The following is a 56,493-nucleotide window of genomic DNA, read 5'->3' as shown; positions in this document are numbered from 1 at the left end:
CGGGATGTACACGCTCAGGCGCTTGCCGCGATGGAAGACGCCGCGCAGGCTGTTGCAGGCCGCCCACGCGTGCTCGTACGAGTCGGCGATGTGCAGCACGGCCCAGGGACTGTCAGGCGAGCCTTCGCGGATCATGTACACCTGCGTGATGTGAAAGTACGGCGTGAAGCTGTCGATGATGGCGCTTTCACAGGCATCGGCGTGCAGGCCCGACAGGATGACTTTCATGGGTGTTCTCCAGGTTCAGGCAGTGGCGGATCGAGCAGTTCGCGCAGGTCATGCGCATGGCGCGCGATCATCAGTTCTTCATTGGCCGGCACCAGCCAGACGGCGACCCGGCTCGATGCGAGGCTGATGCGGGCCGGCCCGGCCGGCGGCGCGGTGTTCGCGCCCGGGTCGAGCTCGACCCCGAGCCAGGCCGCATCACGGCATACCGCAGCGCGCAGCCGCGCGCTGTTCTCGCCGATCCCGCCCGAGAACACCAGCGCATCCAGCCCGCTCAGGCTCGCCGCCAGCGAACCCAGTTCGCGACCGATCCGGTACACCAGCAGGACGATCGCCAGTTGCGCGCGCGGCTCGCTGCTCGCTTCCAGCACGCGCATGTCGGACGACACGCCGGACACGCCCAGCAAGCCCGACTCGTTGTACATCATGCGCTGCACGCTTTCCACGGTCATGCCCAGTTCCTCGATCAGGTAAATGACCACGCCCGGATCGAGCGCGCCGCAGCGCGTGCCCATCGGCAGGCCATCGACCGCCGTGAAACCCATCGTGCTGGCCATGCTGCGCCCGCCCTGCATCGCGCACATGCTGGCGCCGTTGCCCAAATGTGCGGCGACCACGCGCGCGCCGGCCAGCGCCGGATCGCACAGCGGCAGCGTGGCCGCGATGTATTCGTAAGAAAGCCCGTGAAAGCCATAGCGGCGGATGCCCAGGTCGGTAATTGCCGCTGGCAGCGCGAACGCCTGCGCCAGCGCCGGCTGCGCCGTATGGAACGCGGTGTCGAAGCAGCCAACCTGCAGCAGCCCGGGCCGCAGCGCCATCAGGGCGCGCACCGGCGCGAGATTGTGCGGCAGATGCAGTGGTGCCAGCGGAATCAGGCCGGCCAGCCGGGCGAGTACGACCTCGTCCAGCTGGACGGGTCCGCTGAAGTCGACGCCGCCGTGCACGATGCGGTGACCGACCGCGCACACGCGGTAGCCATCCAGGTGGCTCTCGGCGAAATCGATCAGGTACGCCATCCCGGCCTGGTGGTCGAGCGGCGTCGTCCAGGCATGTTCACCGGCCGTGTGGCCAGCGGCGTCGCGGGCGATGAAGCGCGCGGCGCCCCGATACAGCCCGTCGATCTTGCCCGTGAAGAGCGGCGCCAGATCAGGCAGCGCATGCAGCGAAAACTTGATGCTCGACGAGCCGGCATTGATGACCGCGATGCAGTCCTGCGTCGCCATCTCAGCGCCCCGCAACGCTGGCGCTGGCCAGCTGATGTCGCGCCAGCAGCACGGCCACGGCGCACGAGGCCAGGCGCGCGGCGACCGAATCGGCGCGGCTGGTCAGGATCAGCGGCACGCGCGCGCCGAGGACGATGCCAGCCGCTGCCGCGCCGGCCATGAAGGTCAGGCTTTTGGCCAGCATGTTGCCGGCTTCCAGATCCGGCGCGACGAGCACGTTGGCGCGCCCGGCCACGGACGAATCGAGCCCCTTGACGGCGGCGGCCTGCGGATCGATCGCATTGTCCATCGCCAGCGGGCCATCGAGGATCGCGCCGGTGATCTGCCCGCGATCGGCCATCTTGCACAGCGCCGCCGCATCGATCGTCGATGGCATCTTGTCGCTGACCGTTTCCACCGCCGCCAGGATCGCCACGCGCACACCCTCGAAGCGCAGCACATGCGCCAGGTCGATCGCGTTCTGCACGATGTCGCGCTTCTCGGCCAGCGTCGGGATGATGTTGATGGCGGCGTCGGTGATGATGAGCGGTTCGCTGCGCCCCGGCACGTCCATCACGAAGCAGTGGCTCAGGCGCCGCGCCGTGCGCAGGCCGGTCGTGGCGGCGACCACGGCGCCCATCAGTTCATCGGTGTGCAGGCTGCCTTTCATCAGCGCGGCGGCCTTCCCTTCGCGCACCAGTTCGACGGCGCGCGCGGCCGAGGCGTGGCTGTGGGCCGTGTCGACCAGGCGCAGCGCGCCGATGTCCAGGCCGGCGGAATCAGCCGCAGCGTGGATGCGCGCCGCCGGGCCGACCAAAAGCGGCGTGATCAGGCCGATGCTGGCTGCGTCGAGCGCCGCTTCGAGTGCGTAGCGGTCGCACGGGTGCGCCACCGCCACCGTCACCGGGCCATTGGCGCGGCCGGCCTCGATCAGGCGGTCGTAATACGGATGTGCGGTCGCAACTATTGTCATCAATCTCTCCTTGAACGTGGGTACATCACCAGTACCCGAGCAACTTCCACCACAGGCCGCCGACGACGGCAAACACCGCCAGTTCGAACAGGCACATGATGAAGCCGACCTTCCACCACAGGCCCATGGTGACATACCCGCTGCCGAAGATGATCGGCGAGGTGCCGGTGGCGTAGTGGGTCAGCGTCATCATGATGCCCGACGCCGCCGTCATCATCAGCAGGAACAGCACGAGATACTGGCCCGGCACCAGCGCCGCGCCCACCGACAGGAACGCGAACATCATCGCGCTGATGTGGGCCGTGGTGCTGGCGAACAGGTAGTGCGAGAACACGAAGGCCAGCACCAGCACGCTCGCTGCGGCGCCCCAGCCCATGCCGCTGGCGACGATGGCGTCGCGCATGCCGTTCGAGGCCCAGGCGATCACGCCCATCTTGTTGAGCTGCTCGGCCAGCATGACGAGCGCGCCGAACCAGATCAAGGTATCCCACGCGCTTTTTTCGGACAGGATATCGTCCCAGTCGAGCGTGCCCGTGATGATCAGGATGAACAGGCCGACAAAGGCGACCACGGTCGGGTCGAGCGTGAACGCGCTGCCAAAGATCATGGCCGGCACGTTCGCCCACAGCACCAGCAGCAGGCCGAAGGTGCCGAGCATCACGCGCTCGCTGGCCGACAAGGGCCCCATGCGCGCAAGCTCGGCCCGCGCGAAGCCGATCGCATCGGGTGTCTGCTTGAGTTCTGGCGGCGCCAGCAGGTAAATAATCAGGGGCATCAGCAGCAGGCACACGAGTCCCGGCAATACCATGCACAGCGCCCACGTGGTCCAGCTCAGCTGAAATGTCTGGCCACTGGCGCGCGCGACGAAGTCGACCACCAGCGGATTGGGCGCGGTGGCGGTGACGAACATCGTCGAGGTGATGGGATTGGCGTGGTAGTTGACCAGCGCCAGGTACGTGCCCACCTTGCCCTCGGTGCCCTTGGCCGGGTCGGAATCGAACGACGCGGCGATCGACTTCATGATCGGGTGGACGATGCCGCCGCCGCGCGCGGTATTACTCGGCGTGAACGGTGCCAGCACCAGCTCGCAGACGGCCAGCCCGTAGCCGATGCCGATCGTGCGCTTGCCCAGCAGCGCGATGAAGTTCAGGCTAATGCGGTTGCCCAGGCCCGTCTTCTTCAGGCCGCGCGAGATCAGCACGGCAACGACGATCAGCCAGATCAGCGGGCTGGAAAAGCTGCCCAGCGCGTCGGCCATCGCGCCCTTGGATGACCCGGACGTCACTTGCGACAGGGCGACGATCACGATCGCCATCAGCGCCATGACGCCGATTGGCATGACTTTCAAAATGATGGCGACGATGGTGGTGAGGAAGATTGCCACCATTGTCCATGCGCCAGCGGTCAAGCCTGCGGGATGCGGAATGGCCAGCAGTGTGAGCAGTACGGCAGTGGTGACCAGTGCAGGGATCAGGCGAAATGGCACGGCCTGATTGAAATAACGAAATGCGGCCTGCAAGCGCAACAGCATGAACTTCCTTCTACGTAACCGATCAGCCAGCGAAAATATTGACTACTGGTCTGGATAGTAACAGGAATATATTGCATCGCATCAATCATCGAGCGGTTTGGTCGGGTATTCACGCAGGTCGTGGTTTATGGCCCGGCGTGTCTTATGATGCGTCTTTACATGGAGTCGCACCCGACAATGACCGTTATCCGCCCCGCATGCCCGCTTGACGCCGCCCGCATCTGCGCCATCTACAACCACTACGTCGACGGCACGACCATCTCGTTCGAGGAAGCGCCGGTGACCGCCGCCGACATGGCCGCGCGCATCGCCGACGTGATCGACGGCGGCCTGCCCTGGCAGGTGCTGACGGACGGTGACGCCATCATCGGCTATGCCTACGCCACCAAGTGGCGCGCCCGGCATGCCTATCGCCACGCGGTAGAGAGCACGATCTATCTTGATGCCGCCCTGGCCGGCCAGGGTCATGGCATGCGCCTGTATGCCAGCTTGCTGGATGCATTGCGCACGCGTGGCCTGCACACGGTCATTGCCGGCATCGCGCAGCCGAACGCGCGCAGTGTCCGGCTGCACGAACGCCTGGGCTTTGCCAAGGTGGCGCACTTTTCAGAAGTGGGCTTCAAGCTCGGGCTGTGGATCGATGTCGGCTACTGGCAGATGCGCCTGGCGCCAGGCTAGACGGTTTCAGCAGGCTCTACGGGCCGCTGCGCGTAGCGGCCCGCAATCACCGCGCAGACGATCAGCTGGATCTGATGAAACAGCATCAGCGGCAGCACCACCATGCTGATGCTGGCGGCGGGAATCAGCACGTGGGCCAGCGGGATGCCGGTGGCCAGGCTTTTCTTGGAGCCGCAAAACACGATCGTGATTTCGTCGGCCTTCGAAAACCCGAAGCGCCGCGCCAGCCATGTCACCACCAGCATGACGACCGCCAGCAGCACGATGCAGACCACCACCAGGTTGACCAGCATGGCGGCTGGCACGCGCGACCACAACCCTTCCACCACGGCCGCGCTGAACGCTGAAAACACCACCAGCAGGATCGAACCCTGGTCGACGCCCCTGACCAGGCTCTTGTGGCGATCGACCCAGCCACCGATCCAGCGCCGGGCGATCTGGCCCGCAACGAATGGCAGCAACAGCTGGTAGACGATCATCAGGACCGAATCGAGCGATGCGCCGGCGCCAGAAGAGGCTGGCATCGCCACGCTCACCAGCAGCGGTGTGAGGAAGATGCCGAGCAGGCTCGACACTGACGCGCTGCAGACCGCGGCCGGCACATTGCCACGCGCCGCGGCCGTGAACGCGATTGACGACTGCACGGTCGAGGGCAGCAGGCACAGAAACAGGATGCCGAGATACAGCTCAGGCGTGAGCAGCAGCAGGATGGCGGGCTTGAACAGCAGCGCCAGCACGGGGAACAGCGCGAAGGTGCACAGCAGCACCAGCAGATGCAGGCGCCAGTGGGTCGCACCGGCGATGATCGCGGCGCGCGACAGCTTGGCACCGTGCAAAAAGAACAGCACGCCGATCATCACCATCGTGACGACCTTCAGCACGGCGGCGACGTCACCCTGCGCCGGGAAGATGCTGGCGGTGGCCACGACAGCCAGCAGCATCAGGGTCATTCGGTCCGGCAGAAATCGGGATGCAAGTCGTGCGAGCATGGGGAAGTCCTGGCAGCGTTCGGGAATGAAAAAAGCCACCTTGCGGTGGCTTGTTCCATGCTACTTGGCGGAGAGGGTGGGATTCGAACCCACGGTACGCTCGCGCGTACGCCTGATTTCGAGTCAGGTACATTCGACCACTCTGCCACCTCTCCTGATTCGGTCGATTCTTGCTGTGAGCTGCAAGAGACCGCCATTATAGCGGATTGATCGGAAAATGGAAGGGAGAAAATGCGCAGTGGCTAATTTCCTCTTCCCTCACCCGTTTCAAGCTGCTGGCGTCAGGCGTTCCAGGCCACCCATATACGGGCGCAGCACCTCGGGCACGATCACGCTGCCGTCGGCTTGCTGGTAATTCTCGAGCACGGCTACCAGCGTGCGGCCCACGGCCAGACCCGAGCCATTGAGCGTATGCGCCAGCTCGGGCTTGCCCTGCGCATTGCGGAAACGGGCCTGCATGCGGCGCGCCTGGAAGGCTTCGCAGTTCGACAGCGACGAAATCTCGCGGTAGGTGTTCTGCGCCGGCAGCCAGACTTCGATGTCAAAGGTCTTGGCGGCCGAGAAGCCCATATCGCCCGTGCACAGCAGCATGACGCGGTATGGCAGGCCAAGCGAAGTCAGGATGAACTCGGCATGGCCAACCATCTCGTCGAGCACCGCGTACGACTGCTCCGGATGCACCACCTGGACCAGCTCGACCTTGTCGAACTGGTGCTGGCGGATCATGCCGCGCGTGTCGCGGCCGTAGCTGCCGGCTTCGGAACGGAAGCATGGCGTGTGCGCCGTCATCTTGAGCGGCAGCGCGTCCAGCGCCAGGATCTCGTCGCGCACGACGTTGGTCAACGAGACTTCGGACGTCGGGATCAGGTAGAAGGTTTCGCCCTCGCCTTCGACGCCGCCCTTTTTCACCGAGAACAGGTCGGCTTCGAATTTCGGGAGCTGGCCGGTGCCGCGCAGAGAATCGGCATTGACCATGTACGGGGTGTAGCACTCGGTATAGCCGTGGCGTTCGGTGTGCGTGTCGAGCATGAACTGCGCCAGCGCGCGGTGCAGGCGCGCCATGCCGCCCTTCATCATCGAGAAACGCGAGCCGGTGATCTTGGTGGCGGTTTCGAAGTCCAGGCCCAGGCGCTCGCCGATGTCGACGTGGTCGCGCACGGCGAAGTCGAATGCGGGCACATCGCCCACCTTGCGTACTTCGACGTTGCCGCTTTCATCCAGGCCCTGCGGGGCGCTCTCGTGCGGCAGGTTCGGTACGGCCGCCATGAACTGGGCCATGCTCTCCTGGACTTTCGCCAGCGCTGCTTCATTGGCCTTGAGCTCGTCGGCCAGGCCCGCCACTTCCGCCATCACGGCCGTCGTGTCTTCGCCTTTGCCCTTGAGCATGCCGATCTGCTTGGACAGCGCATTGCGCTTGCCCTGCAGTTCTTCGGTGCGCGTCTGGATGGCCTTGCGTTCGGCCTCCAGTGCACTGAAGGCGGACACATCGAGCTGGTACTTGCGGGTCGCCAGGCGGGCGGCAGCGGTGTCGATGTCTTTGCGGAGAAGTTGGATGTCAATCATGTCGGGTTGGACCAGGCTGTGTGTATCGAAACCACAATTGTACCAAGCCGACTGGCATTCCTTGCGAGATTTGGCAGTCGCTCTGCCGGGCCCTCGCCTGCCCACCGGTCGGCGGCGACTTACAGCGTGGCGGCCAGGCGCGGCGCGCTCACGACGACGGTCTGGATGCTGGCCATGTCGAGTGCCGGCGCGGTCGATGCGGCGATCGTGATCGGCCGTTCGTCTGCGGTGACGTAGCTGCCAACCAGGCCCAGTGCGACAACGGCCAGGAACAGGGCTTCGAAGTTTTTACGGATGTTCATGATGGCTCCTCGGTGGTGGTTTCAGGGTTCGCAGAGGTGCTGCGGTATGGTGGTACTGTAGCCACCGATCCCCTGAACCACCATCGACTTGCGACGAAGCGCACGAACCGCGGCGCAGAATGCGCCGCCATGCGACCGACGGCAACGCCGTCCTGAATGGCGCTATGCGCCATGCGGGATCAGAAAGCCAGATCGACCGGCTTGGAACTGGCCGTCACTTTCGGCACGTCGATGTTGGCACCCTGCGCCAGTTTCACCACGCCAGCGATGATGCCACCCGAATCGCTGACGACTTTCCCCAGCAGTGGCAAGGTGTCCTTGACTGGCATGATCTTCGTCAGGTTCATCGGATTGGCGCCCGCCTGGCCCACCAGCGCCTGCCCGGTCCTGGTCAGCTCAAGCGCTTGCAGGCCGCCGATACCAAAGTTGAGCAAGGCGCTGCCGATCTGTTTGCGACCATCGGCGTCGAGCGTGGCCATGCGGCCCTTCATGTCGCCCGAGTCGAGCAGGCGCTTCGTTTCGGCCGACTGCGACTCATACAGCTTTTTCGTGCGCACGTTCTTTTCGCCCGGATCGGTCAGCTTGTTGATGGCATTCAGTTCAGCCTTGATGACGGCGCTGTCTTCCTTGCTCATGAAAGCCGAATTGATCGCCACCAGCGACTGGCTGGTCAGTGCGCCCAGCACTGCGCTCTGGCTGACGAAGGTGCCGACGCTAGCGCCGATATCGCCGCCACTGCTGCTCTTCGCGCCGCCCAGCAGGCCACCCAGGCCACCCAACTGGGCCTGGGCCGTGCCCGCACCCATCAGGCATGCGGCCACGACGACAGCTTGTGCAATCTTGTTCATTTTTTTTGTATCCCTGTGTTGTAACGTTGTTCAGTTCTCGATTTTCTTGAGCAGGTCGGGCTGCATTGACAGCCCGTTGCCCAGTCCCTTGTATCCGTAGAATGCCTCCCTGCCCTGCGGCGGCACCCCACTGAATTCGGTGCGCAAGCCCGAGGCCGCCGTATGCTTCAGCTCGCCTCCTGCCTTGAAACGTGCTTGCAGGCCCAGCATCACCGTGGCGCTGCATGCTGCGCCGGCGCACTGCGCCGCTTCTTCGCGCATGACATACCCCGGCTGGACGCACAAACCGATCGTCGGCGCCTGCAAGCGCAGGTCGAACAGGCCGCTGCCCAGCAGCGCGTTGGCGGCGTCGTAGAACGCGGGGTCGCCCACATGCCCGGCATAGTTGCGCGAACGATAAACAGCGTGGCGCACCAGCGGCCCCGCAAACGCCGCCTCGGCCACATTGTTCTGCCCGACATACACCGGCTCCGTGCAATCGGTCACGCGCGTCACGCCGGCCAGTTGCTGCCCATACAGACGCACGATGTCGCCACGCTGCGGACGCGGCAATGCCGGATTGACTGCCGAGTACGACAGGCCGACAAGGGCGCCATCGCCGACGGCATTGATGCTGCCGGGCTGGACGTCCAGATCGAGCAGCGCTGCCTTGGTTCCTGCTTTCGCCGACAGCGGATGCAGCACGCCAAAGCTGGGCAGCCCGGTCGGCACGCCGTCCATGCCCTCGACCCAGAGCCGCTCTGCATCCACCTTCACCACGCGCAGTTCGCGCGCGGCAAAGCGCACATTGGCGAGGAAGTTGTCTGCGAGCTTGCCGGTTGCATTCTTGAGGGCGACTTCGCGCGCCTCCGGCAGGCCCAGACCGTTGCCGCCGACGCGTTCGATCCGGTGGTCATCGTCGCCCAGTTCCGAAAACACCACCTTGCCGAACTGGTCGACGACCTGCGCCGTCACGAGCGTATGAAAGCGTTCCTCCGTCACGGCGCCGCGCACGCCACTCAGGACAACCGACGGCGTGCTCACCGGCGTGAAGCGCAGGAAGAAGTCGGGGGGATCGTTCCGCTCACCGGATGCCTGCGCCATGCTCGGCAATTTGCTCCAGTCGACGCAATTGGCAGCGCGGGTGATGCGCTGCCTGGTCTGGTCGAAATGCACGTCGACCGGGCTGATCTGAAACGTTGCCTTGAACCCGATGGCGCGCCCGAACATGTCGGCGACCGCCGTGCTGTCAGGATCGTTGCTGGCAACTACAGGCATCAGGCGTGGTTTGCGGCTGTCGTCGCCCGTGCTTTCGAACGTGAATTGCAGGCTGTCGCCCACGCTTGCCGAACCCATGGCGCTGCGCAGTACGGCGTAGCCGCTGTCAGCGTAGAGCACGTCGAAGATGCTGGCCTGGCCACTGGCAGAGCGCGCCTCGACCTGTTCGCCCTTGACGAACCCGGCTTCGACACCACGATCGGCGACCAGGAACTTGCCGTCGCGGTCCACCAGCCTGACTGTCGTCGACCTGGGGTCGAAGGCAGCGCGGGCGCCGGCAACCAGCGTACCGATCTGTTCGCCGATGCTCTTGAGGACTTCGGCGCGGATGGTCGCATCCATCGCCCCCGATGCGTACTCGCTGCGGCTGAAGCGAAACGGCGTATATACCGTCTCGCTCATCGTGTAGACGACCTTGGCCAGACTCGGCCGGACGAACTGCAGGCTGAGCGTCACCGGCACCAGCACCTCGACGTTGTCGCCGCGCTCGACCTTGTACAGCGATGCCCGCGTGATGCCGAGCACCACGGCGTAGGTATCGGCCACCTTGAACGATGGCGCCGCGCGGCACTGCAGGCTGCCGTCATTGACGAAGCGATGGCCTTGACCGATGTTGTTGTCGGCAACCTGACGCGCATGGATGAGTGAGTCCGGATAGGCCCCGTGCAACTGATGGACGAACTGCGTGACCAGCGCAGCCTGCGCCTGTTGCCCGGCCTTGTCTCCGAACAGGCGCGCCATCACACCGGGATCGAGCATGCGGCGGGCTTTCTGCCCCTCCGCCGACATGCCCTCGATTTCCTGCACGGGAAACAGATAGAACGATGCCGCTGCGGCCGGCAAGACGGCGGCAAGGCCGATGGCCATACCGATGGCCAGACGGGCAATCTTGCCCGTCATGCGCAAACAATGCCCCATCAAATTCGCTCCGGGCACTTGCCTTCGATGCACATCACGAGGCGGTCGCCCCGGCGTTCGAAGCGGGCGTCCTTGTACGCAGCGTCGCCCGATTCCTTGAAGGCGTCGACCATGTCTTCGATCCGCTCGCCGAAGTTACCCTTGGCCATGACGTTCCAGGTACGTAGCTCGTCGGTCGCGTTGTCGCCGTCACCGACTTCGACCACGCCTTCGATTGCCTTCAGGCGGCTGGAAAAATCGCGCCGCACCTTACCCGGCACGCGCAGTGCGCTGTAGATCGAGACAAAATACGGCGTGCCCTGGACGGCGCCCTGCTGCAGGGCGCGCTGGGCCTTGGTACCGATCGTGTCGGCAAGTGCACGCGCCATCGACTCGGAGAGGTTGCCGCGGCAATTCTGGTCACTGCTGCCGGTAGCGCGCTTGACGATCGTGCCGGCCACGAAACCGGCGCCGGTGTCGACGTTCGACGACGTCAGCTGTAATTGTCCGGAACATTCGGTCTGGCCGCTCGGACTCGTTCCTTCGGTCTGCATGCGGGCACGCCCATAGACGACGTACTTGGCGCGGTAGCTGCCTGCCGCTGCCTTCGCCAGATAGGCATCGAACTTCTGCAGGCGCTCGATATCGCTGACGGTCAGGCGCTGCCCACCTTCGACGCGGAAATCGCGCTCGTCGGTAAAGGCCAGGCCGAAATCGCCCGCGACCTGCTGCAGCTTCTGGGTGATCAGGGCGCTGCTGGCCTCGACCGGCCGGCCATTGTCGATGCCGGCAAAGACCTGGCGCACCTTGAGGTTGACCACGTCATTCTGGCGCCGGACGTCAGTATTCTGCGCCGAGTAGCCCGCCGCACTTGCCGACTTGCTGGCGCTGGCGTTCGCGTACGTGGCGCTCATGGCCGCCTGCGACGACGTACTGCCGGCGGCGGATGATTTCTGGGCGCCGGCAAACTGCGTGTCACGCGCCCCGGACGACGAAGCGCTGCCCGAAGCGGCGCCGGCATTGCCGTAACCGTCGCGCAGCGCCATTGCGCCGCTGGCAGAGCCGCTGTGGGCCTGGCGATCACGCGCAGCAACGGACGACGCCGAACTGGCAGCGAACGCGGCCTTGTCCGACGAGGCGGCTGCGACGCTGCCCTTGGCGGCGCTGGCGGACGAACTCGAGGCGCTGCGCGATGACGTGACCGACGTGCTCTGGTCCGACATTGCGCTCTTGTCGTGCGAATAATCGATTTCAGTAACCATCGGCAACGACGGATCAAGCCGGGTGCCGACACCAAAGTACTCGTCGATCAGGAACAGTACCCTTGCATTGGCGACCGCCACGCCCGAACCGATGCCCAGCGAACGTGCCAGATCCAGGAACTCGCTCGATTCGACCTGCAGCACGCTGCGCGCACTGAGGACGTCGCCCTCGGCGCTGAACGATGTGCGCAGCTTGTCGGCCAGCTGCTTGTGCAGATCGGGCAGCGCATTGCGCACTTTGGGGTCGTTCAGGTCGGCGCTGAGCTTGATCTTGAGGACGCTGGCGACGGCATCCTTCTCGGCCTGCTCGCGTGCGATACGGCGCGCGTTGATCAAGTCTCCATTCGCCTTGATACTCAGTTCCTTGGTACCGTTGGCCTGGAAGGTTTCGGCCGTGACCGGCGTAACGATGCTCAGCGCGAGCAGCGCTGGCAGCAAATGTTTCTTCATCATGGGAAAGGTGTGAGAGAGAAGATTAGTCGGGTAGCTCAACCGAAACGTCGCCGGCGCTGGCCTTGATGCCATCGACGCCGATGGACGCCGCTGCAGCATTGGATGACACCGGAACCGGCGTGGTGCCAGGCATTGGTCTGTCGGCGTGACCGCCCGGTGCTGCGGCGGCCCCGGCAGCCAGGGCTACCAGACGGTCGTCAAGGCGCACCGGCTCGAGCATCGGCTCGGTCATTAGCCGCACCCCGTCCACCGCACCGCCCTGCAGCGCCATCCCGGCAAAGCGAATGGCTGCATTGGCGTGGCCTGCCTGCGCACTCGCTTTTGCAGTTTCCCAGGCGACGCCGCCGCTTGGGTCGGCCTGTTTCTCTAGCCAGGCGGCGTCATCGGCGCTGGCCCGACTGAAGTCGCCCTTGGCAATCTGTTCACGCAGCGTCCCTGCCACCTCGGCAGCACTGGCAGGACGAATCGCTTCCGCCACGCTGTGACGTGCACGATCGCAGCCAGTCAGTAACGTTGTCGCGATTGACAGCGCCAGCACGCCAGTCGACAGGAAGCTTGATCTTGTTAACATGCCCGGCCCTATTGATATAGAAATTAGAACGTTATCATTATGAGAGCGTATCCTACACGTGTATTTATTTCCTGTAAAGAAATTTCTGTTACCGATAAGCAGGCATTGGCCAGAATACGTTCAGGGCGAGCCTGGCGCCGTACAGTACGATGAGCGTGCCAGCCAGATCGCCGGTGAACATGACGACGAAGCCTTTCCACAGATCCTGGCCGCCCATCAGTGCAAACCAGGCATGGTGCATGGCGGGACTCATGACGGAGAACAGCAGCGCGAAGCAGAACAAACGCTGGCCGCTCATGCCGCGCAGCGATGCACCGATTCCTGACGCCAGCAACGCGCGGTACGCAAGATAAGGTGCCAGTGACGACAGGATGCCGCCAGCGAACGAGCGCAGCGGATCATCGGGAAAAAAGTGGAAGAAGCAGATGTACCAGGATGCCAGCAGCAGGCCGAATGCTCCGGCCTCGGCGAACAGCAAAACGCTTAGCAGGCGTACCCCGGCAGGCAGGTAGATCATGTTGATGCCGGGCGCGAACTCGAGGCGCGTGAACAGCATTTCGTTCAGCAGGATGGTAGCCAGGAACAGGGTCGCCGTGCACGCCACCATGGCGAATTTAAGCTGCAATTGACGCATGGATGAGAGGCTTTGGTTACAATGTAAAGATCACGGAAGGACGCCGGATTATAAACAAGTGGATGTTATCCGACACGCAACAATTTGCTAAGCGTGGCAGCACTGCAACAAGCATTGCCCGAACAAAGCATGGGAACTCGATGAGTCAAGAAAAACCGCCGACACGGCCGGCCGATATCTACCTGCGCTTCCTGAATCTGGTCGACGCACTGCGCACGCTGCCCACTCTGGGGCCGCTCGACGCGCGCGAAGAGCGCGTGCTGGCCGTGGTCGCCCGTGCATTGCAGGCGCACCAGCGCCTCTCCGTGCGCGACCTGATGGCGCAGGAACACCTTGGTGCGCCCGCCACCATTCATGCGCGGGTCACGGCGATGCGCAAGAAAGGCTGGCTCACGCTCACCGACACCGAGGACACCCGGCGCAAGCAGGTTGACCTCACGCCGGCGGCGCTGGCGTATTTCGATGAGTTATCCGGCTTGCTGGTAAAGGCGGCCGAGGGCCGCTAGCGGCGCGCTTCGTCGTCCAGCCCGCGCAGCCACGCCATCTTTTCGGCGATCTTGGTTTCGATCCCGCGCGGCACCGGCTGGTACCAGCCCGGCTCGGGCATGTCGTACGGCAGGTAGGTCTCCCCGGCCGCATACGCATGCGGCTCATCGTGGGCGTACCGGTAATCGTGACCGTAGCCCAGTTCTTTCATCAGCTTGGTCGGCGCATTGCGCAGGTGAACCGGCACTTCACGCGACTTGTCCTTACGCACGAATGCCATCGCCGCATTGAAGGCGTTGTAGCCGGCATTGCTCTTGGCGGCGATCGCCAGATAGATCACTGCCTGACCCAGCGCCAGCTCCCCTTCCGGCGAGCCGAGCCGCTCGTAGGTGGCGGCCGCATCGTTGGCCAGCTGGATCGCGCGCGGATCGGCAATGCCGATGTCTTCCCAGGCCATGCGCACGATGCGGCGCGACAGGTACTTGGCGTCGGCCCCGCCGTCGAGCATGCGGCACAGCCAGTACAGTGCGGCATCCGGGTGCGAGCCGCGCACCGACTTGTGCAGTGCCGAGATCTGGTCATAAAAATTGTCGCCGCCCTTGTCGAAGCGGCGCACGTTCAGCGTCAGCGCATTCTCGACGAAGTCGGCCGTGATGTGCGTGATGCCGGCCGTGTCGCTGGACGTCTTGGTTTGCTCGAGCAGGTTCAGGAAGCGGCGCGCATCGCCGTCGGCGTAACCGATCAGCGTGTCGATGGCGACCTCGTCGAATTCGAGATGCTGCAGCACGGATTCTTTCGCGCGCGCGAGCAACTGGCGCAGCTCGTCATCGGTCAATGCCTTGAGCGTGTACACCTGCGAGCGCGACAGCAGCGCCGAATTGACCTCGAACGACGGGTTCTCGGTGGTCGCGCCGATCAGCGTAACAAGCCCGCTTTCGACGAACGGCAGCAAGGCGTCCTGCTGCGATTTGTTGAAGCGATGGATTTCGTCGATGAACAGGATCGTGTGCTTGCCGCGCGCCAGGTACTGCTCGGCCTGGTCGATCGATGCGCGGATGTCCTTCACGCCCGACAGCACAGCAGACAAGGCGATGAATTCGCAGTCGAACGCATACGCGGTCAGGCGCGCCAGCGTGGTCTTGCCCACGCCCGGCGGGCCCCACAGGATCATCGAATGGGGCTTGCCCGACTTGAAGACCAGGTTCAGCGGCTTGCCGGGGCCCAGCAGGTGGCTCTGCCCCACGACCTCGTCGATGGTGCGCGGGCGCAGGGCCTCGGCCAGCGGCGCCGCCGGTTCGGTCTTGAACAGGTCATCCACGGCGCTCTCCGGTGCGGCTTATTGATTGACGACGTCGGCGCCCTTGGGCGTCTCGAACTTGAATTGCTGCGCGCCCAGGGCCGGATTGCGCTGGAAGTTCGTGAAGGTCAGGCGCGAAGTCTGGCCGAACGTGTCCTTCAGTTCCATTGCCAGCGGCACCCCGCCCTTCAGGCCGATGCTGATCTGCTCGAACGACGTGTCCCTGGCTTTCGGTACGGCGTTGAGCCACTCCATGCCGTCGCGCTCGCCAGCCTCGCTGAGCGTGAAGTTTTCTTCCAGCTTGTTACTGCCAAACAGGATGGCGGCCGGGGATGAACCCAGCGCGTTACCGAGTTTGCGCACGGTGACCTGGTTCAGGTCCTTGTCATAGATATACAGCTGGTCGCCGTCGGCTTGCAGGACCTGCTCGTACGGCTTCTGGTAGGTCCAGATGAACTTGCCGGGACGGGCAAACACGAAGCTGCCGCTCGATGCGGGGCTGGCCTTGCCGCTTTTGGATTTGCCCAGCTGTTGCTGCGTGAATTCGCCCTTGGCCGATTTTGTGCTGGCGACGAAAGATTTGAATTGGTCGAGCGCGGCGGCGCTGGCGATGGTCGGGAACGCGAAGGCGCTCGTGGCCAAGAGTGCGGCGATGGTGAATTTGGTTGCTTGCATGCGTGGGGCCTTTTTTTGTTGTTGGGGCCTGCTTGGGCAGGTTGGACGCGTGGACGGCGGAGCCGTCCACCCTACGGCGGTTCATGACCAGTCAGGCAGCGCAGGCGCGTGGTAGGCGCGCTGTTATTCCGCGCTGGCTGCCGGCACCAGGATGTCGCGGTTGCCGTTCGACTGCATCGGCGAGACGACACCGCTGTTTTCCATCTGTTCCAGCAGGCGCGCGGCGCGGTTGTAGCCGATGCGCAGATGACGCTGGACCAGCGAGATCGATGCGCGGCGGTTCTTGAGCACCACCTGCACCGCCTGGTCGTACAGCGCGTCGGCCTCGCCACCACCCTCGCCTGCTGCGGCCCCGTCAGTGGCGCCGCCTTCTTCCAGCGTGCCCCCTTCGAGGATGCCTTCAATATAGTTCGGCTCGCCCAGCGATTGCAGATGTTTTACAACTCGATGCACTTCCTCGTCGGACACGAAGGCGCCGTGCACGCGTACCGGCAGGCCGGTACCCGGCGGCATGTACAGCATGTCGCCCATGCCCAGCAGCGCCTCGGCGCCCATCTGGTCGAGAATCGTGCGCGAGTCAATTTTCGACGATACCTGGAACGCAATGCGGGTCGGGATGTTGGCCTTGATCAGGCCCGTGATGACGTCGACCGACGGGCGCTGCGTCGCCAGGATCAGGTGAATGCCGGCCGCGCGCGCCTTCTGGGCGATACGGGCGATCAGCTCTTCGACCTTTTTACCGACGACCATCATCAGGTCGGCCAATTCGTCGATGATGATGACGATGGTCGGCAGCTTCTCGAGCGGCTCCGGGTTGTCCGGCATGATCGAGAACGGATTCGGAATGTGTTCTTCGCGCTTGTCGGCCTCGAGGATCTTGTTGTTGTAGCCGGCCAGGTTACGCACGCCGAGCTTGCTCATCAGCTTGTAGCGGCGCTCCATTTCGTTGACGGCCCAGTTCAGCGCGTGCCCCGCCTGGCGCATGTCGGTCACGACGGGCGCGAGCAGGTGCGGAATGCCTTCGTACACCGACATTTCCAGCATCTTCGGGTCGATCAGGATCAGGCGTACATCGGCCGGGTCGGACTTGTAGAGCAGCGACAGGATCGTGGCGTTGATGCCGACCGATTTACCGGAACCCGTCGTACCCGCCACCAGCAGGTGCGGCATCTTGGCCAGGTCGGCCACCACCGGCTTGCCGGCGATGTCCTTGCCCAGCGCCACGGTCAGGCTCGACGCGCTGTCGCCGTACACCTTGGAGCCGACGATTTCGGACAGGCGCACGATCTGGCGCTTCGGGTTTGGCAGCTCGAGCGCCATGTAGTTCTTGCCGGGGATGGTTTCCACGACGCGGATCGAGGTCAGCGACAGCGAACGCGCCAGGTCGCGCGCCAGGTTGACGATCTGGCTGCCCTTCACGCCGGTGGCCGGCTCGATCTCGTAGCGCGTGACGACGGGGCCCGGGTAAGCAGCCACGACCTTGGCATCGACGCCGAAGTCGGACAGTTTCTTTTCGATGAGGCGGCTGGTGAATTCCAGCGTCTCGACGCTGACCGTTTCGGTCACGGGCGGTGCTTCATCGAGCAGCGCCAGCGGCGGCAGGCCGGTATCGCCCCGGTGATCCGAGAACAATGGCGTCTGGCGTTCTTTTTCGGCGCGTTCGGATTTGGGCACGCTGACCATCTGCGGCTCGATCTTGATCGGCTGCAGCGCTGGCTGGGCGCCTGGCGCGGCACTTGACGCACTACCCGACGCGCTACCCGAGGCCGACGATGCCGTCGACTTGGCCATGGAAACGGTTGCCGGCGCTGGGGCCATGTCGAGCGACGGCTCGGCCTTCACGACCGGAATCGGCTCATTCGAATGCTTTTCCGTGAACCTGGCGCGGCCATGGTCGACGACCTCGTCGCGCTTGACGGCTGCCACTTCGCCCTGCTTGCGGTCTTCGATGTCTTCCATGCGCAGGCGGAACCAGTCGAATGCGTCGTCGAACACGCCGCCGATGCGCTCGGCCACGGCCAGCCACGACACCTGGAAGAACAGCGAGAACCCCAGGCCGAACAGCAGCAACAGCAGCAAGGTCGCGCCGGTCGCGCCGAACGTGACCTGGCTGGCGTGGCCGATCAGTTGCCCCAGCACGCCACCGGGCGCGCGTGGCAGTTCGACGTCCCACGACCACATGCGCAGGTATTCCAGACCGACGCTGCCAGCGAACATCAGCGCAAAGCCGATCCAGCGGACATAGATTTCACCGTGGTGCACGGGCTCAACGGCCGCAGCCGTGCCGAGCTTGTCGGTCAGGCGCCGCCAGCCGCGCCAGACCTGGCGCAGGAAGATGACGCTCCACCACCAGGCCGAAAAGCCGAAGATGAACAGCAGCAGGTCGGACAGCCAGGCGCCGGCAGCGCCGCCCAGATTGTCGATGCGCGGCACCGAATTGGCGTGCGACCAGCCGGGATCACCCTTGCTATAGCTGAGAAGGATCAGGACGAAATAAAGGAACGCGACGGCGCCGGCGATCCAGCGCGCTTCGGACAGCAGGCGCGACAGGCGGCCTGGCAGCGGCGCGCGGGCCGTTTGCTTGGTGCGGGTATATCCGGAGGTGGCGGCTGGACTATTCTTGCTCATTGCAGGCACTGCGTGGTAACTACGAATCGACGATCCGGTCATTCTAAGCGATATACGGTCACACTGGCCCCACGATTCATGCCCGCGCGCCGCATCGTCTATAATCTGCCCTCTTTCGCACACCCCGACCGGCGCCCGCGTGGGCCTTGATTCTTCTCAAGCCGCCCCCAATTGCCGTGTGTCTATTAACAATCATTGAAGCGCCGCCATGACTACAACTAAACACGCCAAAGTCCTCATTCTCGGTTCCGGTCCTGCCGGCTACAGCGCCGCTGTGTACGCCGCGCGCGCCAACCTCAAGCCGATGCTGGTGACGGGTGTCGAGCAAGGCGGCCAGCTGATGACCACCACCGATGTCGAGAACTGGCCGGGCGATCCGCTGGGCGTGCAGGGTCCGGAGCTGATGCAACGCCTGCTGCAGCACGCCGAGCGCTTCAATACCGAAATCGTGTTCGACCAGATCCACACGACCTACCTGAACGAAAAGCCGATCCGCCTGGTGGGCGACAGCTTCACGTTCACCTGCGACGCCCTGATCATCGCTACCGGCGCCTCGGCCCAATACCTGGGCCTGCCATCCGAGCAGGCGTTCATGGGCAAGGGCGTGTCGGCCTGCGCCACCTGCGACGGCTTCTTCTACCGCAACCAGGAAGTCGCGGTCATTGGCGGCGGCAATACCGCTGTCGAAGAAGCGCTGTACCTGGCCGGCATCGCCTCGAAGGTCACGCTGATCCACCGCCGCGACCGCTTCCGCGCCGAGCCGATCCTGGTCGACCGCCTGATGCACAAGGTCTCCGAAGGCAAGATCGTGCTGGAATATAACCAGACGCTCGACGAAGTCCTGGGCGACAACAGCGGCGTGACCGGCCTGCGCCTGAAATCGACCCAGACGGGCGAGTTCAAGGACCTGACCGTGCACGGCCTGTTCGTGGCCATCGGCCACAAGCCGAACACGGGCATCTTCGAAGGCCAGCTCGAGATGCACAGCGGCGGCTACCTGGTGACCAAGTCGGGCCTCGAAGGCATGGCGACCGCCACCAGCGTGCCAGGCGTGTTTGCTGCCGGCGACGTGCAGGATCACATCTATCGCCAGGCGATCACCAGCTCGGGCACCGGCTGCATGGCCGCGCTCGACGCACAGCGCTACCTCGAAGCGCTGGAAGACGACCCACAGTAAATCCTCACCAGGGACCGCATTCGATGGCAGGCATGAAAGACTTCGCTGAGCTCAAGGGCTTGCGCGACCAGCTCAAGGAAAACGAGCGCGTGCGCGCCATCGAACAGGCCGAGCGTGAACAGCGCGAACGCCTGGCGCGCGAACGGGCAGTGGAATTTCGCAGCTCGATGCAGGGCGTGCGCAAGCTGCCCGAGTCCGACCGCTACGTGCATCGCCCGGTGTATGTGGCCCCCAACCGCCCCATCCAGCGCGGCCCGGTACTCTCCGCCGAAGAAGAAACCGAAGCGGTCCTGCGCGAATCGCTGTCGGACCAGTTCGACGTCGAAGGCATGCTCGACGAGGACCCGGCCCTGAGCTACTCGCGCGATGGCGTCGGCCCCGACGTCGTGCGCAAATTGCGCAAACGTCACTGGCCAATCCAGGACGAACTCGACCTGCACGGCCTGAACCGCGACGCTGCGCGCGACGCCCTCACCGACTTTTTGCACCGCGCCAACCGGCGCGGCGTGCGCTGCGTGCGCATCATCCACGGCATCGGTTACGGCTCACCGGGTGGCGAACCGGTGCTGCGCGGGATCGTGCACAGCTGGCTCGTGCAAAAAAACGAAGTGATTGCCTTTTGCGCGGCCGGCCGGTCCGACGGCGGGCATGGCGCGCTGATTGCCCTGTTGCGTGCTGCACTACTGGAATAACACGCGTCTGTATGGGTAATGCAACATGGTTGTGTAACAATTGCAATGTTCGTGTTTGCAGTTTCCACGCCGTTTGCCGGTTGCTTGTAGAATTCCTCTCGGCCGGTCTTTTGCCGGTCATTCGACTAGGGGTGGTGTGATTTGAAGGCAATGCAAGCGGTCATCATGGAGCATGGGCAGCGGGTCGATTTGTCGTCCTGTGCCGCAGAGCCGATCCATATCCCCGGCTCGATCCAGCCCCACGGTGCAATCCTGTTCTTTACCGAAGATGCACGTCTGGCCGGCTGGAGCGAAAACGCGCCCGGCATGCTGGGTGTCGTCCCGCAACTGGGCCTGGCCCTGGATGCGCTTGCGCTGCCGGTGGCCGCCTTCGACGCCATCACCGACTGCATCGACGCGCTGCACGACGACGACGCCGGTCCGATCGTGGCCGGCCTGTCCATCGGCGCGGCAGAATACGATTGTGTCGTGCACGCCGCCCACGGGCGCGTCACCGCCGAATTCGAACTGCGCGAAGCCTCGACCGAAGAAGTGTCGCAGTTCGCCGTCAAGGCGCACAGCTCGATCGACCGCCTGCGCCGCCAGAAAACCATCGAAGGGCTGCTCAGCGTCGCCGTGGCCCAGGTGCGCGAGTTCACCGGGTTCGACCGCGTGATGGCCTACCGCTTCCGCGCCGATGACAGCGGCGACGTGGTCGCCGAAAGCCGCCGCGACGACCTGGTCCCGTATCTCGGCCAGCGCTACCCGGCCGGCGACATCCCGGCCCAGGCACGCCGGCTGTACACGCTCAATACGCTGCGCATGATCGGCGACATGGACTACACCGCCGTGCCGCTGTGCGGCGCGCCGGGCGCCCCGCCGCTGGACATGAGTTTTGCGGTGCTGCGCAGTGTGTCGCCGGTGCACATCGAATACCTGAAGAACATGCACGTGATGGCGTCGATGAGCGTCTCCATCGTCATCAACGGCCGCCTGTGGGGCCTGATCGCCTGCCATCACATGTCGAAAAAGCTGGTGCCGTACGCCGTGCGCCTGGCGGCCGACGTGCTGGCACAGGTGATGGCCTCGACCATCCTCAGCATCGAAGCGCGCGCCGACGCCACGCTGGCCGAGCAGTCGGCGCGCGTGCGCACGAGCATCGTCGAATCGCTGCTGCTCGACGACGATCCGATCGACGCGCTGGGCGAGCACGGCAAGTCGCTGATGGCGGCTGCCGGCGCCCAGGCAATGATCGTTGCGCAGCACGGCAAGGTGGTCGTGCACGGCGACCTGGTGCCCGAACTGGCCAAGGCCATCATTGCGTCGCTGCCCGACAACCAGCACGATTTGCTGGTCCGCGAAGCCAAGCGCGAATGGCCGGAGGCGCTCCAGGCGCAGCTGGGAAAGTGGGTTGGCATGCTGGCCCTGCCCTTCGATCCGATGGGCCAGGGCTGGTGCGTTCTGCTGCGCGTCGAGCAGATCGAAACCGTGGCCTGGGGCGGCCGCCCGGAAAAGATCGCCATTTTCGGCCCGCTGGGCGAGCGCCTGACGCCACGTGGCTCGTTCGACGCCTGGCATGAGACGGTGCGCGGTTGCGCGCACCCGTGGGAACCGACCGTGCTGGGCAACGCCCGCCTGACGCTGGCCGAACTGGTGCGCGCCGTGAACTCGCACCGCTCCCAAACCGAGGCGACCCGCGCGCAGTTGCTGGCCATGCTCGGGCACGACCTGCGCGATCCCCTGCACTCGATCAATATGGCCGGCATGGTGCTCGAGCGCACCGGCAACGGCGGCGGCAACGGCCAGCCGACGCTGGGCAAGCGTATCCAGTCGTCGACCAACCGCATGCAGCGCATGATCAGCCAGGTGCTGGACATGAGCCGCATCGACAGCGGCATGGGTCTGGGCGTCTCGCTGGTGCCGGTCGACCTGAAGGAATTGCTGATCGACCTGATGGACGAGGCGCGCATGGCGTATCCGTCGATCCCGCTCAACTTGATCTGCGACGACGAAGCCACCGTCAAGGCCGACAGCGGCCGGCTGGGCCAGGTGTTATCCAACCTGATGAGCAATGCGCGCCATCACGGCGAGCCGGGCACGCCGGTGACCGTGTGCCTGCGCGCCAACGAGCGTGACGCATCGGTCGAGGTCGCCAACGCCGGCCAGGCGATCGCGCCCGAAACCGTGGCCACGCTGTTCAATCCGTTCAAGCGCGCGTCGATGAACAACCCGCGCAACCGCACCGGCATGGGCCTGGGCCTGTACATCGCGCAGCAGATCGTGCGCGAGCACCAGGGCGAACTGGCCTACCGGTATGCGGACGGGCGGGTCATCTTTACGCTGCGGCTGCCACTGCTGACGCAGTAAGCCCCGGGGCGATCGGCACATCGGTCACATCGTTGGGCGGGTAGTTGAAGTAGCCGTTGCCCACCCAGTCATTGTCGGTCACGAAAAAGGCGCTGAACGGAATCTCCATGGTGCCGATTGCCGGTGGTTTGAGCGTCGTGAAGATCGTGCCCTTCAGTGCCAGCGCCTGCGTTGCCGGGCCGAACCCCATCGAGCGCACCTGGCCGGTGATGTTGGACACGCGCAGCTCGCCATACGGTGGCGCCAGGGCCTGGGTGATCTCGCCCTTGCCCTGCACGGTGCCATCGGCCCCGTCGATCATCAGCGCCATCGTCAGGATCGGGGCGCCGGGCATGCCGCAGTTGCCGGCGGTCAGCGTGATCACTCTTACGGACTCGAACGTATTCGCCATCATCTACTCCTTCATCAGGGTTGGCCTGCAGGGATGTGCCCGGCGCTTGCGCCGCTCGTGGCCTGGCCACTCTAGACAGCCCCGGGCGCAGTGACCTTCCGGTTTCCTTCCTGCCCGTCAGATGCGCGGCCGCCCATGGCGCCGGGTGAGCATAATTCTCTTATGCAAGCGCCGAGCCCGTGGTAATCTCACAACACCATTCCCTGACCTCTGCTGCATGACGCTTATCAAGTTCATCGAAATCATGGCGATCCTGGTCGGGGCATTTTCCGGCTTCATCGAAGCGCGGCGCAAGCGCATGGACCTGGTGGGCGTCTTTACCGTCGCGTTCATCACGGCGTTTGGCGGCGGCACACTGCGCGACATCCTGCTCGACAAGCGCCCGCTGTTCTGGGTGACGCACCAGGAATATGCGATCGCGATCTTCGTGCTGGCGCTCGTTGCCTCCCCCCTCATCCGCACACTGCGCCAGATCGTCTCGGAACGCCTGATCGTGATTGCCGATGCGGTGGGCCTGGGCCTGTTCTCGATTGCGGGCGTATCAGCCGCGCTGGCGGCGGATATGCCGATCTTCATCGCCTCGATGATGGGCGTCATTACGGGGATTTTCGGGGGCGTACTGCGCGATATCGTGTGCAACGAGGTGCCGATGGTGTTCCGGGATGGCAAACCGTATGCGATCTGCGCCTTCATCGGGAACTGGCTGTTCCTGCTCATGGGCAAGTACGGCGTGCCGCATGATTTCGCGCTGTGGTCGAGCTGCCTGTTCATCAGCGGCCTGCGGCTGCTGACGTGGAAGTTCGATATGCGGATGGGGCGGTAACGACGCACCGCCCCGGGGGCTGTTTAGACGGCGTCGGGGCCGGTTTCGCCGGTACGGATCCGGATGACCTGCTCGATGTTCTGTACAAAAATCTTGCCGTCGCCGATCTTTCCGGTGCGCGCCGCCTTAATGATGGCGTCCACGACGCTGTCGGCCATCGGATCGTCCACCACCACCTCGATTTTCACTTTCGGCAGGAAGTCCACGACGTATTCGGCGCCGCGGTACAACTCGGTGTGCCCTTTCTGGCGGCCGAAGCCTTTTACTTCGGTGACGGTCAGGCCGGTGACATTGACTTCGGCCAGCGCTTCACGCACTTCGTCGAGCTTGAACGGTTTGATCACGCAGGTAATCTGTTTCATGGTGGTAGTCCTTTCGATGAGTCGGGGATATTCGCCAGGTCGTCGAGCCAGACGGTGGCCTCGGAGTCGGACGGTGCGCGCCAGTCGCCGCGTGGCGAGAGGGAGCCGCCGTTGCCGACCTTCGGTCCGTTCGGTACGCAAGAGCGCTTGAACTGGCTGGTCTTGAAGAAGCGGAACAAAAAGATCGACAGGTTGCGCTTGATGGCGTCCAGGTCGTATTGGTTGCGCGTGCCGGTCTCGTCCGGCCAGCGGCCCGCCGCACTGTCGTGCCACGCCGAATACGCCATGAACGCGACCTTGCTCGGCTTGAAGCCGTAGCGCAACGTGTAGAACAGGTTGAAGTCCTGCAGCTCGTAGGGGCCGATGCGCTCCTGCGTGCTTTGCGCGGGCTTGGCATCGGCGGCGCCGCCCGGCACCAGCTCGGGGCTGATTTCGGTGTCGAGGATATCGATCAGCACTTGCGACTGGCCCTCGGCAACCACGGTGCCCGTCTCGGCGACCCAGCGCACCAGGTACGAGATCAGCGTCTTGGGCACGCTGGCGTTGACGTTGTAGTGCGACATATGGTCGCCCACGCCGTAGGTGCACCAGCCCAGCGCCAGCTCGGACAGGTCGCCCGTGCCGATCACGATCCCGTTGTGGAAGTTCGCCAGCCGGAACAGGTGGTTGGTGCGCTCGCCGGCCTGCACGTTTTCGAACGTGATGTCGTAATCTAGCGTGCCCTCGCTGTATGGGTGCCCCAGATCCTTGAGCATCTGGATGCAGCTCGGACGGATGTCGATCTCTTGCGCGCTGCAGCCCACGGCCGCCATCAGGTCGCGCGCCTGTTTGAGCGTGCGCTCGCTCGTGGCAAAGCCCGGCATCGTGTAGGCCAGGATGTTCGTGCGCGGCAGCTTCAGGCGGTCCATGACTTTTGCGCAGACGAGCAGCGCATGCGTCGAATCCAGGCCACCCGAGACGCCAATGACGACCTTCTGGATGCCGCTCGACGCCAGGCGCTGGATCAGCGCCTGCACCTGGATGTTGTAGACCTCGGTGCAGCGCTCGTCGCGCAGGGCGCGGTCGACCGGCACGTACGGGAAGCGCTCGACAACGCGCGCCAGCGGCAAGCTGCGCTCCACGGGCAGCGCGAGGTCGAAACGCACGATGCGAAACGCCGCGACTTCGGCCGCATGGCGCTGCGCAGTCTGCGCGAACGTGGTGGCCTTCATGCGCTCGGTCGACAGGCGATCGAGATCGACGTCCGCAAAGATGATGTGCGACTCGTCGGAAAAGCGTTCGGATTCGGCCAGCAGTTCGCCCTTTTCATAGATCAGGGATTGGCCATCCCACGCCATGTCGGTGGTGGACTCGCCCCGCCCGGCCGACGTGTACAGGTAAGCGGCCATGCAGCGCGCCGATTGCTGGCCCACCAGCTGGTGGCGGTAGCCGCTCTTGCCGACGACGACGTTCGATGCCGACAGGTTGACCAGCACCGTGGCGCCGGCCAGCGCCGCGAACGATGACGGGGGCACGGGCACCCAGACGTCTTCGCAGATTTCGAGGTGAAAGCGCAGCAGCGGCAGGTTGGCGACCTCGAACAGCAGGTTCACGCCGAACGGCACGGTCTCGCCAAACAGGTCGATCTGGTCGACCGGCGCGCAATCGGCGGGCGTGAACTGCCGGGATTCGTAAAACTCGCCATAATTAGGCAAATAACTTTTCGGCACCACGCCCAGCACGCGCCCGTTGGCGATGGCGACAGCGCAGTTGAACAGCATGTGGTTGACCCGCAGCGGCATGCCGATGACGATGGCCAGCGGCAGGCTGCGCGAGGCATCGAGAACGGTGTGCAAGCCGCCCAGGCAGGCGTCGAGCAGCGCGCGCTGGTGGAACAGGTCGTCGCAGGTGTAGGCGGACAGACCCAGCTCGGGAAACGCGACAAGCGCCGCGCCTTCGCTTGCTGCCTGCTGCGCCAGCTTGATCGTCTGTTCGACGTTGTAGGCCGGATCGGCCACACGGATGCGCGGGATGGCGACCGCAACGCGTGCAAAATGGTGCGAATAGAGATTGAAGAATCGGCTGGTCATAAGGGTCTCTCGCAGTGCCGACGCGGCGAATCGCTGCCCGTGGCACTCACTTCTTGGAATTGGAAGCAATGTTGAAAGCAATGACAGATTATCGCACGCATATCGTCTCGAGCCTGTCCGAAGTCGGGCAAGCGCCATGGGACGCGCTGGTCCAGGCCCAGGCAGCGCCGACGCCGTTTCTCTCGTACGCCTTCCTGCACGCGCTGCACGCGTCGGGCAGCGCGGCGCCCGAAAGCGGCTGGCAGCCGCAATTTTTGCTGCTGTACGACGCGGCGGACGTGCTGGCGGCCGCCCTGCCCCTGTACGTCAAGGGCCACTCGTATGGCGAGTACGTGTTCGACTGGGCCTGGGCCGATGCCTATGCGCGCAATGGCCTCGACTATTACCCGAAGCTGCTGTCGGCGATTCCGTTCACGCCGGTGGCCGGTTCGCGCCTGCTGGCGGTCGATGCCGCCGCGCGCGCCGCGCTGATCGACGTGCTGACGGCCACGCAGTCGGCCACCGAAGTCTCGTCGACCCACATCCTGTTCCCGCCCGAAGACGAGGCGCAGGCGCTGCGCGAGGCCGGCTTCCTGCTGCGCAGCGGCGTGCAGTTTCACTGGCTGAACCGGGGGTATGCGAGTTTCGATGAGTTTCTGGCCACGCTGGAGCCAAAGAAGCGCAAGAACATCCGCGCCGAGCGGCGCAAGGTAGTCGATGCCGGCGTCACGATGCGGCGGGTGCGGGGCGCGGATGCCACGCGCGAAGACTGGGTGCTGTTCAACCGCTGCTACCGCAACACGTACAAAGACCACCACTCGACGCCGTATCTGAACCTGGACTTTTTCCTGCGCATCGGTGCGACGATGCCGGACAATATCCTGCTCGTGATCGCCGAACAGGAAGGCCGCGCGATTGCCGCGTCACTCGTCATCCACGACGCCGACACGCTGTACGGCCGTTACTGGGGCGCACTGGAACACGTGCCGTGCCTGCACTTCGAGGCCGCGTATTACCAGCCGCTCGAATTCTGCATCGAACAGGGCATCGGCACGTTCGAAGGCGGCGCACAGGGCGAGCACAAGATGGCGCGCGGCTTCCTGCCGACCAAGACCTGGTCGGCGCACTGGCTGGCGCATCCGTCGTTTGCCAATGCGGTGGAAAATTTCCTGCAGCGTGAAGCCGGCGGCATCGACGACTATCTCGACGAGTTGAACGAGCGCAGTCCGTTCCGCAGTCAGCCATAAGTCGACGCTCCCAGACGTAAAAAAAGGCCGGCCCGCAGTACGGGCCCAGCCTTTTCATCAGTCCGCCAGCAGGTGGCGGTGCGTACTGCTTAGTTCCAGCCGCCGGCGTTCAGGCGGTAATCGACCTTCGATGGCTTGATGGCTTCAGCGCGCTTGCGCAGGGCATATTTGGCGCGGCTGCCGGCAGCGGCGACCAGTGCGTGGACAATCTTTTTCACGTAGAGCTCCTTCGATTGCATCGCCCACATGGGCAACGCCTATGGTTTCAGTTGGTGTACAACTGTTATATAGGCGACTCAGCGTGTTTTCCAATTCTGAGTTGCAATATCAGACATCAGCTTCGTGAATGTCAGTCGAGCTGCCTGTCTAGCCAGACGCGTATCCCGTCGAGCGAGCGAAATTCCGTGACCGAGCGGCACGCGATATGTGGGTTGCGCGACTGCAACATGCGGGACAGCGCAGCGCCGGGTCCCAGTTCAAGCGCCACCGTGACGCCGGCCTCGCCCAACGCGTCCATGCAGTCACGCCACCGGATCGGTTCAGCGATCTGGCGCGGCAGTTCCGCCAGCGCCTTGTCCGCATCGAACACCGGCTCGGCCGAGATGCCGGACAGCACCGGGAACGCGGGTGCGTGCCAGTGCGCGGCAGCCAGCAAGACCGCAAACGGTGCGACCGCGCCCATCAGCAACGGCGTGTGCGACGCGACGGCGACCGGCAGCACCGTGGCATGGCCACCGGTGGCCATCGCGGCGCTGGCCAACGCGTCACGCTGCGCGGCCAGGCCGCCCGCCACCAGCGCATCGTCGCCAGTCACGATGGCCGGGTAAAAGCCGGCGCCCGCCAGCAACGCGTCAACCGTCCCGGACGGCATGCCGGACAGCGCCACCATGCCCTGCGCCGCGCCATCGGTCACGCAGGCGTCCATCAGGCGCGCCCGTTCGATGGCCAGCTTGATCACGTTCTCCGGTGCCAGCGCTCCGGCGACACCATAGGCCGACAACTCGCCGATGCTGTAGCCGGCTACCAGCGCCGGGATCGGGATCGTCTCCTGCAACGCGCGCCACATCGCCAGCGTGGCGGCGACGATGGCCGGTTGCGCGATGCGGTTCGTGAAGCGTTCTTCGCCAAGGCCCGCCTGCAGCGTTGCGCCCAGTGCGGGGTCGGCGGACCACTCCTCAAGCAGACGGCTGGCAGCAGGATCCATGCGCGCCATGTCGAACATGGCGGGATGCTGCGCGCCCTGTCCCGGGCACAGGATGGCAAGGCGCCCCGCCATCAGCGCGTCGTCACCGCGTGCACGAGGCACACGGCGCCCAGCAGATCGGCCGCGCCGCCCGGCGACAGGCGCGCCGCGACGAAGGTGCGGTGGCTGGCCAGCACCCGCGCTTCCCAGTCCGGCGCAGCCGTGCCGCCGCGCGCGATGAAGGCGCGCGCCTGGCGCCGCACCGTCAAGGCGCCTTCGACGCCGCCGCGATGGTAGACGTTGGTGTCGCTGATGTGCGCCATCAGCGCGAACAACCCGTCGATGCGGGCTTCGCGCATGCCACGCCCCGCTGCCAATGCCCTGCGCAGCGCCGGCAGGCCAACGTCGAACACCGACGGGAAGCCAAGCGCGCCTTCTTCGCGCGCACCGCTCGCTGCGTAGCGCAACACGGCGCGGGCGCCGTGCGAAACAGGCTCGCCGTCGACAACGCTGTGCGCGCCCAGCGCCTGGCCCCAGCAGGCGCGCAGCACCTCGCCAATGCGCGCCGGGGTCAAGGCCTCGCCGCGCGCCCGGCAGCGGCCGATGGCTGCGCACAGCATGCCCAGGCAAAAGATCGCGCCGCGGTGGGTGTTGATGCCGCCGGTCGCGCGCAGCATCCGTGTCTCGGCATCGATCCCCAGTTGTTTCAGTGTGTGGAATGGCGCATCCAGCATGCCGGCGCGGGTGATACCGCCAAAGTAGCGCCGCAGCGCAAACAGGCTGCGCACGAAGGTGGCGGCCGTCATGTCGGTATGGCTGCCGTTGTCGACCTTCGAGACGAGGCCCGGCTTCGGATACAGCACCAGTTCCGCGTACAGGCTGCGTACGGCCACGCGCGCGATGCGCTGGCAAAAGGCGCGCTCGCTGGCGTCGCCCTGTGCGTGCAAACCAGGCGCACGTTCCGTCTGCACAGGGTTCAGGTCATCCATGTTCTTCCTCCAGCGTGGCCATCAATGCTTCGGGCAGGACCAGCGCGATGCGGTCCAGCCCTTTCGTCAGCACGCGCGTGCCCGGCGCACCGGCAAACGCCGCGCGCAGTTCTTTCCACGCGACCGCGCGCCCATCGGGAAACACCACTTCGCCATCCAGCGGCAGAATGCCCGCATGCCACGACAGCAGATCGAGCCCGATCATCAGCTGGCGCCGCGTCTGCGGCTGCAGCAGCACGTCGATATCGGACAGCGGCGTCAGATAATACTGGCCCGTGAGCGCGGCCAGCGCCACCGAGCCATACACACTCAGGCTCACGCCGGCGTCGGCCGCCTGGCGTTCGAGCGCTTCCAGGCCTTCGCGCCACTGCGCCGGCACGGCGTCGAGCGCGCCGACGAGCGGCAACGCGCGCGTGCGCCGGCCGATATCGGACATCTCGACGGCGCAGCCGAATTTGAGTTTGCCGCCGTCTTCAGGGCGCGGCGGCAGCGGGAAACCGATCGCCACCTCGCCCGGCAGCATGCCGGCTTCGGTGCGCCGCACAACCGCTGGCCAGCCGCCGTCACGCCAGCGGTCCAGCGCAGACAGGGCGGCCTGCGGCGCGCCGTCGCGCACGCGCTGCCAGCCGCGGCTCGTCAGCCAGACCAGGTCATGCCGGGCGAACATCGCTGCCCACCCTGACCGCCTGCGCCACCGGGTGCGCCATCAGGCGGCCGCCCCGCGCCAGGCCCAGCGCCATGCGCCCGTCCCCGGCCTTGGCATCGGCCAGTGCGCAAATCAATTCGCCCGCCAGATCGCCATCCCAGATGCCGTGCAGGCCACCCATGAGCAGGTAGTTTTCCGGGCCTGGTGCGAACACGGGATTGTCCTTCGCCAGCTCGGTCAGGCGTTCCTCGGGCACCTTCGTGATGCGCGCCATTGCCGGCAAGCCCATCACGCGGATGGTTGCCTCGGGCAGCGCGTAACAGGCGCTGGCAATCAAGCCACTGGTGATGAAGCCACCCGACAGCGCCTGGTCGTACACGAGGCCGATGACCGTGTGGCCTTCGCGCCGCGCCAGGTCGACGCATTTGCCCAGGTGCGCCATGTAGCTGTTGATGCCCAACATCTCGTCGCGGTGGCGCAGGCGCTGGCCTTGCGTGTCAACAAGGATCAGGATCGGCCGGCCCGGATGCTCGCGCACCGTCCGCAGGATCGCCTGCGCCTGGGCCAGCGCGATCTCGATGCCGATCGGCGTGTGGCCGGTGGTGCCGATGACGGCCACCGGCTTGCCGTCGACCTGCGCGCTGCCACTTAAAAAATTGTCGGCTTCGGTGATGGTATGTCCGCCGGGGAAAAGTTGTGCTGCTACGTTCTGCCAATCCATCATCGTTCTCCCAACGTAGGCGTAGCGCGGTGCTGCGCCGCCAGTTCAAGGAATTCGTCGGGCTCCAGCATCGGCACCCGCGCCGGATCCGGCATGCCGAGTCCCTTCCAGATATCCATCGGTTCGGTGAGGCCCTGCGTGTCATGCAGGCGCCGTTCCAGCATCGCCTGCTCGGCCAGCAGGCCGTCGAGCGTCAACGGCGCACCGCCTGCCGGGATATCCGCGATGGCTGCGAGCGCCGCAGCGCGCAGCGCCTCGGTGTCGTCTTCCACCAGCACCTGGCAGTCGCCCAGCAGGTAGCGGTGCTTGCCGCCCGTCGTGCGCCAGACCAGCGCGCGGTCGCGCGAATCGAATTCTTCGACGCCGTTGGCGGTCTCGATGACTTCGGGGCCCGACATCGCCAGGCGCCCTTCCTCGGACATGATGACCGTGTTGGCGCAGCGCGCCGCGATGCCCATGCCGCCGAAGCAGCCGTTGGCGCCACCGACGACCGCGATCACCGGGATGCCGGCCGCGCGCACGTCGAGCATTGCGCGCATGACTTCCGACACGGCGATCAGGCCCGCATTGGCTTCATGCAGCCGCACGCCGCCCGATTCGAGCAGCAGCACGACGGCGTGCGCCCGCTCGTCGATCGCGCGCTGCAGCATGCCCACCAGCTTGGCGCCGTGGACTTCGCCCACCGCGCCGCCCATGAAGCCGCCCTCCTGCGCCGCGCCAAACACGACCTGGCCACCGAGCTTGCCTCGCCCGACGACGACGCCATCGTCGAACGACACGGCCGCATCGAGCTGCGCCAGGTGCGGACTGACGATGCGCAGCGACGGCGGCAGGAATTCTTCAAAGGTGCCGGCGTCGAACATGGCCGGGATGCGCTGGCGCGCCGTGAGTTCCTGGTAGCTGCTCATGGCGCGCCTCCCGGAAGATCAGCGATCGACTCGACCGCCTGATCCAGGCGCAGGCTCACGACGGCCGGCGTGGCGCCCATGTCGTTGACGCTCACGCGCGCATCGGCCAGGCTCCAGCGCGCGTGAAAGTCGGCCATGACGGCCTGCCAGGTGGCGCCGAAACCGACAGCCGCCGTGCGCACTTCGATCTCGCACGCGCCCTTCAGGTGCGCCGGTTCGATCAAGATTTCGAGATTGCCCGAGCCGACCACGCCCACCAGTTGCGGCATGCCGCTCAATGGGCGCTGCCCGCCTTCGAAACGATAGTTCAGCGTTTCCATGATATGTGTTCCTTACCAGTTCCTGAAACGCTTCGGCGGGTCGTACAGCCCGCCCGATGCGCGCACCAGGCCCTTCATGTTCTTGGCGGCCAGCAGGTCGCGGGTCGCCATGCGTTTGTCGATGCCGAGATCTTCGGGCCGGCGGATGATGCCCCGGTCGCGCAGGTTCTCGACCATGCGCTTGTCGCGCGCCATGCCCACCGGTGTGTAGCCGGCCACGCCGCGGATCGCCTGTTCGCGCTCTTCATCCGTGCGGCACAGCAGCAGGTTGGCGATGCCTTCCTCGGTCAGGATGTGGCTGACGTCGTCACCGTAAATCATCACGGGCGGAATCGCCATGCCGGCCTGCTCGGCCAGCTGCCAGGCGTCGAGCTTGTCGACGAAGGCCGGCGCCATGTGCTCGCGGAAGGTCTCGACCATCTGCACCACCAGCTTTTGTCCGCGCGGGATCACGTTGCGGCCCGCGCGCGCCTCTTCGCCGGCTTTCAGCCAGGCCTTGCTCGGATGGCGCCGGCCCCGCGCATCGGCGCCCATGTTCGGCGCGCCGCCGAAGCCCGCAATGCGCCCCAGCGTGGCGGTCGACGAATTGCCCTGCAAGTCGATCTGCAGCGTCGAGCCGATGAACAGGTCGCACGCGTAGTGCCCGGCCGCCTGCGAAAAGGCGCGGTTGCTGCGCATCGAGCCGTCCGGCCCCACGAAGAACACGTCGGGCCGCGCGCGGATATAGTTTTCCATGCCCAGCTCGGAGCCGAACGAGTGCACCGATTCGACGAAGCCCGCTTCGATCGCAGGGATCAGGGCCGGATGCGGGTTCAGCGCCCAGTGACGGGCGATCTTGCCTTTCAGGCCCAGGCTCGCAGCGTAGGTTGGCAGCAGCAGTTCGATGGCGGCCGTGTCGAAGCCGATGCCGTGGTTCAGGCGCTCGATCTCGTACTCGGCATAGATGCCCTTGATGGCCATCATCGCCATCAACACCTGGATTTCCGAGATCAAGGCCGGGTCACGTGTAAACAGCGGCTCGATGTAGTACGGCGTGGGCGACTGCACGACGTAGCCGACCCAGTCGCCGGGGATGTCGATGCGGGGCAGCTTGTCGACGATCTGGTTCACCTGCGCGATCACGATGCCGCTCTTGAAGGCCGTCGCTTCGGCAATCGCCGGCGTGTCTTCGGTATTCGGGCCGGTGTACAGATTGCCGTCGCGGTCGGCCATCTCGGCGGCCACCAGCGCCACGCGCGGCGTCAGGTCGATGAAGTAGCGCGCGAACAGCTCGAGGTAGGTGTGGATCGCGCCGATATTGAGCTTGCCCGTCTGCGCCAGCTTGGCCAGGCGCCCGGCCTGCGGACCCGAGAACGAAAAGTCGAGTTTGGAGGCGATCCCTTTTTCGAACACGTCCAGGTGTTCGGGCAGCGAGAGCACCGACAGCAGCATGTGCAGGTCATGCACGCGCGCCGTATCGACGCGCGTCAGGGCCTTGCCGAGAAAGTCGGCCTGCTTCTGGTTGTTGCCTTCGAGGCAGACGCGGTCGCCCGGTTCGAGCACCGCGTGCAGCAGCTCGACGATGTGCGAGGCCTGGACGACCTTGCCGTCGAGCGCCCCGCCAAGGGCGGCGCCGGCGCGGGCCAGGCGCTCGCTGCGGTTTCGTTGCTGGCCGGTCCAGCGGCCTTCAGCATGATTCATGATAGTTCCTAAAATTTGCGTGGCCTTACAACACCACGAACAGCAGCCACACGACGATCGGTGCAACCAGCGTCACGATACCGCCATAGATCATCAGCTGGCGCAGGAATACGTCGCGGTCGATCCCTTGGGCACTGGCCAGCACGAGTGCGCCATTGGTCGAGAACGGGCTGACGTCGACGATGGTCGATGCGACGGCCATGGCGGCGATGAAACCGATGGCGTCGACACCGGTGCCCGACGCCAGGAACGGCACGGCCAGCGGAATGAGCGAACCCAGCACGGCGGTCGACGAGGCAAAGGCCGAGACGATGGCGCCGACGAACAGCAGCAGCAAGGCCACCATCAGCGGCGAGGTCAGGCTGGCGACGCTGTCACCGACCCAGGTAATGGTGCCCATCTTCTGCATGACGCCGACATACGTGCTCACGCCGACGATCAGCATGATCTCGGGCCACGACACCTGGCCGATGGCGCGCTTTTGCACTTGCGGCGACAGGATCGAAATCAAGAGGCCGATGGTGAGGGCAACGAAGCCGATATCGAGTTTGTACAGCAGCGTAAGCACGGCCAGCGCGACCAGGCCGACAACGGTGAACATCTGGTGGAAGGTCGGACCGGCATGCAGGTCGATGTCGCCGGTGCCCAGGCCCGAACCGGGGCCGCCGCTACCGACTGCGCCGACGGCGGCAGTCGAACGCTGCGCGGTGAGACGCTCTTCGCTGCCGGTTTCATTTTCGGCGTCGCCGTAGATCTGCGGGCCCTGCGCTGCGACTGCCACTGGTGGCGTAAACGGCGTCATCGGACGGATGCCGGCGCCGGACTTCGGCATTTCCTGGCGCATCAGCTTGGCGCCGCCGAACACGAAGAACAGGATGATCGACACGGCCAGGTTCACGCCCAGGCTGGTGAACGCGGTGGTCAGCGGTGAAATCGGCAAGCCGGCTTCCATGACGACCTTGTTGGTGATGCCACCATAGATGCTGATCGGCGAGAAGCCGCCGCCCTGCGCGCCGTGAATCACCAGCAGGCCCATCATCAGGGGATTGATCTTGTACTTGGCGGCAAAGCCCAGCGCGATCGGGGCGATGATCGCCACGGCGGCCGGGCTGACGGCACCGACGGAGGTCAGGAGCGCGGTGACCGCGAACATGACCCACGGAATGGCGGCGATGCGCCCGCCGACGGCGCGTACGGCCAGTCTGACGAGCCAGTCGATGGTGCCATTGTTCTGGGCCTGGGCGAACAGGAAGGTGATGCCGACCAGGGTCAGGAACAGCTCGGCCGGGTAGCCGGACATGATGGCCTTGGTCTCCATGCTGAAGACGATGGTGCCGACCAGGAAGGCGCCGACAAACGCGATGACGCCCATATTGATGGGCATGGCGGTGGCGACGATGAACATGAGCGCCAGAACGCAGATTGCAATGACATGAGAGGACACAGGGTGGCTCCTACGAGGTGCGGCGGCCGGTTCCACCCGGCGCGTCGCTGGTGATACGTCTCCAATGCATGGCCTGTCGCCATCGCCTCCTCGGACCGTGGTCTCGGGACACTGCGGGGCCGGCCATGCTCTTTTGTTATGCAGGTTGTGCGGCAAAGGTAATCCTGATCGCTGCCGAGATCAATTACGCTGGGGTACCAACGTTTACTGTCAGCGGAAGTGTTACATTCCTGTCTTGGCAGAATTGAGAACAAAGAACCGGAGAACAAGTTGACAACGAGTGCGACACCGACATCCAGCAAGACACCCAGCGTGTTCGACACCGTTGCCCGCTGCGTACTGGTGACAGGCGCAACGGGCTTCGTCGGCCAGCACCTGGTACGCGCGCTGCTGCAGGACGGCCATCAGGTGATCGCGCTGACCCGCGACGTGGCGCGTGCTGCCGGGCTGCTCGGCGCGCAGGTGCGCACCATCGCCTCGATGGACGATCTGCCGCTCGACCACCAGGTCGACATCGTCGTCAACCTGGCCGGCGCCCGGATCCTCGGCCAGCGCTGGACCGCCGCGCGCAAGGCGGCGCTGCGCCAGAGCCGCGTCGCCTTGACGGACAAAGTGGTCGACTGGATCGGCCGTGCCAGCCACAAGCCGCAGCTGTTACTGTCGGCGTCGGCCATTGGCTACTACGGCATCCAGCGGATCGGCGACGACGCCAAGCTCGACGAAGCAGCGCCGCCCCAGCCGATGTTCATGTCGGACCTGTGCCGCGAGTGGGAAGCCGCCGCGGCCGGCGCCGTGCGCCACGGCGTGCAGGTCGAGTGCATGCGCTTCGGCCTGGTGCTGGGCGAGCAAGGCGCGCTGCCGATGATGCTGCTGCCGATCCGGCTGGGCATTGGCGGCCGGCTGGGCAGCGGCCGGCAGTGGCTGTCGTGGATTCACATCGACGACCTGATCGGGGGCATCGCGCACCGCTGGAAGCAGGCGCTCAGCGATACATCTGCGCCCACGTTCGGTGCAACCAACTTCACCGCGCCGATCGCGGTGTCGCAACTGGAATTCAGCCAGGCGGCCGCACGCGTCTGGAAACGGCCATGCGTGCTCCCGACACCCGGTTGGCCGATGCGCCTGGCGCTGGGCGAGCAGGCCGACCTGCTGCTCGAAGGCCAGCGGGTAGTGCCGCTGCGGTTCGCCCGCGAGGGGTTCGAGTTCACCTATCCGGCGCTGGAAGCGGCGCTGCGCAGCCTGAAGTAACGGTGGCGGCAGGGGTCCCGGGACCTGTCGGTCCGGTCCCGAATCCGGTATCATTCGGCATGCTCAGTTTTCCTTTTCAACCGTTTATTATTGGCGTCGCGGGCGGTAGCGGCAGTGGCAAGTCCACGGTGTCCAGGCAAGTGCTGTCCACATTCGGCACCGAGATGGTCTCGGTCGTGATGCAGGACGATTATTACTGCGACCAGACGCACCTCAGCCCCGAAGTACGCACCCAGCAGAATTACGACCATCCGCAGGCGTTCGAGTGGTCGCTGCTGGTGCAGCACGTCCAGGCGCTGCGCCGGGGCGAGTCGATCGACATGCCCGAGTACGACTTCACGCTCCACAACCGCTCCGACCGGACCATTCGGGTCAAGCCCGCGCCGGTGATCGTCATCGAAGGCCTGTTTGCCCTGTATGACCCGGCGCTGTGCGACATGATGTCGCTGAAGATCTTCGTCGACACCGCATCCGACATCCGATTCATCCGCCGCATGCAGCGCGATATCACGGAACGGGGCCGCTCGGTGGAAAGCGTCATCAGCCAGTACCTGGATACCGTGCGGCCGATGCACAAGCAGTTCATCGAGCCGACCAAGCGCAATGCCGATGTCATCATTCCGCACGGGGCAAACAATCCGGCGGTCGACATGATCACCACCAAGGTCGCCAGCGTCATCAACCAGCTGAAGCGGTCCTAAGGATGGTTGGGCGCTGATCCTTACCGGCACCAGCGTCGACGTCGTTAATTCGCTGGCGTGCGGTGTTTCAGCATCCGGCACACCGCCGCCAGCGCCAGCAGATTCGGATCCCGCTCACGCACCCGCAGAAAACTCAGGCCGATCGTCTGGCGCATCAGATAGTCGTTCTTCAGCGGGATCAGCTGGACCTTGTCGCCAAACGCATGGCGCACGCGGCCAGGCAGCAGCGTGTAGCCGATCCCCGCCCCCACCAGATTCATCAGCGAAAAAATATCGCCCACGCGCGTGACGATGCTCGGCGCATACCCGGCGATGCGAAATGCTTCCTGGAACCCGTTGAAGGTCACGAAACCATCCTTCAGGCAGACGAATTTCTCGTCGGCGCAGGCGCGCAGATCGACTTCGGCCATGCCCGCATACGGCGAGCCCGCCGGCGCGGCAAAGAAAATCTCGTCCTCGAACAGCGCGATCGACTCGATATCCGGATCGGGTTCGGGCACCGCCATCAGGGCCGCATCGATCGCATTCTGCTTGAGCTTGTGCAGCAGGTCCGCATTCGAACCCAGCACCAGTTCCGTTTCCAGTTCCTGCTTGCGCAGCTTGATGCCGATGATGACATCGGGGATCGTGCCGGTCGTCAGTGAATACAGCGACCCGATCTTGAGATGATCGGCTGAATAACCGGCGGCCGAGCGCGTCGCCGCAATCCCGTCCGCCATCAGCCGCACGACTTCACGGCTCACGTCCGCCAGCACTTGGGCGGCGTCGTTGGGAATCAGGTTGCGGCCCTGCAAACTGAACAGCTGACAACTCATCCCATCTTCCAGCGAATGCAGCGCGCGGTGCACGCTCACGGCGCTGATGTCGAGCATGCGGGCGGCGGCGTTCAGGTTGCCGCCCTCCATGTAGGCCAGCAGGATCTCGAGTTTGCGGAAGGTGATGTCGTCGCTGATCTGGCTGCGCATGAGGGCCCTCGTGAAATGGATACTTCGCGAGGATACATCAACCGCCCGCGCGGGTCGTCAATCGCTGCTGCGCCAGCACAGCGTGGTAGTACGGAGCGCATCCATTCGACCATCTGTTGCATCGCCGCCATTCGAACTGCGTATTCATGGGAGCGCTTGTTGATACGCAAGGCGACGCATGGTGCGCTCGGGCACATTCCCCCATTGAGCGACACATCCACCGTGGCGACGAACAATAAGGAGACATCATGCGTCCGATCAGAAAGATGAAGCTGCTGCATCCGTCCACGTGCGCCCTGCTGGCCGCTTGCAGCGGCGCCATCGGCGCCGTCCACGCCCAGGAAGCGACGGGCGCCCCGGCTGCGGCGACTACCGACGACAATATCTCGCGGGTGGTAGTGACTGCGCGCCGGCGCGAAGAATCGCTGCAGGACGTGCCGGTCTCGGTCACCGCGTTCTCGGCCGACCAGCTCTCCAAGCAGGCGCTGCCCGACGTGACCGCTCTTGCGCTGTCGTTGCCCAACACGACGCTCAAGGCGTCGCGCGCCACCAACAGCACGCTTACGGCTTTCATCCGGGGCGTCGGCCAGGCCGACCCGCTGGCTGGCTTCGAGTCGGGCGTGGGCATCTATGTCGACGATATTTACCTTGCCCGCCCGCAGGCGGCCGTGGCCGACATCTACGACGTCGAGCGCATCGAGGTGCTGCGCGGCCCGCAGGGCACGCTGTATGGCCGCAACACGATCGGCGGCGCGCTCAAGTACGTCACGCGCAAGCTTGGCCCCCAGCGCGATGTGCGCGTGCGCGCCACGGTCGGCGACTACGGCCAGCGAGACGGCGTGCTCACGGCCAGCACGCCGCTGTCCGACACGGCGCGCATCGGCGGCACGTTCGCGCGCTTCCGGCGCGACGGCTTTGGCGACAACCTGACCACCGGCAAGGGCAACTACGACAAGGACGTCACCGCCGGCAGGGTCTCAATTGAACTCGTGCCGAACCAGGACCTGCTCGTGCGCCTTGCCGGCGACTTCACGCAAGACGATTCCAACCCCAAGAATGGCCATCGTCTGATCGTCGGTCGCACGAGCCGCGCGCCCATCCTGGACGACGTGTTCGACACGCGCGGCAATCTCACCAAAGTGCTGGGCCGTGACCAGGAAGTGCGCTCGTACGGCGGCTCGGTCACGGTCGAGTACACCGTCGACAGCGCGTGGCGCCTGAAATCGATCACCGCCGCGCGCCGCGACAAGTCGTGGGCGCCGATCGACTTCGACGCCCTGCCCGTCGTCGACATGGAAGTGCCTGCGCTGTACACCAACCGCCAGTTCAGCCAGGAGCTGCAAGCGACCTACAGCGGCGCGCGCCTGCAGGGCGTGGCCGGCGTGTACTACATGGACGCCAACGCCTTCAACCAGTTCGACACCATCCTGGCCGGCGCGGTGCCCACGTCGACCTTCACGCTGGGCGACATCGACACGAAGGCCTGGGCCGCTTACTTTGACGGCAGCTACACGCTCACCGAGGGCCTGAGCCTGTCGCTGGGCGGGCGCTACACGGTCGACCAACGCGAAGCCGACGTGCTGCGCCAGATTTATTTCGGCCTGGCCGGCTCGCCCCGGATGGGCAATCCGAACGCGATCCTGTTTCGCACCGATACAGATCTAGCAGGCGGCCTGCTCGAGCGCAAGGACAAGAAATTCACGCCGCGCGTGGCACTGAACTGGAAGATGAACGACGCCCACAACCTGTACGCGTCGTACTCCGAAGGCTTCAAGGGTGGCGGGTTCGATCCGCGCCTGAACGTGGTCGGCACACGGCTCCCGATCGCCACCGCGCGCGCGGGCTATGCGCCGGAAACGATCGAGACGACTGAACTGGGCCTCAAGTCGGCCTTCAATGGCGGGCGCATCACGACCAACCTGGCTGTGTTCCACAGCGATTACCAGGACGTGCAGATCCCGGGCTCGATCGCCATCGACACCAACGGCGACGGGCGCGACGACAGCTTCGCCGGCGTGACGACCAACGCCGGCAAGGCGCGGATCAAGGGCGTCGAACTCGAGGCGGTCGCCAATATCACGCCCAACTTCATGGTCGCCGGGATGTACAGCTATATCGACGCCAGCTACCGGGAATACATCGTGGCCAATGTCAATGTGGCGAGCCAGCGCACGTTCCAGAACACGCCGAAGAATTCGGCCAATCTACGCGCCAGTTACGACATTCCGCTCCCGCTCATGGGCCACAACGGACGCGTCTCGCTGATCGGCAGCTATGCATTCAAGGGCGCCACCAGCCAGTTCGAAACCGCCTCGATCCTCGACCAGGACTCGTACAGGATCTGGGACGCGAGCATCGTCTGGACCCGCGCGGATGGCAAGGTCCGCGCCGGCCTGCACGGCAAGAACCTGGGGGATGAGCACTATAAAACGGCCGGCTACCTGTTCCCGACCCTGGGCAACGAAGGCACGCTGACGGCCTTCTACGGCAACCCGCGCACGGTGTCGGCGACGCTTGAGCTGCGCTTCTGAACCGCAGCCTTGGCCACGCCCTGACAAAACACCACGAGGAGACCGCATGCGCCATTCGATCAGATCCATCACCCTGCTGCTTCTGGCCGCATTGGCCGCATGTGCACTGGGCGCCGCGCCCCACGCGGGCGCACAGGGCAAGGACTTTAAAGTTGCCCTCATCGCCGGCAAGACGGGCCCACTTGAAACCTACGCGCGCGAGACCGAGAGCGGCTTCATGCTCGGCCTCGAGTATCTGACCAAAGGCACCATGGCCATCAACGGCCGCGCCATCAAGGTGATCGTCAAGGACGACCAGAACAAACCCGATCTGGGCCGTACGCTGCTGGCCGAAGCGTATGGCGACGACCGCGTCGACATCGCGGTGGGCACCACCTCGTCAGCTTCGGCGCTGGCCATGCTGCCGGTGGCGAAGGAATACAAAAAGGTCCTGATCATCGAGCCGGCCGTGGCCGATGCGATCACGGGCGACAAGTGGAACAAGTACATCTTTCGCACGGCGCGCAGCTCGATGCAGGATGCGCTGGCTGCCGCCAGCACCCTGAAAAGCGGCAGCGTGGGCTTCCTGACCCAGGATTATGCGTTCGGGCGCGATGCGATCAAGGCCGGCAAGGAAGCCTTGACCGCGACTGGCAGCAAGGCCAGCGTCGTCCACGAAGAATATGCGCCGCTCGCGACGACCGACTTCACGGCATCGGCGCAGCGCCTGTTCGATGCCCTCAAAGACAAGCCGCCGCCGCGCGTGCTGGCCATCGTCTGGGCCGGCCCGAGTCCGATGAACAAGATCGCCGCCATGAAACCCGAACGCTACGGCATCGCACTGGCCCCGGGCGGCAATATCCTGCCCGTGATGCAAACCTGGAAGGCGCATGCCGGCACCGAAGGCACCATCTATTACTACTACGATTTTCCGAAAAATCCGATGAACGACTGGCTGGTGGCAGAGCACAAGAAGCGCTACAAGACCCCGCCCGACATGTTCACGGCTGGCGGCATGGCGGCAGCCAGCGCAGTCGTTGCGGCGCTGGGCAAGGTCCAGGATGGCGATGGCGACAAGATGGCCGCCGCGATGGAAGGCATGCGCTTCGAGACGCCGAAGGGCGCCATGGTCTTTCGCAAGGACGACCACCAGGCGATCCAGCCGATGTACCACTTCCGCATCAAGAAACACCAGAAGAACGAATGGGATCTGCTCGAACTGGTGCGTGACATCCCGGCCGGCGAGATGCCGCTGCCGGTGCGAAACAAGCGCTGACATGGCCGACGACCTCGACCTTGACCGCATTGCGCCATCCCTGTCCACGCGCGGCCTGACGATCCGCTTTGGCGGGCACGTTGCCGTCAACGCCGTCACGGCCGATTTTTATCCCGGCACGCTGACCGTGATCGTCGGGCCCAACGGCGCAGGCAAGACCACGTGGTTCAACCTGATCTCGGGCCAGTTGCGCGCGAGCGCCGGCAGCGTGCACCTGCATGGCCGCGACATCACGCGCCTGGGCGCTGCGCGCCGCACGCGCCTTGGCATCGGCCGCGCCTTCCAGCTCACCAACCTGTTCCCGCTGCTGTCGGTGATCGAGAACGTGCGGCTGGCAGTCCAGAGCCGCGCCGGCATTGGCCTCGATTTCCTGTCGGTCTGGTCAAGCCACCGGGACCTCATCGAACGCGCCGACTATTACCTCGAGCGCGTGACGCTGGCCGCGCGGCGCGACATGCTGGTGGGCGCGCTGTCGCACGGCGACCAGCGCAAGCTCGAAGTCGCGATCCTGCTGGCGCTGCAGCCGTCCGTGATGATGTTCGACGAACCCACCGCCGGCATGAGCGCCGACGACGTGCCGGTCGTGCTCGACCTGATCCGCGAAGTCAAGGGCGACGCCGCGCGCACCGTGCTGCTGGTCGAACACAAGATGGACGTCGTGCGCCAGCTGGCCGACCGCATCGTCGTGCTGCACAACGGCGCGCTGGTGGCCGACGGCGAACCGCGCGAGGTCATTGCATCCGCCATCGTTCAGGAGGCTTATCTTGGAACGTCCGACACCGAACATGCTCGCGCCTGATCCGGCGACGCGCCAGCCGCTGCTGCGCCTGGCCGGCGTGCACACGCACATCGGCCAGTACCACATCCTGCACGGCGTCGACCTGCAGGTGGCGCGCGGCGAACTGGCCGTGCTGCTGGGCCGCAACGGCGCCGGCAAGACCACGACGCTGCGCACCATCATGGGCCTGTGGCGCGCCAGCAGTGGCAGCATCCACTTCGACGGCACCGACATCACCAGGTTGGCCACATCCGACATCGCGCGCGCCGGCATTGCGTACGTGCCCGAAAACATGGCCGTGTTTTCCGACCTGACGGTGCGCGAGAACCTGGTGCTGGCCGCGCGCGACGGCCCGCTCGACGCCGCGCGTGTCGACTGGATCTGCGGCTTTTTTCCGGCGCTGCGCACGTTCTGGCACCGCCCGGCCGGGAACCTGTCCGGTGGCCAGAAACAGATGGTGGCCATTGCGCGCGCCATCGTCGAACCTCGCAAGCTGCTGCTGGTCGATGAGCCGACCAAGGGCCTGGCGCCCGCCATCGTGCACAGCCTGATGGCGGCGTTTCGCGAGCTGAAGGCGCAAGGCGCGACGATCCTGCTGGTCGAGCAGAACGTGCACGTCGTGCGCACGCTGGGCGACACGGCCAGCGTGATGGACGGCGGTCGCGTGGTCCATGCCGGCCCGATGGCCGTGCTGGCGGGCGACGCCGCGCTCCAACAGCGCCTGCTCGGCCTGTCCCTCGACACCCAACCCTAGGAACGCCCATGTCCCTCGCCCCCGCCATACCGTCGGCCGACGCCCAGCTGCCGGCCACCCGCCGCGACATCGCGCCGCTGCTGCTGGTGCCGGCGCTGATGCTGGCCATGCTGCCGCTGGTGGGCAGCTGGTCCACCTGGCTCACCCTCACCGTCGCGGGCCTCGCGATGGGCATGATGATCTTCATCATGGCCAGCGGGCTGACCCTCGTGTTCGGGCTGATGAACGTGATCAATTTCGGCCACGGCGCATTCATCGCGGTCGGCGCGTTTTCCGCCACGCTCGTGCTGCTGCCGCTGCGCAGCTGGCTCGAGATGGATTCCCTGCCCATCAATCTGGCTGTGCTGGCGCTGGCGATCGTGGTGGCGATGCTCGTCACGGCGCTGCTGGGCTGGGCCTTCGAGCGGCTGCTCATCCAGCCGGTCTACGGCCAGCATCTCAAGCAGATCCTGGTCACGATGGGCGGCATGATCGTGGCCGAGCAGCTGATCCACGTCCTCTGGGGCGCCGGGACGATCGCCGTGCCGCTTCCCACCGCCCTGCGCGGTGCGTTCGTGCTGGGCGACGCGGCCATCGACAAGTACCGCCTGGTGGCGGTGGCAGTGGGACTGGTGGTGTTCGTCACGATGTACCTGATCCTGAACCGCACGAAGATCGGTCTGCTGGTGCGCGCCGGGGTCGAACATGGCGAGATGGTCGAAGCGCTCGGCTACCGCATCCGCCGCCTGTTCGTGCTGGTGTTTGCGGCCGGCGCGGGCCTGGCCGGCCTGGGCGGCGTGATGTGGGGCCTGTACAAGGAAACGCTGACGGCAGCGATGGGCGGCGAGATCATGGTGATGCTGTTCATCGTCATCATCATCGGCGGCCCGGGATCGGTCGGTGGCTGCTTCATCGGCGCGCTGCTCATCGCCCTGGTGGCCAACTACACCAGCTTCCTGGCGCCCGGGATCGCGCTGGTGTCGGGCATCGTCCTGATGATCTCGGTGCTGCTGTGGCGGCCCGCCGGGCTGTATGCGACGGGACGGGGCTGACCATGCTGCGCCAACTGCTATCGGGCGACCTGCCGCGCAGCCGCAGCCTGACGGCGCTGCTGGTCGTGATCCTGCTCGGGCTCGCGCTGGCGCCGTTCCTGACCTCCGGTGCGCGACCGCTCAACACGGCAGCCACGATCTGCGTCTACATCGTGCTGGTGGCGTCCTACGACCTGCTGCTGGGTTACACAGGCATCGTTTCGTTCGCTCACACGATGTTCTATGGAATCGGGGCGTATGGCATCGGGCTGGCGCTGGCGCGCGTCGATGAGCCGACCTGGGGCGTCGCCATGACGGGCCTTGGCCTGGCGCTGCTGCTTGCGCTCGCCCTGGCGCTGGTGGTGGGCCTGTTCGCGCTGCGCGTGCAAGCCATCTTCTACGCGATGATCACGCTGGCCGTGGCCTCGTCGTTTGCCGTGCTGGCCTCGCAACTGTCCGACTTCACCGGTGGCGAGGATGGCGTCACGTTCAGCGTGCCGCACGTGCTTTCTCCTGCCTATCGGCTGGTCGAAAGCGAGGTGTTCGGCCGTCATCTCGATGGCCGGGTGCTGACCTATTACGTCGTGTTCACCGGCTGCCTGGTGCTGTTCCTGTTCCTGCTGCGGCTGGTCAATTCGCCGTTCGGGCGGGTGCTGCAGGCGATCCGCGAAAACGCGTTTCGCGCCGAAGCCCTTGGCTACCGCACGATGGTGTACCGGATTTGGGCCAATGTCCTGGCGGCGCTGACGGCGAGCCTGGCGGGCGCCCTGATGGCGCTGTGGCTGCGCTACGTCGGCCCGGACACATCGCTCGGCTTCGAGGTCATGACCGACATCCTGCTGATCGTCGTGATCGGCGGCATGGGCACGATGTATGGCGCGGTGGTGGGCGCGACGCTGTTCATCCTGGCCCAGAACTATCTGAAAGACTGGATGGCGCACGGCGCTGCCGCGCTGGACGGCGTGCCTGTGCTGGCCGCCGCCCTGCACCCGGATCGCTGGATGCTGTGGCTGGGGCTGTTGTTCATCCTGTCCATTTACTGGTTTCCGGTCGGGATTGTCGGCAAGCTGCGGCTGCGGGCGTGGCTGGCGCAGCGCTCTCTGCGCTAAGAACATTCAATTCGCAAACATCCGTCGTATGCGACGTCGGGTTGAACGCGTGGACGGGAAACCCGTCCACCCTACGACCTCGGCGACGTTTTTTGGTTCCCCCTCCCCCTTTGCGTCGGGCCGGGCACGTGACCCGGCAGCCCCAACGCACCGCAATACCGCGGCGCCCGCCATTTCTATGATGAAGCCTCGATCCACGACGCGACGCCTCATCATGCAACGACTCAATTACATGCTCGCCACAGCAGCGGTCCCGACCGCCTGCGCCCCTCACACCACCCAGACAGGCGGGGTCGAGGTGCTCAGCGAAGACTTCGGCAACCTGGCCGACTCCCCGGGCTGGGTCCGCATCAACCGCAGCATCCCGCCAGGCGCGCCATGGCGCCAGGGCGATCCCGACGTCTTCCCGGCCCAGGCTGGCCCACCCGGCGCGTACGCCGCCGCGAGCTGCCGCAGCGCCGCCCAAGGCACCGGCCGCGTCGACAACTGGCTGATCACGCCGACATTGACGCTCAGCGGCCTCACCACGCTGTCGTTCTTTACCAGCCGCGAACGCGTCGACGGCTTCGATGACCTGCTCGAAGTGCGCTACGGCAGCGGCAGCGGGACCGCTGCAGCGTCATTCGACACCCTGCTGGCCAGCATCGGCGGCGCTGCCGACTTCCCCGCACAATGGCAGCCATGGCACCTCGACCTGACGCTGGACGGCACAGGCCGCTTCGCGTTTCGCTATCTGGGCGATGCGGCCAGGCTGAGCCATGTCGGGCTCGACACGGTGCGCGTGGTCACGCGCCTGCCGGAACCCACCAGCCGGCTGCTGCTGGCCAGCGGCCTGGGCGTACTCGGCCTGCTGCGCCGCCACGAGCGCCATTGACGTAAAAAAGCCGGCAACCCTCACGGGCCGCCGGCTCTCAAATACTGCCTGCGCGCTGGCTTATGCCCCGGCGCCCTTGTTGAACGCTGCCACGCCAGCAACGATCTCGGCCTTGGCTTCATCGATGCCAGCCCAGCCTTCGATCTTGACCCATTTGCCCGCTTCGAGGTCCTTGTAGTGCTCGAAGAAGTGCTGGATCTGCTTCAGGCGCAGCTCTTCCACGTCGTCCAGCGACTGGATTTTCTTGTACATCGGCAGCACTTTTTCGATCGGCACCGCGATGACCTTGGCATCGCCGCCGCCGTCATCGGTCATCTTCAGCACGCCCAGCGCGCGGCAACGGACCACGACGCCTGGTGGCAGCGGGAACGGGGTGATGACCAGCACGTCGCATGGATCACCGTCGTCGGCGATGGTTTGCGGCACGTAGCCGTAGTTGCACGGGTAGTGCATGGCCGTACCCATGAAGCGGTCAACGAAGATCGCGCCCGTGTCCTTGTCGACTTCATACTTGACCGGATCGGAGTTCATCGGAATTTCAATGATGACGTTGAAGTCGTTCGGCACGTCTTTGCCGGCTGGGACGTTGTTCAGGCTCATGATGGGATCCTTGGTTGCTAAAGAGTCAAAATTAGTCCGCCATTATAGCGAAAGGCACGCGTTACAACACAGTCGCCAGTGCGCACTGCCGGTAATGCTTCGCGGCCAGCTCGTCCTGGCCCAGCGCTTCATGCATCTGGGCCAGTTTCAGATGCGCTTCACGCACCATCGCCGCTTCGGTCGCGTCCGACAAGGCTTGCTCCAGATAGCGCTGGGCCTTGCCCCACAGCTTCTGTTTCAGGCACAGCGTGCCGAGCGTGAGCGCCAGTTCGGCGTCCTGCGGCCGTTCACGGCGCCACGTTTCGCAGGCTTCGATCTGGGCCAGCAGCGATGGCGAACCGGCCGGGCTGGCCGCGTCGCGGTAGGCGCGCACGACGCGCTCGTCCCAGTTGGCCTTGAGCGACTCTTCGGCGATCGCGCGCGCTTCGTCGTGCAGGCCGCGCGCATTGAAGGCGCCGGCGGCGCGCGCCGCGACGTACGGCACCGTGCGGTCTTGCGGGGGCACCGTGGCCCAGGTCCAGCGGATCGACTCGGCGTCGTGGTCTTCGCCACCCAGCAGCGCTTCGTACGCCATTTCGCGCAGGCGCCGGGCCAGGGCCGGGTGCAGCGCATTGCGCTTGTCGAGAATGCGCACCAGGCGCAGCACTTCGGGCCAGTTGCGCGCCTGCTGGTTGGCCTTCATTGCCCACTGCAGCGCGTGGATGTGGCGCTGGCCACTGGCATTGAGTTCGGCCACCGCTTCGAGCGCCGCTTCGGGCCTGTGGTCGTCGACCAGCAGTTCGGTCAGCGTCATCAGGCGCGCCGTCTTGAGCGTGGTGTCATGCGAGATGCCGGCCAGCCAGGCATCGCGCCTTGCCGGCTCGCGCATGCGGTGCGCGGCGCGCGCGCCGATCAGCGCTGCGAGGCCCGTGTTCTCGGGCAGGTCGGCGGCGCGCATCGCGGCCTTTTCGGCGTGGCCGAAGCGGCCTTCGAACAGTGCCTTGAGCGCGTCGCGCAAGCCCTTGTTGCCATCGCGCTCGCGGCGGCGCTGGCGGTACGCCGCCACCCGCTGCGGCATGCGCGCCGTAGCGTAGAAGGTGCGCACCAGCACGTACAGCGTGGCAAACAGCAGCATCAGCACCACGACGAACAGATTGAGCGACATGTCGATCCGGTGCGGTGGATAGAACAGCACCACATTGCCCGGATTGAAACGCGCCGTCACCGCGATGCCGATGGCCGCGGCCATCAGCGTAACCAGCCAGATGAGTAAGCGCATGGTTATTGCTTCGCTTTGTAGTTGCGCACCGCGCCCAGACTCTCGGCCAGCGTCGGCAATTCGATCGTCAGGTCATTGGCCTGCACCTGGCGCAACGCCGCCTGGGCCGATTGCGTCGTGCGGGCGCGCGTGTCGAAGTACTTGGCCAGCATGGTCTGGGCCGTGGCCAGGTCGTCGCGGAAGGTGGTTTCGTTACGCGACAACAGGGCCAGGCGCGCATTGAGCAGGCGCAGCTTGAGGTTTTCGCGCACAAAGAACGATTCGCTCGGCGACAGCATCAGCGCCTCGGGGTCGTCGACACTGCGCACGCGGATCAGCTGGCGCACGTCGTCCCACATCTCCTGGCTCCACATGCTCCAGGTCTGCAGCAGGCGCTGACCCACGCCCAGCGACTCGGGCGGGACGGCCGGCGCGGTGGTCTTGCCCGGCGCGGCCGCTGCCTCGAGCCGGCGCGTCGTGCGCACCGGGGCCACCGGCAGCAGCGGCTTTTCATCGGCCAGCATCGGCAGCGTCTCGACCTGGATGATCACGTTGTCGAGGCGCAGCGCGACACCGGCCAGATCGACGGCCGGCAAGGCCTTGAGCCGGTCGATGTCGGCCGCAATCGCGCGACGGATGGTCAAAAATTGCGGCGCATTCGAGCTCGACACGGCGCGGTCGGCATTCTGCAGCGCGATCAGGGCGCCCTGCACATTGCCGGCCAGTTGCAGCTGCTGGCTCGCGGTCGCGAGCACCTGCTCGATTTCGGACAGCGCCCATTCGTCGCGGTTCTGCGACAGATCCTTGTAGAGCTGCTCGAGCGCGACCTGCTGGCTCTGCGCTTCGCTCTGCCGGCTCTCCAGCACGCCGACCTTGATCTGCAGTTCCTTCGACTGGTCGGCCACGTCGCGCGCGAGCGCCGCCGTCTCGGCATTGACCGCATTGCCCTTCTGCAGGCTGCGCGCCATGTCCTGACGCAGCGAATTGATTCGGCTGTGCGACGAGAACGTCTGCACGGCAAGCAACGCGGCCAGTGCGATGACGGCCAGCGGCAACGGCCGCGCCACGCGGTCGAGCAGGCCGTGCGCAGGCGGGCCGCTCACGCGTGGCGCAGCAGGCGGCACCTGCGTCTCCTCCGGCTTGGCAAGGCTAGGGGCGGGCGCACTGGCCTGGGGTTGGTCTGGGTTGTTCGGCAATTCGTTCATTCTTCTGATTGTAACGCTGCTAATAGGCGTGCATCGCCGGAACCGGTGAGGCGCACGTGTTCCAGGCCCAGATCGCGGGCCGTCTGTGCAATCCGCGCATGGGGCACGATCAGGCGCTGCTGCTGTAATCGCGCCATCAGCGCATCGTCGTCGATGGCTTGCACCAGTCCGGCCAGCCCGCGCAGGGCCTCCGAGCTCGTGATTATCCAGTCGTTTGGCTGCGCCAGCAAGACGCGCAATCGTGCAGTCAGTTCTGCCGTCAATACCGGCGTCGCGCGGCGGTAGGCCGCCACCGGTTCGACCCGGGCGCCGGCGGCGCGCAAGGCGTCTGCCAGCAGCTCGCGGCCGCCATCGCCGCGCACGATCAGCACGCGTTTGCCGGCATACGCTGCCAGATCGAGGCGCTGCAGCAAGTGCTCGGAATCGCTGTGCGCGCTGTCGGCCGGGCTAAAAATCGTGAACGTGTCACCGGTCACGCGGTGGCGTGCCAGCGCCGCGCGGCTGCCGTCGCCGACGATTGCCACCGGCACGGCCACGGGCCAGGCGTCGATGTGCGCGAACGCGGCGTCGATCGCATTGGGCGAGACGAACGCCACCAGCGCAAACCGGTCAAGTTCAGCCAGCGCCGCGCGCAGCGGCGCCGCATCCTCCACTGGGCTGATCTCGAGCAGCGGCAGCAGCACGGCCGTGCGGCCGCTGGCGGCGACCGCCTGGGCCAGCGCATCGGCCTGCGCGCGCGGGCGCGTGACGACGACGACGCGCGCCGTCTCAGGCATGTCAGGCATCCTGGTTTGCCGCGGCATCGAGACGGCACGCCGCCAGGATCGCATTTGCATCCTGCTCGGCCAGCAACTCGGACACCTGCTCGCCCAGGTACTCGGGCTGCTCGACCGGGCCGCTCACTTCGGCGTGCGCGCTGCGCTTGCCGTCGGGCGTGGCAACCATCGCGCGCAGACGCATCTGGCCGCCCTGCACGGTGGCGAACGCCGCCAGCGGAATCTGGCAGCTGCCACCAAAGATGCGCGAGACCTTGCGCTCGGCCAGCACGGCGCTGGCCGTGTCGTCGTGGTTCAGCGGCGCCAGCACGGCGCGCAGGTCGACGCCGTCGCTGCGCGCGCTGCTCAGGATCTCGATCGCCATCGCGCCCTGCCCGGCCGCCGGCAAACTCATTTCGGGTTCGAGCAGTGCGCGGATGCGCTGCGGCAGGCCGAGGCGCTTCAGGCCCGCGGCGGCCAGGATGATGGCGGCATATTCGCCCCGATCGAGTTTACCCAGGCGCGTATCGAGATTACCGCGCAGCGGCAGGATGACCAGGTGCGGATAGCGCGCTGCGATCAGCGACTGGCGGCGCAGGCTGCTGGTGCCGACGATGGCGCCGGCCGGCAGCGCATCGAGGCTGGCGTAGTCGTTGGAGACAAACGCGTCGCGCGGGTCTTCGCGTTCGAGCACGGCGGTCAGCTCGAAGCCTTCGGGCAGCTCCATCGGCACGTCCTTGAGCGAGTGCACGGCCAGGTCGGCGCGGCCTTCGGCCATCGCGACTTCGAGCTCCTTGACGAACAGGCCCTTCCCGCCGACGGCCGACAGCGTGCGGTCGAGAATCTGGTCGCCCCGTGTCGTCATGCCGAGAATCTCCACGCGACACTGTGGATATAATGCGACGAGCCGGTCGCGTACGTGTTCTGCCTGCCACATGGCCAGGCGGCTCTCGCGGGATGCGATAATGAGTTTTGACGGCATCGTTGGCGCCGCTGGCGCCGAAGTACCCTGCTGAATAGCTGCTAACACACGAATTCTTTCACTGTCATTGGGCCGATCCGGCCGATGCCGGTAACCGCTCCCTGCATAAGATCACAAATTTTATCATGGGGGCCTCTTGCAGACCGTGGCCAACCGCCCTCGCACAACGCTTACTTGTGGTCGATATGAACAATCCTGCTCTCCCTGACGTAACCGCCGGCGCCGACAAGGACGCGCCGCTCAAAGAAGACATCCGCCTGCTTGGCCGCCTGCTGGGCGACGTACTGCGCGACCAGGAAGGCGCCGAGGTCTTCGACCTCGTCGAAACCATCCGCCAGACTGCCGTGCGCTTCAGGCGCGACGACGATCCCGATGCCAGCAAAGAGCTCACGACGATGCTGCATGGGCTTACGCGTGACCAGACCATTTCGGTCGTGCGCGCGTTCTCGTATTTTTCGCACCTGGCCAATATCGCCGAAGACCAGCACCACAACCGCCGCCGCCGCGCGCACCTGCTGGGTGGCTCGGCGCCGCGTGCGGGCAGCATCGGCTACGCATTGGACAAACTGGCCGGCGCCGGCATCGGCCGCGACGAAGTGCAGGCATTCTTCAACGAGGCGCTGATCTCGCCCGTACTGACGGCGCACCCGACCGAGGTGCAGCGCAAGAGCATCCTGGACGCCGAGCACGATATCGCCCGCCTGCTGGCCGAGCGCGACACGCCGCTCACCCCGCGCGAGCGCCAGCGCAACGAGCAGATGCTCCATGCGCGCATCGCCACGCTGTGGCAGACGCGCATGCTGCGCTACTCGAAGCTGACGGTGGCCGACGAAATCGACAACGCCCTGTCCTACTACCGCATCACCTTCCTGCGCGAACTGCCGGCGCTGTACGACGACATCGAGTTCGAGATCGACGAACAATACGGCCCTGACGACAGCGCGCAGGATGATGCCCCCAAACCCCACGCATCCTACCTGCAGATGGGCAGCTGGATCGGCGGCGACCGTGACGGCAACCCGAACGTCAACGCCGACACGATGCGCCACGCGCTGACGCGCCAGTCGACGACGATCCTCGACTTCTATCTCGACGAAGTCCATGCGCTGGGCGCCGAACTGTCGGCCTCCACGCTGCTGGTGGACGTCACGCCGGCGCTGGAGCTATTGGCACAGAACTCGCCCGACGCCTCGCCGCACCGCAGTGACGAGCCCTACCGGCGCGCGCTGATCGGCATCTATGCACGCCTGGCCGCCACCGCGCGCGAACTGGGCGTGGGGCACATCCTGCGCAAGGAAGTCGGCCACGCCGCGCCCTACCTCGACCCCGAACTGTTTGCGGCCGACCTCGAAACGCTGGCCGACTCGCTGCGCCAGAACCACGGCGCCATGCTGACCATGCCGCGCCTGGCTGGCCTGCTGCGCGCGGCGCGCATCTTCGGCTTTCACCTGGCCTCGCTCGACATGCGCCAGAGTTCGGACATCCATGAGCGCGTGCTGGCGGAACTGCTCGCCCGCGCCGGCGTCGAGGCCGACTACGCCGCGCTCGACGAAGACGCCAAGGTGGCGCTGCTGCTGCGCGAACTCGACAGCGCCCGGCCATTGATTTCGCCGTGGGACACCTACGGCGAAGAGACGAGCTCCGAGCTGGCGATCCTGCGCTGCGCGCGCGAGATTCGCCTGCGCTACGGCCCGCGCGCGATCCGCAACTACATCATCTCGCACACCGAGACAGTGTCCGACCTGCTCGAAGTGCTGCTGCTGCAAAAGGAAACCGGCCTGCTGCGCGCCAGCAGCACGACGGGCGAAGTGATGGTGATTCCGCTGTTCGAAACCATCCCCGACCTGCAGCGCGCGGCGGGCATCATGGATGCGTGGATGGCGCTGCCGTTCGTCGCCAACGTGATCGCCAAGCAGGGTCACCTGCAGGAAGTCATGCTGGGCTACTCCGACTCGAACAAGGACGGCGGCTTCCTCACATCCAACTGGGAGCTGTATCAGGCCGAACTGAAACTGGTCGACGTGTTCGCGCAGCAGAAGGTCAAGCTGCGCCTGTTCCACGGCCGCGGCGGCACGGTTGGCCGTGGCGGTGGTCCGAGCTACGACGCGATCCGTGCCCAGCCGCCGGGCACCGTCAATGGCCAGATCCGCCTGACCGAACAGGGCGAGATCATCGCGTCCAAGTTCTCGAATGCCGAAATCGGCCGGCGCAACCTGGAGCTGCTGGTTTCGGCCACGCTGGAAGCCAGCCTGATGCCAAACACGTCAAGCGAAGCGCAGACCGGCCGCCTGCACCGCTTCGAGTCGGTGATGGCCGAGCTGTCGAATCGCGCCTACAAGGCCTACCGCGACCTGGTCTACGACACGCCCGGCTTTACCGATTACTTCTTTGCGGCCACGCCGATCGCCGAGATCGCAGAGCTGAACCTCGGTTCGCGCCCTGCTTCGCGCAAGTCGACCCGCCGCATCGAAGACCTGCGCGCGATTCCGTGGGGCTTCTCGTGGGGCCAGTGCCGCTTGCTGCTGCCGGGCTGGTTCGGCTTTGCGTCGGCGGTCCATGGCTGGCTCGGCGAAGGCGAGGTTGATGCGAAACTGGCCGAGCTGCGCACGATGTTCCAGGAATGGCCGTTCTTTGCCACACTGCTGTCGAACATGGACATGGTGCTGGCCAAGACCGATCTGCCGATCGCCCGGCGCTACGCCGAACTGGTGGCCGATGTGGAACTGCGCGAACGGATCTTCAAGCGCATCACGGCCGAACACGCGCTCACGCTGACCATCCTGGAAGACATCACCGGCACGGGTGAGCGCCTGCAGGGCAATCCGCTGCTGGCACGTTCGATCCAGAACCGGTTTGCCTACCTGGACCCGCTGAACCACCTGCAGGTGGAGCTGATCGGCCGGCACCGGGCACTGGCGCTCGATCCGGCGAGCCAGGTCGATGCGCGCGTGCATCGGGGCATCCACCTGTCGATCAACGGCGTTGCGGCCGGCCTGCGCAATACGGGTTGACGGTTCAGTCTGCCCGGGCCGCCGGCCCGGGCAGGCACCCTGCGCGGCCGCTCAGGCCAGTTGCAACACGCCGGCCGGCCGGCGCCGCTCCACCGGCGCCAGCTGTACCGGCGCCGCCTGCCCCAGCTTGAAGTTCCCGACCAGCGCACTGAGATTGGCCGTCTGCTCCTGCATCGAGGCCGCCGCCGCTGCGGCCTGCTCGACGAGCGCAGCATTCTGCTGCGTGACAGCGTCGATTTCCCCGATCGCGCTATTGACCTGCGCGATGCCCTGTCCCTGTCGCTGGCTGGCAGTGGCAATCTCGGCCACGATATCGGTGACGCGCCGCACGCTGGCCACGATCTCGTCCATCGTGCCCCCGGCTGCAGCAACGAGAGAGATCCCGTTGTCGGCGTGCCGTACCGACTCGTCGATGAGCACCTTGATTTCGCCAGCCGCTGCATTGGCGCGCTGGGCCAGATTGCGTACCTCGGATGCCACGACCGCAAAGCCGCGCCCCTGCTCGCCGGCGCGCGCCGCCTCCACCGCTGCATTGAGCGCCAGGATATTGGTCTGGAACGCGATCGATTCGATCGTGCCGGTGATGTCGACGATACGGCGCGACGACGTGTGGATCGCGCCCATCGTGTCGACCACGCGCGCCACCGCCTCGCCGCCCTTGACGGCCACTTCGGACGCCGATGCCGTCAGCGTGTTCGCCTGCAAGGCGCTGTCAGCATTCTGCTTGACCGTCGCTGCCAGTTCTTCGATCGACGCCGCCGTTTCTTCGAGCGCGCCGGCCTGCTGTTCGGTGCGGCGTGACAGGTCCAGGTTGCCGCTGGCAATTTCACCGGACGCCGTTTCAATGGCGTCGGTGCTGCCGCGCACCTGGCTGACCACGCCATGCAGGTTCGCGCGCATGCGCTGCAGCGCCACCTTCAGGCGCCCGGTTTCGGTCCGGTCGGCGGCGTTGCAGTCGAGCGTGGCGCCAAGGTCGCCATCGGCGATGCGGCCGGCGAACGCCACCGCTTCCTCGAGCGGGCGCCGGATGGCGCGCGCGGACAGCTGGCCCACCACGACCATCAGCATCACGGAGATCAGGGAGGCGAGCAGGAGCAGACGTTCGGAGCGCACCACCAGCTCATGGCCGCCAACGCGCGTGGCCTCCGCGCTGGCCCCGATGGTGTCGCTGAGTTCGCCCATGCTCGTTTCGAGCTTGCGGAAATGCCCCATGAAGTCCGCCTGCGCCTGGCGCGCCGCAACGGCGTCGGTGAACGCCAGGTCGATCATCCGCGCCACACTCTTGAGATAGGCGTCGACGTCGGCGCGCACGGCAGGAATCGCGCTTTGCAGCGCCGCGTCGGGATGTTCCTTGGCCAGCGTGTCGATCAAGCCGTCCAGCGTGGCCGCGTGCTGCGCATGGTCGCGCCGGACGTCGGCCTGCTTGCCTGCGTCATCCGGTCCGGCCATCAGCGCGGCCAGTACATCGGCGCGCAAGGCGTCGTGCGCCATGTCAGCCTGGAGCTGGTGCTTCAGCGCGCTGCCGTTGACGGTAATGGCGTTCAGTGCCGTTTCGAGCGAGAGCATCGCGCCGTAGGCGATGAAGGCCACCACGGCAGCCAGAAAGACCGCTGCCAGGTTTGATAGAAACAGCCGGTGCCGGATGGTCAGATTCATGGTGATTTCTCCCTACAGTTTGAACGATAGCCCGACCGTGAGCGCGGCATCGGGCGTGCGCCGGTTCAGGCCCAGCGCGAGCATGGTGTCGAGCTGGCAGCGGTCCGACAGCAACCACGCCATGCCCGTGTCGAACGTGGCCACGGTGCCGCCGTTGGCGCTGCGGGCGATCTGCGGCGCCGCCACTTCGACGAATGCGCGCCAGGTCGGCGTCAGCTCCTTGCCAAGCACCACGCCGAGGATGCCGTAGCCATAGCGCTTGCCGTCCTCGGTGCGCTCGCGTCCGATGCCGGGCATCACGCCCAGCGACAGGCCGCCCGGCAATTCCCATTCGGCCGCTACGCGCAGCGACGGGCGCACGCCCTGGCCGCGCC

The 56,493-nt window shown here is 65.5% G+C and carries 52 protein-coding genes and 1 tRNA gene (2 of these 53 only partly in view); 17 read left to right on the top strand and 36 right to left on the bottom strand.

Annotated elements, in window-relative coordinates; genetic code table 11:
- The 4 genes in view from AC56LV_RS02510 to AC56LV_RS02495 are tightly spaced (at most 25 nt apart) and all read right to left on the bottom strand, a layout consistent with a single transcriptional unit that may run on beyond the window.
- Positions 1 to 228 carry the 5' portion of an RNA recognition motif domain-containing protein gene (locus AC56LV_RS02510; protein WP_499555775.1) on the bottom strand. It extends 60 nt beyond the left edge of the window, so the window shows 228 of its 288 coding nt (coding positions 1-228); its start codon is at positions 226 to 228; the stop codon falls past the left edge of the window.
- Positions 225 to 1,448: an acetate/propionate family kinase gene (locus AC56LV_RS02505; protein WP_499555773.1), complete on the bottom strand. Its 1,224-nt coding sequence runs from the start codon at positions 1,446 to 1,448 to the stop codon at positions 225 to 227. Before AC56LV_RS02505 ends, AC56LV_RS02510 begins: the two co-directional genes overlap by 4 nt.
- 1 nt (position 1,449) lies before the next feature.
- Positions 1,450 to 2,400, bottom strand: a complete 951-nt coding sequence (locus AC56LV_RS02500; RefSeq protein ID WP_499555771.1) for a phosphate acetyltransferase — start codon at positions 2,398 to 2,400, stop codon at positions 1,450 to 1,452.
- 25 nt (positions 2,401 to 2,425) lie between these two features.
- Positions 2,426 to 3,931, bottom strand: coding sequence for a DASS family sodium-coupled anion symporter (locus AC56LV_RS02495; protein WP_499555769.1), 1,506 nt, complete (start codon positions 3,929 to 3,931; stop codon positions 2,426 to 2,428).
- A 177-nt stretch (positions 3,932 to 4,108) separates the two neighbouring features.
- Here AC56LV_RS02495 and AC56LV_RS02490 point away from each other — a divergent pair, with 177 nt between their 5' ends.
- Positions 4,109 to 4,609 (top strand): arsinothricin resistance N-acetyltransferase ArsN1 family B, encoded by a 501-nt coding sequence (locus tag AC56LV_RS02490; RefSeq protein WP_499555767.1) that lies wholly within the window; start codon positions 4,109 to 4,111, stop codon positions 4,607 to 4,609.
- Here the strand turns inward: AC56LV_RS02490 and AC56LV_RS02485 are convergent.
- The 9 genes from AC56LV_RS02485 to AC56LV_RS02445 all read right to left on the bottom strand — a co-directional run bounded on the left by AC56LV_RS02485 (position 4,606) and on the right by AC56LV_RS02445 (position 13,385).
- The gene (locus AC56LV_RS02485; RefSeq protein ID WP_499555765.1) at positions 4,606 to 5,598 is read right to left on the bottom strand and encodes a bile acid:sodium symporter family protein; all 993 of its coding nucleotides are present in this window, start codon (positions 5,596 to 5,598) and stop codon (positions 4,606 to 4,608) included. The genes AC56LV_RS02490 and AC56LV_RS02485 overlap by 4 nt on opposite strands.
- A gap of 65 nt (positions 5,599 to 5,663) precedes the next feature.
- Positions 5,664 to 5,753: transfer RNA gene (locus tag AC56LV_RS02480), tRNA-Ser, on the bottom strand.
- 112 nt (positions 5,754 to 5,865) lie between these two features.
- On the bottom strand, positions 5,866 to 7,161 hold the full coding sequence (serS, locus tag AC56LV_RS02475; protein WP_499453047.1) for a serine--tRNA ligase: 1,296 nt from the start codon (positions 7,159 to 7,161) through the stop codon (positions 5,866 to 5,868).
- A gap of 119 nt (positions 7,162 to 7,280) precedes the next feature.
- Positions 7,281 to 7,463, bottom strand: a complete 183-nt coding sequence (locus AC56LV_RS02470; protein WP_499501718.1) for a hypothetical protein — start codon at positions 7,461 to 7,463, stop codon at positions 7,281 to 7,283.
- 179 nt (positions 7,464 to 7,642) lie between these two features.
- Positions 7,643 to 8,311, bottom strand: coding sequence for a hypothetical protein (locus tag AC56LV_RS02465; RefSeq protein WP_499555763.1), 669 nt, complete (start codon positions 8,309 to 8,311; stop codon positions 7,643 to 7,645).
- A 30-nt stretch (positions 8,312 to 8,341) separates the two neighbouring features.
- Positions 8,342 to 10,486, bottom strand: a complete 2,145-nt coding sequence (locus AC56LV_RS02460; protein ID WP_499555761.1) for a hypothetical protein — start codon at positions 10,484 to 10,486, stop codon at positions 8,342 to 8,344.
- The gene (locus AC56LV_RS02455) at positions 10,486 to 12,180 is read right to left on the bottom strand and encodes a hypothetical protein (RefSeq protein WP_499555759.1); all 1,695 of its coding nucleotides are present in this window, start codon (positions 12,178 to 12,180) and stop codon (positions 10,486 to 10,488) included. The genes AC56LV_RS02460 and AC56LV_RS02455 overlap by 1 nt, the downstream gene beginning before the upstream one ends.
- 22 nt (positions 12,181 to 12,202) lie before the next feature.
- The gene (locus AC56LV_RS02450) at positions 12,203 to 12,751 is read right to left on the bottom strand and encodes a hypothetical protein (protein WP_499555757.1); all 549 of its coding nucleotides are present in this window, start codon (positions 12,749 to 12,751) and stop codon (positions 12,203 to 12,205) included.
- An 88-nt stretch (positions 12,752 to 12,839) separates the two neighbouring features.
- Positions 12,840 to 13,385: a hypothetical protein gene (locus AC56LV_RS02445; protein WP_499555755.1), complete on the bottom strand. Its 546-nt coding sequence runs from the start codon at positions 13,383 to 13,385 to the stop codon at positions 12,840 to 12,842.
- 140 nt (positions 13,386 to 13,525) lie between these two features.
- Between AC56LV_RS02445 and AC56LV_RS02440 the strand changes: the two genes are divergently transcribed.
- Positions 13,526 to 13,891 carry a winged helix-turn-helix domain-containing protein gene (locus AC56LV_RS02440; RefSeq protein WP_332529959.1) on the top strand — a complete coding sequence of 122 codons (366 nt, stop codon included), beginning with the start codon at positions 13,526 to 13,528 and terminating at the stop codon, positions 13,889 to 13,891.
- Here AC56LV_RS02440 and AC56LV_RS02435 read toward each other — a convergent pair.
- The 3 genes from AC56LV_RS02435 to AC56LV_RS02425 form a co-directional block, all read right to left on the bottom strand.
- Positions 13,888 to 15,189 (bottom strand): replication-associated recombination protein A, encoded by a 1,302-nt coding sequence (locus AC56LV_RS02435; protein WP_332529958.1) that lies wholly within the window; start codon positions 15,187 to 15,189, stop codon positions 13,888 to 13,890. The genes AC56LV_RS02440 and AC56LV_RS02435 overlap by 4 nt on opposite strands.
- An 18-nt stretch (positions 15,190 to 15,207) precedes the next feature.
- Positions 15,208 to 15,843 (bottom strand): outer membrane lipoprotein chaperone LolA, encoded by a 636-nt coding sequence (gene lolA / locus AC56LV_RS02430; protein WP_499555753.1) that lies wholly within the window; start codon positions 15,841 to 15,843, stop codon positions 15,208 to 15,210.
- A gap of 123 nt (positions 15,844 to 15,966) precedes the next feature.
- Positions 15,967 to 18,471: a DNA translocase FtsK gene (locus AC56LV_RS02425; protein ID WP_499555751.1), complete on the bottom strand. Its 2,505-nt coding sequence runs from the start codon at positions 18,469 to 18,471 to the stop codon at positions 15,967 to 15,969.
- Between the two features lie 208 nt (positions 18,472 to 18,679).
- On the opposite strand from AC56LV_RS02425, the gene trxB reads away from it, so the two are divergent.
- The 3 genes from trxB to AC56LV_RS02410 all read left to right on the top strand — a co-directional run bounded on the left by trxB (position 18,680) and on the right by AC56LV_RS02410 (position 22,686).
- Positions 18,680 to 19,648 (top strand): thioredoxin-disulfide reductase, encoded by a 969-nt coding sequence (trxB, locus tag AC56LV_RS02420; RefSeq protein ID WP_499555749.1) that lies wholly within the window; start codon positions 18,680 to 18,682, stop codon positions 19,646 to 19,648.
- Positions 19,649 to 19,671: 23 nt separating this feature from the next.
- On the top strand, positions 19,672 to 20,340 hold the full coding sequence (locus AC56LV_RS02415; protein ID WP_332529956.1) for a Smr/MutS family protein: 669 nt from the start codon (positions 19,672 to 19,674) through the stop codon (positions 20,338 to 20,340).
- Between the two features lie 150 nt (positions 20,341 to 20,490).
- Positions 20,491 to 22,686: an ATP-binding protein gene (locus AC56LV_RS02410; RefSeq protein WP_499555747.1), complete on the top strand. Its 2,196-nt coding sequence runs from the start codon at positions 20,491 to 20,493 to the stop codon at positions 22,684 to 22,686.
- On the opposite strand, the gene AC56LV_RS02405 is transcribed toward AC56LV_RS02410, so the two are convergent.
- A complete protein-coding gene (locus tag AC56LV_RS02405) occupies positions 22,655 to 23,080 on the bottom strand; it encodes a DUF1842 domain-containing protein (protein WP_499555745.1) in 426 nt (141 codons plus the stop codon). The two genes, AC56LV_RS02410 and AC56LV_RS02405, sit on opposite strands and share 32 nt — an antisense overlap.
- 214 nt (positions 23,081 to 23,294) lie before the next feature.
- Between AC56LV_RS02405 and AC56LV_RS02400 the strand changes: the two genes are divergently transcribed.
- A complete protein-coding gene (locus tag AC56LV_RS02400; RefSeq protein ID WP_499501712.1) occupies positions 23,295 to 23,900 on the top strand; it encodes a trimeric intracellular cation channel family protein in 606 nt (201 codons plus the stop codon).
- A 23-nt stretch (positions 23,901 to 23,923) separates the two neighbouring features.
- Here AC56LV_RS02400 and AC56LV_RS02395 read toward each other — a convergent pair whose 3' ends face one another.
- On the bottom strand, positions 23,924 to 24,262 hold the full coding sequence (locus AC56LV_RS02395) for a P-II family nitrogen regulator (protein WP_183550870.1): 339 nt from the start codon (positions 24,260 to 24,262) through the stop codon (positions 23,924 to 23,926).
- Positions 24,259 to 26,331: an NAD(+) synthase gene (locus AC56LV_RS02390; RefSeq protein ID WP_499555743.1), complete on the bottom strand. Its 2,073-nt coding sequence runs from the start codon at positions 26,329 to 26,331 to the stop codon at positions 24,259 to 24,261. The genes AC56LV_RS02395 and AC56LV_RS02390 overlap by 4 nt, the downstream gene beginning before the upstream one ends.
- Before the next feature lie 80 nt (positions 26,332 to 26,411).
- On the opposite strand from AC56LV_RS02390, the gene AC56LV_RS02385 reads away from it, so the two are divergent.
- Positions 26,412 to 27,557 carry a GNAT family N-acetyltransferase gene (locus tag AC56LV_RS02385; RefSeq protein ID WP_499555741.1) on the top strand — a complete coding sequence of 382 codons (1,146 nt, stop codon included), beginning with the start codon at positions 26,412 to 26,414 and terminating at the stop codon, positions 27,555 to 27,557.
- An 89-nt stretch (positions 27,558 to 27,646) separates the two neighbouring features.
- Here the strand turns inward: AC56LV_RS02385 and AC56LV_RS02380 are convergent, their stop codons facing one another.
- From AC56LV_RS02380 to AC56LV_RS02340, 9 genes are all read right to left on the bottom strand, one after another.
- Positions 27,647 to 27,775, bottom strand: a complete 129-nt coding sequence (locus AC56LV_RS02380) for a hypothetical protein (RefSeq protein ID WP_258837507.1) — start codon at positions 27,773 to 27,775, stop codon at positions 27,647 to 27,649.
- Between the two features lie 131 nt (positions 27,776 to 27,906).
- A complete protein-coding gene (locus tag AC56LV_RS02375) occupies positions 27,907 to 28,863 on the bottom strand; it encodes an ACP S-malonyltransferase (RefSeq protein WP_499555739.1) in 957 nt (318 codons plus the stop codon).
- Complete coding sequence (mdcB, locus tag AC56LV_RS02370) at positions 28,833 to 29,729, bottom strand: triphosphoribosyl-dephospho-CoA synthase MdcB (RefSeq protein WP_499555738.1); 897 nt, start codon at positions 29,727 to 29,729, stop codon at positions 28,833 to 28,835. The genes AC56LV_RS02375 and mdcB overlap by 31 nt, the downstream gene beginning before the upstream one ends.
- Positions 29,722 to 30,396: a malonate decarboxylase holo-[acyl-carrier-protein] synthase gene (gene mdcG, locus AC56LV_RS02365; RefSeq protein WP_258837505.1), complete on the bottom strand. Its 675-nt coding sequence runs from the start codon at positions 30,394 to 30,396 to the stop codon at positions 29,722 to 29,724. Before mdcG ends, mdcB begins: the two co-directional genes overlap by 8 nt.
- Positions 30,380 to 31,096 (bottom strand): biotin-independent malonate decarboxylase subunit gamma, encoded by a 717-nt coding sequence (locus tag AC56LV_RS02360; protein WP_499556769.1) that lies wholly within the window; start codon positions 31,094 to 31,096, stop codon positions 30,380 to 30,382. The genes mdcG and AC56LV_RS02360 overlap by 17 nt, the downstream gene beginning before the upstream one ends.
- A complete protein-coding gene (locus AC56LV_RS02355; protein ID WP_499555736.1) occupies positions 31,096 to 32,004 on the bottom strand; it encodes a biotin-independent malonate decarboxylase subunit beta in 909 nt (302 codons plus the stop codon). Before AC56LV_RS02355 ends, AC56LV_RS02360 begins: the two co-directional genes overlap by 1 nt.
- Positions 32,001 to 32,324, bottom strand: a complete 324-nt coding sequence (gene mdcC / locus AC56LV_RS02350) for a malonate decarboxylase acyl carrier protein (RefSeq protein ID WP_482898243.1) — start codon at positions 32,322 to 32,324, stop codon at positions 32,001 to 32,003. Before mdcC ends, AC56LV_RS02355 begins: the two co-directional genes overlap by 4 nt.
- A gap of 12 nt (positions 32,325 to 32,336) precedes the next feature.
- Positions 32,337 to 34,004 (bottom strand): malonate decarboxylase subunit alpha, encoded by a 1,668-nt coding sequence (gene mdcA, locus AC56LV_RS02345; RefSeq protein ID WP_499555734.1) that lies wholly within the window; start codon positions 34,002 to 34,004, stop codon positions 32,337 to 32,339.
- Between the two features lie 25 nt (positions 34,005 to 34,029).
- A complete protein-coding gene (locus AC56LV_RS02340) occupies positions 34,030 to 35,448 on the bottom strand; it encodes an SLC13 family permease (RefSeq protein ID WP_499555732.1) in 1,419 nt (472 codons plus the stop codon).
- A gap of 312 nt (positions 35,449 to 35,760) precedes the next feature.
- Between AC56LV_RS02340 and AC56LV_RS02335 the strand changes: the two genes are divergently transcribed.
- A complete protein-coding gene (locus AC56LV_RS02335; protein WP_499555730.1) occupies positions 35,761 to 36,696 on the top strand; it encodes a TIGR01777 family oxidoreductase in 936 nt (311 codons plus the stop codon).
- Positions 36,697 to 36,755: 59 nt separating this feature from the next.
- Positions 36,756 to 37,397: a uridine kinase gene (gene udk, locus AC56LV_RS02330; RefSeq protein WP_183550835.1), complete on the top strand. Its 642-nt coding sequence runs from the start codon at positions 36,756 to 36,758 to the stop codon at positions 37,395 to 37,397.
- A gap of 44 nt (positions 37,398 to 37,441) precedes the next feature.
- On the opposite strand, the gene AC56LV_RS02325 is transcribed toward udk, so the two are convergent.
- Positions 37,442 to 38,362 carry a LysR family transcriptional regulator gene (locus AC56LV_RS02325; RefSeq protein WP_499555728.1) on the bottom strand — a complete coding sequence of 307 codons (921 nt, stop codon included), beginning with the start codon at positions 38,360 to 38,362 and terminating at the stop codon, positions 37,442 to 37,444.
- A gap of 248 nt (positions 38,363 to 38,610) precedes the next feature.
- On the opposite strand from AC56LV_RS02325, the gene AC56LV_RS02320 reads away from it, so the two are divergent.
- The 7 genes from AC56LV_RS02320 to AC56LV_RS02290 all read left to right on the top strand — a co-directional run bounded on the left by AC56LV_RS02320 (position 38,611) and on the right by AC56LV_RS02290 (position 46,673).
- Positions 38,611 to 40,893, top strand: coding sequence for a TonB-dependent receptor (locus AC56LV_RS02320; RefSeq protein WP_499555726.1), 2,283 nt, complete (start codon positions 38,611 to 38,613; stop codon positions 40,891 to 40,893).
- Positions 40,894 to 40,939: 46 nt separating this feature from the next.
- A complete protein-coding gene (locus AC56LV_RS02315) occupies positions 40,940 to 42,148 on the top strand; it encodes a substrate-binding domain-containing protein (protein WP_499555724.1) in 1,209 nt (402 codons plus the stop codon).
- A 1-nt stretch (position 42,149) separates the two neighbouring features.
- A complete protein-coding gene (locus tag AC56LV_RS02310) occupies positions 42,150 to 42,947 on the top strand; it encodes an ABC transporter ATP-binding protein (RefSeq protein ID WP_499555722.1) in 798 nt (265 codons plus the stop codon).
- Entirely contained in the window at positions 42,934 to 43,680 is a 747-nt protein-coding gene (locus AC56LV_RS02305; protein ID WP_499556768.1) for an ABC transporter ATP-binding protein, read from the top strand. Before AC56LV_RS02310 ends, AC56LV_RS02305 begins: the two co-directional genes overlap by 14 nt.
- 8 nt (positions 43,681 to 43,688) lie before the next feature.
- Positions 43,689 to 44,711: a branched-chain amino acid ABC transporter permease gene (locus tag AC56LV_RS02300; protein ID WP_499555720.1), complete on the top strand. Its 1,023-nt coding sequence runs from the start codon at positions 43,689 to 43,691 to the stop codon at positions 44,709 to 44,711.
- Positions 44,712 to 44,713: 2 nt separating this feature from the next.
- Complete coding sequence (locus tag AC56LV_RS02295; protein WP_499555718.1) at positions 44,714 to 45,799, top strand: branched-chain amino acid ABC transporter permease; 1,086 nt, start codon at positions 44,714 to 44,716, stop codon at positions 45,797 to 45,799.
- A 214-nt stretch (positions 45,800 to 46,013) separates the two neighbouring features.
- Complete coding sequence (locus tag AC56LV_RS02290; protein ID WP_499555716.1) at positions 46,014 to 46,673, top strand: choice-of-anchor J domain-containing protein; 660 nt, start codon at positions 46,014 to 46,016, stop codon at positions 46,671 to 46,673.
- A gap of 60 nt (positions 46,674 to 46,733) precedes the next feature.
- Here the strand turns inward: AC56LV_RS02290 and ppa are convergent, their stop codons facing one another.
- The 5 genes from ppa to hemC form a co-directional block, all read right to left on the bottom strand.
- Positions 46,734 to 47,273, bottom strand: coding sequence for an inorganic diphosphatase (ppa, locus tag AC56LV_RS02285; protein ID WP_499555714.1), 540 nt, complete (start codon positions 47,271 to 47,273; stop codon positions 46,734 to 46,736).
- Between the two features lie 61 nt (positions 47,274 to 47,334).
- A complete protein-coding gene (locus tag AC56LV_RS02280) occupies positions 47,335 to 48,531 on the bottom strand; it encodes a heme biosynthesis protein HemY (protein ID WP_183550809.1) in 1,197 nt (398 codons plus the stop codon).
- Between the two features lie 2 nt (positions 48,532 to 48,533).
- On the bottom strand, positions 48,534 to 49,715 hold the full coding sequence (locus AC56LV_RS02275) for a uroporphyrinogen-III C-methyltransferase (protein ID WP_499555712.1): 1,182 nt from the start codon (positions 49,713 to 49,715) through the stop codon (positions 48,534 to 48,536).
- Complete coding sequence (locus tag AC56LV_RS02270; RefSeq protein ID WP_499555710.1) at positions 49,712 to 50,491, bottom strand: uroporphyrinogen-III synthase; 780 nt, start codon at positions 50,489 to 50,491, stop codon at positions 49,712 to 49,714. The genes AC56LV_RS02275 and AC56LV_RS02270 overlap by 4 nt, the downstream gene beginning before the upstream one ends.
- Before the next feature lies 1 nt (position 50,492).
- Positions 50,493 to 51,452 (bottom strand): hydroxymethylbilane synthase, encoded by a 960-nt coding sequence (gene hemC, locus AC56LV_RS02265; protein ID WP_499555708.1) that lies wholly within the window; start codon positions 51,450 to 51,452, stop codon positions 50,493 to 50,495.
- A 185-nt stretch (positions 51,453 to 51,637) separates the two neighbouring features.
- Here hemC and ppc point away from each other — a divergent pair, with 185 nt between their 5' ends.
- Positions 51,638 to 54,463: a phosphoenolpyruvate carboxylase gene (ppc, locus tag AC56LV_RS02260; protein ID WP_499555706.1), complete on the top strand. Its 2,826-nt coding sequence runs from the start codon at positions 51,638 to 51,640 to the stop codon at positions 54,461 to 54,463.
- Between the two features lie 51 nt (positions 54,464 to 54,514).
- Here ppc and AC56LV_RS02255 read toward each other — a convergent pair whose 3' ends face one another.
- Together AC56LV_RS02255 and AC56LV_RS02250 are read right to left on the bottom strand one after the other, a co-directional pair.
- Positions 54,515 to 56,119, bottom strand: coding sequence for a methyl-accepting chemotaxis protein (locus AC56LV_RS02255; protein WP_499555704.1), 1,605 nt, complete (start codon positions 56,117 to 56,119; stop codon positions 54,515 to 54,517).
- Between the two features lie 12 nt (positions 56,120 to 56,131).
- Positions 56,132 to 56,493, bottom strand: partial view of a transporter gene (locus tag AC56LV_RS02250; RefSeq protein ID WP_499555702.1) — the final stretch only. It continues 433 nt past the right edge of the window; the window shows 362 of its 795 coding nt (coding positions 434-795); the start codon falls outside the window, past its right edge — the gene reads right to left on this strand; it ends in the stop codon at positions 56,132 to 56,134.

It is taken from the genome of Telluria sp. RB2R28 (genome assembly GCF_059685835.1).
This window is presented reverse-complemented; position numbering and strand designations above follow the sequence as displayed.

Excerpts from the sequence above, each read along its gene's own strand:
- AC56LV_RS02505 (WP_499555773.1), bottom strand. The coding sequence starts at position 1,448 with ATGGCGACGCAGGACTGCATCGCGGTCATCAATGCCGGCTCGTCGAGC.
- ppa (WP_499555714.1), bottom strand. The coding sequence starts at position 47,273 with ATGAGCCTGAACAACGTCCCAGCCGGCAAAGACGTGCCGAACGACTTC.
- AC56LV_RS02400 (WP_499501712.1), top strand. The coding sequence starts at position 23,295 with ATGACGCTTATCAAGTTCATCGAAATCATGGCGATCCTGGTCGGGGCA.
- AC56LV_RS02360 (WP_499556769.1), bottom strand. The coding sequence starts at position 31,096 with ATGGATTGGCAGAACGTAGCAGCACAACTTTTCCCCGGCGGACATACC.
- mdcB (WP_499555738.1), bottom strand. The coding sequence starts at position 29,729 with ATGGATGACCTGAACCCTGTGCAGACGGAACGTGCGCCTGGTTTGCAC.
- AC56LV_RS02275 (WP_499555712.1), bottom strand. The coding sequence starts at position 49,715 with ATGAACGAATTGCCGAACAACCCAGACCAACCCCAGGCCAGTGCGCCC.
- mdcC (WP_482898243.1), bottom strand. The coding sequence starts at position 32,324 with ATGGAAACGCTGAACTATCGTTTCGAAGGCGGGCAGCGCCCATTGAGC.
- udk (WP_183550835.1), top strand. The coding sequence starts at position 36,756 with ATGCTCAGTTTTCCTTTTCAACCGTTTATTATTGGCGTCGCGGGCGGT.
- AC56LV_RS02440 (WP_332529959.1), top strand. The coding sequence starts at position 13,526 with ATGAGTCAAGAAAAACCGCCGACACGGCCGGCCGATATCTACCTGCGC.
- AC56LV_RS02300 (WP_499555720.1), top strand. The coding sequence starts at position 43,689 with ATGTCCCTCGCCCCCGCCATACCGTCGGCCGACGCCCAGCTGCCGGCC.
- ppc (WP_499555706.1), top strand. The coding sequence starts at position 51,638 with ATGAACAATCCTGCTCTCCCTGACGTAACCGCCGGCGCCGACAAGGAC.
- AC56LV_RS02255 (WP_499555704.1), bottom strand. The coding sequence starts at position 56,119 with ATGAATCTGACCATCCGGCACCGGCTGTTTCTATCAAACCTGGCAGCG.
- lolA (WP_499555753.1), bottom strand. The coding sequence starts at position 15,843 with ATGCAAGCAACCAAATTCACCATCGCCGCACTCTTGGCCACGAGCGCC.
- AC56LV_RS02290 (WP_499555716.1), top strand. The coding sequence starts at position 46,014 with ATGCAACGACTCAATTACATGCTCGCCACAGCAGCGGTCCCGACCGCC.
- AC56LV_RS02465 (WP_499555763.1), bottom strand. The coding sequence starts at position 8,311 with ATGAACAAGATTGCACAAGCTGTCGTCGTGGCCGCATGCCTGATGGGT.
- AC56LV_RS02415 (WP_332529956.1), top strand. The coding sequence starts at position 19,672 with ATGGCAGGCATGAAAGACTTCGCTGAGCTCAAGGGCTTGCGCGACCAG.
- AC56LV_RS02280 (WP_183550809.1), bottom strand. The coding sequence starts at position 48,531 with ATGCGCTTACTCATCTGGCTGGTTACGCTGATGGCCGCGGCCATCGGC.
- trxB (WP_499555749.1), top strand. The coding sequence starts at position 18,680 with ATGACTACAACTAAACACGCCAAAGTCCTCATTCTCGGTTCCGGTCCT.
- AC56LV_RS02315 (WP_499555724.1), top strand. The coding sequence starts at position 40,940 with ATGCGCCATTCGATCAGATCCATCACCCTGCTGCTTCTGGCCGCATTG.
- AC56LV_RS02305 (WP_499556768.1), top strand. The coding sequence starts at position 42,934 with ATGCTCGCGCCTGATCCGGCGACGCGCCAGCCGCTGCTGCGCCTGGCC.
- AC56LV_RS02425 (WP_499555751.1), bottom strand. The coding sequence starts at position 18,471 with ATGAGCAAGAATAGTCCAGCCGCCACCTCCGGATATACCCGCACCAAG.
- AC56LV_RS02390 (WP_499555743.1), bottom strand. The coding sequence starts at position 26,331 with ATGACCAGCCGATTCTTCAATCTCTATTCGCACCATTTTGCACGCGTT.
- AC56LV_RS02490 (WP_499555767.1), top strand. The coding sequence starts at position 4,109 with ATGACCGTTATCCGCCCCGCATGCCCGCTTGACGCCGCCCGCATCTGC.
- mdcA (WP_499555734.1), bottom strand. The coding sequence starts at position 34,004 with ATGAATCATGCTGAAGGCCGCTGGACCGGCCAGCAACGAAACCGCAGC.
- AC56LV_RS02460 (WP_499555761.1), bottom strand. The coding sequence starts at position 10,486 with ATGGGGCATTGTTTGCGCATGACGGGCAAGATTGCCCGTCTGGCCATC.
- AC56LV_RS02445 (WP_499555755.1), bottom strand. The coding sequence starts at position 13,385 with ATGCGTCAATTGCAGCTTAAATTCGCCATGGTGGCGTGCACGGCGACC.
- AC56LV_RS02395 (WP_183550870.1), bottom strand. The coding sequence starts at position 24,262 with ATGAAACAGATTACCTGCGTGATCAAACCGTTCAAGCTCGACGAAGTG.
- hemC (WP_499555708.1), bottom strand. The coding sequence starts at position 51,452 with ATGCCGTCAAAACTCATTATCGCATCCCGCGAGAGCCGCCTGGCCATG.
- AC56LV_RS02405 (WP_499555745.1), bottom strand. The coding sequence starts at position 23,080 with ATGATGGCGAATACGTTCGAGTCCGTAAGAGTGATCACGCTGACCGCC.
- AC56LV_RS02325 (WP_499555728.1), bottom strand. The coding sequence starts at position 38,362 with ATGCGCAGCCAGATCAGCGACGACATCACCTTCCGCAAACTCGAGATC.
- AC56LV_RS02310 (WP_499555722.1), top strand. The coding sequence starts at position 42,150 with ATGGCCGACGACCTCGACCTTGACCGCATTGCGCCATCCCTGTCCACG.
- AC56LV_RS02455 (WP_499555759.1), bottom strand. The coding sequence starts at position 12,180 with ATGATGAAGAAACATTTGCTGCCAGCGCTGCTCGCGCTGAGCATCGTT.
- AC56LV_RS02485 (WP_499555765.1), bottom strand. The coding sequence starts at position 5,598 with ATGCTCGCACGACTTGCATCCCGATTTCTGCCGGACCGAATGACCCTG.
- AC56LV_RS02355 (WP_499555736.1), bottom strand. The coding sequence starts at position 32,004 with ATGAGCAGCTACCAGGAACTCACGGCGCGCCAGCGCATCCCGGCCATG.
- AC56LV_RS02295 (WP_499555718.1), top strand. The coding sequence starts at position 44,714 with ATGCTGCGCCAACTGCTATCGGGCGACCTGCCGCGCAGCCGCAGCCTG.
- AC56LV_RS02470 (WP_499501718.1), bottom strand. The coding sequence starts at position 7,463 with ATGAACATCCGTAAAAACTTCGAAGCCCTGTTCCTGGCCGTTGTCGCA.
- AC56LV_RS02410 (WP_499555747.1), top strand. The coding sequence starts at position 20,491 with ATGCAAGCGGTCATCATGGAGCATGGGCAGCGGGTCGATTTGTCGTCC.
- AC56LV_RS02320 (WP_499555726.1), top strand. The coding sequence starts at position 38,611 with ATGCGTCCGATCAGAAAGATGAAGCTGCTGCATCCGTCCACGTGCGCC.
- AC56LV_RS02385 (WP_499555741.1), top strand. The coding sequence starts at position 26,412 with ATGACAGATTATCGCACGCATATCGTCTCGAGCCTGTCCGAAGTCGGG.
- serS (WP_499453047.1), bottom strand. The coding sequence starts at position 7,161 with ATGATTGACATCCAACTTCTCCGCAAAGACATCGACACCGCTGCCGCC.
- AC56LV_RS02450 (WP_499555757.1), bottom strand. The coding sequence starts at position 12,751 with ATGTTAACAAGATCAAGCTTCCTGTCGACTGGCGTGCTGGCGCTGTCA.
- AC56LV_RS02500 (WP_499555771.1), bottom strand. The coding sequence starts at position 2,400 with ATGACAATAGTTGCGACCGCACATCCGTATTACGACCGCCTGATCGAG.
- mdcG (WP_258837505.1), bottom strand. The coding sequence starts at position 30,396 with ATGTTCGCCCGGCATGACCTGGTCTGGCTGACGAGCCGCGGCTGGCAG.
- AC56LV_RS02270 (WP_499555710.1), bottom strand. The coding sequence starts at position 50,491 with ATGCCTGAGACGGCGCGCGTCGTCGTCGTCACGCGCCCGCGCGCGCAG.
- AC56LV_RS02495 (WP_499555769.1), bottom strand. The coding sequence starts at position 3,931 with ATGCTGTTGCGCTTGCAGGCCGCATTTCGTTATTTCAATCAGGCCGTG.